Origin of the sequence: Streptomyces sp. NPDC085931 (assembly GCF_044540565.1) — a bacterium.
In the GTDB taxonomy this organism is placed as follows: domain Bacteria; phylum Actinomycetota; class Actinomycetes; order Streptomycetales; family Streptomycetaceae; genus Streptomyces.
In genome coordinates this window covers 171146-228816 of sequence record NZ_JBITSK010000003.1, presented here as the reverse complement: position 1 = coordinate 228816, position 57671 = coordinate 171146, and the positions used below count along the sequence as shown (strand labels likewise).

General features: G+C 72.3%; 28 protein-coding genes (2 of these 28 running past the window's edge). 11 read left to right on the top strand and 17 right to left on the bottom strand.

Going from position 1 to position 57671, the window contains the following annotated elements; all coding sequences use genetic code 11:
* From ACIGAN_RS07080 to asnB, 6 genes are all read right to left on the bottom strand, one after another.
* Positions 1-936 carry the 5' portion of an ATP-grasp domain-containing protein gene (locus tag ACIGAN_RS07080; protein ID WP_399855668.1) on the bottom strand. The gene continues 357 nt to the left of window position 1, outside the view, so only the first 936 of its 1293 coding nucleotides appear in the window; it begins with the start codon at positions 934-936; the stop codon falls past the left edge of the window.
* A complete protein-coding gene (locus tag ACIGAN_RS07075) occupies positions 933-1712 on the bottom strand; it encodes an aspartate/glutamate racemase family protein (protein ID WP_365096719.1) in 780 nt (259 codons plus the stop codon). Before ACIGAN_RS07075 ends, ACIGAN_RS07080 begins: the two co-directional genes overlap by 4 nt.
* Complete coding sequence (locus ACIGAN_RS07070) at positions 1709-2971, bottom strand: MFS transporter (protein ID WP_399855666.1); 1263 nt, start codon at positions 2969-2971, stop codon at positions 1709-1711. The genes ACIGAN_RS07075 and ACIGAN_RS07070 overlap by 4 nt, the downstream gene beginning before the upstream one ends.
* Complete coding sequence (locus tag ACIGAN_RS07065; RefSeq protein WP_399855664.1) at positions 2961-4046, bottom strand: MupA/Atu3671 family FMN-dependent luciferase-like monooxygenase; 1086 nt, start codon at positions 4044-4046, stop codon at positions 2961-2963. The genes ACIGAN_RS07070 and ACIGAN_RS07065 overlap by 11 nt, the downstream gene beginning before the upstream one ends.
* Positions 4047-4076: 30 nt before the next feature.
* The gene (locus ACIGAN_RS07060) at positions 4077-6092 is read right to left on the bottom strand and encodes a hypothetical protein (protein ID WP_399855661.1); all 2016 of its coding nucleotides are present in this window, start codon (positions 6090-6092) and stop codon (positions 4077-4079) included.
* Between the two features lie 65 nt (positions 6093-6157).
* Positions 6158-8029, bottom strand: a complete 1872-nt coding sequence (asnB, locus tag ACIGAN_RS07055; RefSeq protein ID WP_399855659.1) for an asparagine synthase (glutamine-hydrolyzing) — start codon at positions 8027-8029, stop codon at positions 6158-6160.
* Between the two features lie 246 nt (positions 8030-8275).
* On the opposite strand from asnB, the gene ACIGAN_RS07050 reads away from it, so the two are divergent.
* The 5 genes from ACIGAN_RS07050 to ACIGAN_RS07030 all read left to right on the top strand — a co-directional run bounded on the left by ACIGAN_RS07050 (position 8276) and on the right by ACIGAN_RS07030 (position 21453).
* Positions 8276-11362 carry an amino acid adenylation domain-containing protein gene (locus ACIGAN_RS07050; RefSeq protein ID WP_399855656.1) on the top strand — a complete coding sequence of 1029 codons (3087 nt, stop codon included), beginning with the start codon at positions 8276-8278 and terminating at the stop codon, positions 11360-11362.
* Between the two features lie 46 nt (positions 11363-11408).
* The gene (locus tag ACIGAN_RS07045; protein ID WP_399855654.1) at positions 11409-17213 is read left to right on the top strand and encodes an amino acid adenylation domain-containing protein; all 5805 of its coding nucleotides are present in this window, start codon (positions 11409-11411) and stop codon (positions 17211-17213) included.
* Positions 17210-18556, top strand: coding sequence for a KamA family radical SAM protein (locus ACIGAN_RS07040; RefSeq protein WP_399855652.1), 1347 nt, complete (start codon positions 17210-17212; stop codon positions 18554-18556). Before ACIGAN_RS07045 ends, ACIGAN_RS07040 begins: the two co-directional genes overlap by 4 nt.
* Positions 18557-18691: 135 nt before the next feature.
* A complete protein-coding gene (locus tag ACIGAN_RS07035; protein WP_365096742.1) occupies positions 18692-19645 on the top strand; it encodes a TauD/TfdA family dioxygenase in 954 nt (317 codons plus the stop codon).
* Positions 19642-21453, top strand: a complete 1812-nt coding sequence (locus tag ACIGAN_RS07030) for a carbamoyltransferase (RefSeq protein WP_399855649.1) — start codon at positions 19642-19644, stop codon at positions 21451-21453. Before ACIGAN_RS07035 ends, ACIGAN_RS07030 begins: the two co-directional genes overlap by 4 nt.
* Before the next feature lie 134 nt (positions 21454-21587).
* Here the strand turns inward: ACIGAN_RS07030 and ACIGAN_RS07025 are convergent, their stop codons facing one another.
* The gene (locus ACIGAN_RS07025; RefSeq protein ID WP_399855646.1) at positions 21588-22715 is read right to left on the bottom strand and encodes a fatty acid desaturase family protein; all 1128 of its coding nucleotides are present in this window, start codon (positions 22713-22715) and stop codon (positions 21588-21590) included.
* 7 nt (positions 22716-22722) lie between these two features.
* Positions 22723-23733, bottom strand: a complete 1011-nt coding sequence (locus ACIGAN_RS07020; protein WP_399856218.1) for a ferredoxin reductase — start codon at positions 23731-23733, stop codon at positions 22723-22725.
* 131 nt (positions 23734-23864) lie between these two features.
* On the opposite strand from ACIGAN_RS07020, the gene ACIGAN_RS07015 reads away from it, so the two are divergent.
* The 6 genes from ACIGAN_RS07015 (at position 23865) to ACIGAN_RS06990 (ending at position 29817) form a co-directional block, all read left to right on the top strand.
* Entirely contained in the window at positions 23865-25004 is a 1140-nt protein-coding gene (locus ACIGAN_RS07015; protein ID WP_365741306.1) for a PucR family transcriptional regulator, read from the top strand.
* Positions 25005-25110: 106 nt separating this feature from the next.
* The gene (locus tag ACIGAN_RS07010) at positions 25111-25248 is read left to right on the top strand and encodes a hypothetical protein (RefSeq protein ID WP_365096754.1); all 138 of its coding nucleotides are present in this window, start codon (positions 25111-25113) and stop codon (positions 25246-25248) included.
* Entirely contained in the window at positions 25245-25334 is a 90-nt protein-coding gene (kdpF, locus tag ACIGAN_RS07005) for a K(+)-transporting ATPase subunit F (protein WP_037722934.1), read from the top strand. Before ACIGAN_RS07010 ends, kdpF begins: the two co-directional genes overlap by 4 nt.
* An 8-nt stretch (positions 25335-25342) precedes the next feature.
* Positions 25343-27004 carry a potassium-transporting ATPase subunit KdpA gene (gene kdpA, locus ACIGAN_RS07000; RefSeq protein ID WP_399855642.1) on the top strand — a complete coding sequence of 554 codons (1662 nt, stop codon included), beginning with the start codon at positions 25343-25345 and terminating at the stop codon, positions 27002-27004.
* Complete coding sequence (gene kdpB, locus ACIGAN_RS06995; protein WP_365741309.1) at positions 27004-29124, top strand: potassium-transporting ATPase subunit KdpB; 2121 nt, start codon at positions 27004-27006, stop codon at positions 29122-29124. Before kdpA ends, kdpB begins: the two co-directional genes overlap by 1 nt.
* Before the next feature lie 24 nt (positions 29125-29148).
* Positions 29149-29817, top strand: a complete 669-nt coding sequence (locus ACIGAN_RS06990) for a potassium-transporting ATPase subunit C (RefSeq protein WP_399855639.1) — start codon at positions 29149-29151, stop codon at positions 29815-29817.
* A gap of 38 nt (positions 29818-29855) precedes the next feature.
* Here the strand turns inward: ACIGAN_RS06990 and ACIGAN_RS06985 are convergent, their stop codons facing one another.
* From ACIGAN_RS06985 to eccD, 9 genes are all read right to left on the bottom strand, one after another.
* Positions 29856-48476, bottom strand: a complete 18621-nt coding sequence (locus ACIGAN_RS06985) for a WXG100-like domain-containing protein (protein WP_399855636.1) — start codon at positions 48474-48476, stop codon at positions 29856-29858.
* 81 nt (positions 48477-48557) lie between these two features.
* Positions 48558-48935: a hypothetical protein gene (locus ACIGAN_RS06980; protein WP_365099061.1), complete on the bottom strand. Its 378-nt coding sequence runs from the start codon at positions 48933-48935 to the stop codon at positions 48558-48560.
* 3 nt (positions 48936-48938) lie between these two features.
* Complete coding sequence (locus ACIGAN_RS06975) at positions 48939-49394, bottom strand: YbaB/EbfC family nucleoid-associated protein (protein WP_399855633.1); 456 nt, start codon at positions 49392-49394, stop codon at positions 48939-48941.
* Between the two features lie 152 nt (positions 49395-49546).
* Complete coding sequence (locus ACIGAN_RS06970; RefSeq protein ID WP_399855631.1) at positions 49547-53260, bottom strand: AAWKG family protein; 3714 nt, start codon at positions 53258-53260, stop codon at positions 49547-49549.
* Positions 53261-53388: 128 nt separating this feature from the next.
* On the bottom strand, positions 53389-53859 hold the full coding sequence (locus tag ACIGAN_RS06965; RefSeq protein WP_365099064.1) for a type VII secretion system-associated protein: 471 nt from the start codon (positions 53857-53859) through the stop codon (positions 53389-53391).
* Between the two features lie 114 nt (positions 53860-53973).
* Positions 53974-54282 (bottom strand): WXG100 family type VII secretion target, encoded by a 309-nt coding sequence (locus ACIGAN_RS06960; RefSeq protein WP_365099065.1) that lies wholly within the window; start codon positions 54280-54282, stop codon positions 53974-53976.
* Positions 54283-54371: 89 nt separating this feature from the next.
* Positions 54372-54707, bottom strand: coding sequence for a hypothetical protein (locus ACIGAN_RS06955; protein WP_365099066.1), 336 nt, complete (start codon positions 54705-54707; stop codon positions 54372-54374).
* A 541-nt stretch (positions 54708-55248) separates the two neighbouring features.
* Entirely contained in the window at positions 55249-56823 is a 1575-nt protein-coding gene (gene eccB, locus ACIGAN_RS06950) for a type VII secretion protein EccB (protein ID WP_399855627.1), read from the bottom strand.
* Between the two features lie 42 nt (positions 56824-56865).
* Positions 56866-57671, bottom strand: partial view of a type VII secretion integral membrane protein EccD gene (gene eccD / locus ACIGAN_RS06945; RefSeq protein WP_399855625.1) — the 3' portion only. Its footprint extends 595 nt past the window's final position; only the last 806 of its 1401 coding nucleotides appear in the window; the start codon falls outside the window, past its right edge — the gene reads right to left on this strand; its stop codon occupies positions 56866-56868.

Below are 57671 nucleotides of genomic sequence, written 5' to 3'. Positions count from 1 at the left end.
GGGACGCTCGGTGAGCGGCTGGAGCAGACCCGCGGCCCAGGCCAGGCCGGCCTCCTCCAGGTCGATGCCGTGAACGGCGTGCGTCATGGTGTTGATCCGGTCGCCCCCGCGCCGGTTGTGGCTCTCCACCACCCGGGGCCCGGCCGGCGTGAGTTTCAGCTCGGTGTGCGACAGGCCGTTGCGCAGACCGACCGCGTCGAGGAAGTCGGACACCGTGCGGCACACCTCCTCCTCCACGGAAGGGTCCAGCTGGGCGGGGATGGCATGTCCGAACTCGACGAATCCCGTGCCGGTGATCTTGTCCGCGATGGCGATCGGCACATGGCGCCCGTCGAAGGAGAGAGCGTCCACGCTGATCTCCGGGCCTTCGAGGTACTCCTCCAGCAGGAACTGCTTCAGGTCGAGACCGCTGAGCGTGGCGTACGCGGACTCGGCCGCCTCGGCACTGTCGATCCTGTGGATGCCGATGCTCGCGGAGCCGCCCAACGGCTTGGCGATCAACGGGTAGCCATGGGCCGCCCCGAACTCCCTGATGTCCTCCAGGCACGACGCCACAGCCGCCCGCACGGCGCTGACGCCGCGCTCCGCGGTGTGCCGGCGCATGCGCCACTTGTCGGTCAGCAGCGCCACGGTCTCGGAGGAGACACCGTTCAGGCCGAGCGCGTCGTTGAGCAGGGCGGCGGTGATGACGCCCTCCTCCTGGACGGTCAGCACGGCCGCGAACGGCGAACGGTCGTGCAGCGCGCGCACCGAGTCCACCAGTTCCTGCGGGTCGGACGGGTGACGGAGCACCAGGCAGACCTCGTCGTGCACGGCGTCGGCGGGGAGCTTGCGGAACTCCTCGGGGGTGTACACGCAGACCACGTCCAGCTTCAGCCGCCTGGCCCGTTCGAGCATCGGTGGTTTGGGCGAGACGAGGCAGACACGCGTGTTCATGGTCGTTCCTTCGTGTGGTCGGGGCGCGACAGACGCCGGGCGAGGGCCACGGCGTCCCGGGCCAGTGCCGTGGTGGTGTCGAAGACGGGGAGGTTCTCGGCCTGGTGACCGAGCACCAGGGGGAGTTCGGTGCATGCTGCGACGATCATGCCCGCTCCGGCCCCGGCGACGCTTCTCACCGCCGGGGCCAGTGCCTGTGCGGCGACCTCCGGCTCGCCTGCCTTGATCAGCCGCACCGCCCGCATCACCGACCGCTGCTGCAGCAGCGGCGGGGGGACGACCGCGTCGATGCCCTGCTCGCGCAGACCCTCCTGGTACAGGCCGGTCACCAGTGTGCCGGTGGTGGCGAGCAGCCCCACCCGGGAGACCGCCGGCGCGGACGCGCGCAGCCGGCGCACACTGGCGTCGATCATGCTGAGGATGGGGACCGTCGAGGCCCGCCGCAGCTCCGGGAGGAAGGCGTGCGCGGTGCTGCAGGGCATGGCGATGATCGCGGCCCCCGCCGACTGGAGCAGGTGCACCCCTTCGAGCAGGCGGGGGAGCGGACTCGGTCCGGCCGACAGGATCGCGTCGGTGCGGTCCGGCACCGAGGCGTCGGACCACACCAGCGTCCGCAGATGTTCCTGGTCACTGGCGGCGGGCGTCTCCCGTACCAGCTTGGCGAAGAAGTCGGCCGTGGCGGCCGGTCCCATGCCGCCGAGCACACCGACGATGCCGGAGGCCACCGGAGCGGTGGCCGGCGTCGCGGTCCGGTACCCGGAGGTGACCGCGCTCACCGCGCCGACCGTCCGTCCACGGCGAGGGCGTCGTCCTTGAGCAGGGCCCAGGGCACGAGCCCGCCGAGCAGCACGACCACGCCGACGAGCAGCCACACGGGGGTGCCCCGGTCCACGAGCGGTCCCACGATCAGCAGCGGCCCGACGAGGTCCTGGCCCACCCGGCCCAGGTTGTAGAAGGACAGGTACCGGCCGAGCGACTCCTTCGGCGCGAGTTCGAAGGACAGCGGTGTGCTCGCGATGAACAGGCTCTCGCCGGCGGTGTGGGCGAGCATGGCGACCACGAGGACCGCGAGCGCCACCCAGGCGTCGCCCACCGCCCCGGCCCCGGCGTAGGCGAGACACGCGGCGCACACGGCGACACCGCCGAGCGCCGAGGCGCGCAGGGCGGCGGAGAAGTCGGCGAACATCCGGTTCACCGGTACCTGGGCCGCCATGGCCAGCGCGCCGTTGAGGGCGAGCAGCGCGGTCAGGCTCCAGTTGGGGGAGCTGGTGGCGTGGACGATCCACAGGGGCAGCACCAGGGACAGGATCGTGTTGTGCGTCTGGGCCACGCCGTTGACGACCGTGATGGCCAGGTACCGGCGGTCGCGCAGGGGGGAGGCCCCGCCGCCGCGGCGTTCCTTGTCCTGCCGGGGGGCCGCGGGCTCCGCCTTCGGGACGTCCAGCCGGGCCACGAGGAGCGCGGCGACGATGAAGGACGCGGCGTTGATCCCGATGCCCACCAGATACAGGGCGCTGGAGCCGGTGACGACGGGCAGGGTGGCGGCGAGCGAGCCGAGCACGATCGCCCCGTTGCGCGCCGAGAACACGGTGCCCAGGATCGTCGCCCGGTCCTTGGCCTCGAACAGCCGGCCCATCAGGGCCTGGTTGATGGCGGGGCTCGCCCGGTCGGCCGTGGTCACGACACAGGCGAGCACCACGAACAGCCAGTACTGCTCGGCGAGCAGGTACAGGCCGTACCCCACGGCCCGTACGCCGAACAGCACGATGAGGCCCTTCTGCGGCCCGACCCGGTCCGCGAGGGCGCCGATGCGGGGGCCGAGGAAGAACGCGCAGAGGCTGCCCAGGGAGATCGCCAGGCCGACGGCGGAGACGCTGAAGCCGCGGACGGTGGTGAAGAACAGGACCGAGGTCGCCGTGAAGATGCCGGTGCCGAAGGAGTCGGCGGTCACACTCGCCAGCAGCAGTCTGGTCTCACGCCGTTGCAGCATCAGCACATCGCGCAGACGTGCCCAGCGGGCGAGGTCAGTGCTCACTCTCGACGACCTCACGTCCGGTGCCGCGGTCGCCGGCGAGGGCGGCGATCAGCGGGATCACCGCGGGGATCCGCTCGCTGGGCACGCCGAAGTCGACCAGGCAGGCGATGTCGTCGACACCCGCCGCCGCCACCCGCTCGGCCATGCCCCGGCAGGTGTCCGGGGAACCGATCAGGGAGCCGTTCTCCAGGTAGCGCTCGTAGGTGGCGTCCAGCAACTCGTCGAGGAGGTCCTCGGGTATCTCGTCGTCGGGCAGGACGTGCCCGCCGCTGATGGTGCCGCCGCCCTGCGCCGCCCGCAGTTCCAGCTTCACCGCGGAGCGCAGATAGTCGCGGAACGGCGCGCGGCTGCGGGCCTCGGCGGCCTCCGGGTCGGTGTCCAGGTGGGTGTGCAGCATCAGGGAGACCGTCCCGGTGGCCGGGTCGAAGCCGGCGTCCGCGCGGGCCTTGCGGTAGAGAGCGACTTTCTCGGCGAGCTGCTCCAGGTTCTGGCCGATGAGGTGGGTCAGCACGTTGAGGCCGCGCGACCCGGCGTCCTGGAAGGTCCTCGGGTTGCCCGAGGAGGTGATCCAGACGGGCAGTTCCGGCTGGACGGGCCTGGGATGCAGGCGGGCCGCGAAGGGCTGCCCGGTGCCGTTGGGAAGCTCGACCTCCTCCCCCCGCCACAGGGCGCGCACCGTGTCGATCTGCTCCAGCATGACCTGGTGCCGCGACGCGTAGGCGTCGGGGGCCAGCACGAAGTCGTTGGCGTTCCAGCCGGAGCCGAAGGAGACCGCCGCACGGCCGGACGACCAGTTGTCGACGACGGACCAGTCCTCGGCGATGCGCACGGTGTGGTGCAGCGGCGAGATCAGGCTGCCGGCGCGCAGCTGGATGCGCTCGGTCGCGGTGGCCAGCGCGGCGCTGGTGAGCGCCGGGTTGGGGAAGACGCTGCCGAACTGGTCGAAGTGCCGTTCGGGAGTCCACACCGCGTCCAGGCCGTGTGCGTCGGCCAAGCGGCTGGTCTCCAGCACCGTCCGGCACGTCTCCTGCGGGGCCGCCTCGCCGGAGGCGAAGAACATGACGCTGAAGCGCAAGGGGACTCTCCTGTCTTTCGGCGGGGGCGGTCAGACCGCGGCGGGTACGGTCCGGGTCGCGGACCAGCCGTGGAGGTGGCCGTGGACCGGGTGACCGGGGACGTTCTCGCCGCACTCCAGGCGGGCCGGGGCCCCGGCGACGAGCGCGTCGGTGCCGTCGCCCCCGTCCGGCCAGCGGATCTCGACGGTGTTGCGTCCGCGGCGCAGGAGATCCGGGGCCACGGTGAACTCCTCGGTCGTCCACGCCGTGCCCACCTCGGCCGTGCCCACCGTGTGTCCGTTCACGGCGAGCGTCACGGACGCGGCCGGCACGTCGGCCGGCAGCCGCCAGGTCACTTCGAGGACGAGCGGGGCCGGTTCGTCGACGACCAGGGTGGAACGGGTGCGGGGGGAGCTCGCCCGCAGGTATGCCACCCGGGGGCCGACGCCGGCTTCCCGGCGCTCGTTGAACGTCGTGGCGAGGTTCGCGTCGGCCAGCAGGTCGGTGCTGCCGCTGTGTTCGGCGACGAGCAGGTCCTCGTAGCGCCGCCGGGCCTGGACGCCTCTGCTGTCGAGGACGTCGAGCATGACCTCGCGCAGGGCGTGGTCCGCCAGCTTGCCGTTGAGCCGGCCGTCGCCGACCACCATGTACCGCCGGAACGCCGGGTCTTGGGTGGAGCGTTCGTAGGAGGAGCACATCCAGTTCGGGGCGGTCCTCGTCTGGTAGTCCAGGTAGTCCTCGAAGCGGTCGGCGACCGAGGCGTCGGCCTCCAGTGCCCGGGTCAGGTGGTGGCGCAGCACGTCCTCGGGCTGGCCGTAGTGGGCGTTGTGCACGGCGGCGAGGAAATGGGCCAGGGCGAGCCGGTCGGCGGCGGCCCGTTCCGGTACGCCGCCGGTGTCCGGCCGCCCGGGCAGCTCCAGGGCGGTGCCGAGGGTCTCCGCCACGGCCAGGGCCGTGGTGCGCAGGCCGTCGTAGGTGAGGTGGCAGTAGTCGAGGAAGTACCGGCGGCCGGGTGCGCCGGTGTCGCCCTCCCGGAACAGGGCCGCCTGGTCGACCAGGTGGAAGCCGGCCTCGTCGGCCTTGCGGCGCATCACTTCCTGCACGGAGGCCAGGGTGCGCGGTGAGTGGATGGCGAAGGGGCTGACCACCGCGTCCTTGGCCGCCCGCAGCGCGGTGAGCATCTCCTCGGGGGAGGCGGCGCAGCGTGCCGCCAGGCGGTGCGAGACGGGGCTGGAGCCGCCGTCGAGCGCGGTCATCTCGGCCACCAGCGTGCGGGCGGCGGCGAGGTCGCCGTCCCGCAGGGCCCGCTCGGCCTCGTCCCGGGCGCCGCGCCAGCGCCGCATCCGTCCGGCGGGCAGGGCGGGGCAGTCGAGGATCGGCTCGTCCGTCCAGTCGGCCAGGTTGAACTCCGGGACGACCAGGACGACGGGGACGTCGCCCGCCCGTGCGCGCAGCAGGTCCAGGGCGCTCGCGGCGACCTCGGTGACGAGGCCCCGGAAGGCCGCCGCGGCCGCCGGGAAGCCGCCCTCTTCGAGCAGCAGGGCCAGTTCGTGGCGCTCCACGGGCGTCGGGTCGACGTTGTTCCAGTTGTTCCCGGCGTGCATCACGAGCGCGTCGGCGCCGAGGGCGAGGGCTTCGGCGGCCGTCTTGAGGAGTTCCGCCAGGGAGCAGTTGGTGCGGGCGAGGTCGAGGACGTCCACGTCGGTGCCGTCGAGGGCGGTGCCGACGAGGCCGGCCAGCGAGTACGCCGGGTCGAAGAAGTAGCCGCGGGTCGCGGACTCCCCGAGCACGGCGACACGGCGGTGCCCGGGGCGCAGGGGCAGTTCCGGCAGGTCGGCCCAGTAGCGCCATTCGTCCCGGCGCGCGGTGTCCCGCTGCAACTGCCCGTCCGTCAGGCGCCACACGCCCACCCCGGTTCCCGACGGGGCGGGCACGGTCAGCTCCGTCGAGCGCTCGACGGGTCGGCCCAGCACCTGCATCCGGGCCAGGGCGAGGGTTCCCTCCGGCCCGGACAGGAAGCGGCTCAGTCGCTCGGTGATGCTGTGTGTCGGATCGGTCGGCGGCATCCGTTGTCCCCCTGGCGATGTGGGTCCGGGCAGGGCTGCCTGCCCGGTGCCCGCCTGAGTTGCCGTCAGGCGGAGTGTGCGGGCAGGTCGTAGAGGTCGAGGAGCAGGTTGAAGGTGAGTACGGTCATCAACAGGTCGGTCTCGAAGGGAACGTTGATGCGGAACCCGGGCGTGGCGTACTCGCGTACGAGCCGCTCGACGCGGTCCGGGTCGAAGTAGCCGTCCGCCTCGATGCGTTCGCGGGACAGCAGGGCCTCGACGGCGGGGTCGTCCTGCCGGATGAGGTGCGGGCTGCCCGGCGCGGTGAAGCCGAACTTCTCGCGGTCCACGATCCGGCGCGGGATCCACTCCCGGGCGACCTGCTTGAGGAGGTACTTCTCCTCCAGGCCCTTGAGTTTCAGCTCGGGCGGCACGGTCGCGAGGAACTCGACGAGCTCCCGGTCGAGGAACGGATGGCGGGACTCCACCGAGTGGGCGAACACCATGCGGTCGCCGTGGTCGCCGAGCAGGTGGTCCGCCAGCCGGAGTTTGAGGTCGAGGTAGGAACGGCGGTGCAGATCGTGCAGGCCGGTCAGGCGCTCGCGGTCGACCAGCGGGTGGCCGAGGCAGTCGATGTCGTCCTGCCGCTCACGCACCCGCGCCGAGTAGAGCTGCGCCTTCGTGGCCCGGAATCCGGCGTCGTTGCGTTCGTAGAAGAAGTTCTCGTCCCCCCACAGGCTCTCGCGCATCCTGGCCTCCCGCAGATCGGTGAGGCCGCCCGCGGCCTGGGTGCGCCGGACCTGGTCGAAGCGGTAGCCGATGTAGCCGCCGAACAGCTCGTCCGCGCCCTGCCCGGTCAGCACCACCTTGACTCCGGCGCGGTGCACGGCCTCGGACAGCGCGTGGGCCGCGGAGTTGAACGACTCCTTCAGCGGGCACTCGGTGTGCCGTACGACCGCGCGCAGCCGGGAGGTTATCTCCTCGCCGTGCACGAAACGCTCGGTGTGGCGGGTGTCGAGGACATCGCTCATCAGCCGCTGGTAGTCGCTCTCGGAGAGTTCCCGCTCGGGGAACGCCGCCGCGAACGACTGGATCTCGGCGTCCGGCATCAGATGCCGCATGATCGCGCCGACCAGGGAGGAGTCCAGGCCGCCGCTCAGGTACAGGCCGACCTCCACGTCGGACTGCAGGCGCTTCTCGACGGACCGGACCAGCAGGTCCTCGACCTTGCGGACGTAGTACGCCTCGTCGTGGCGGTCCACGTCGGCGTCGGTGCGCGGGTACGCGAGGTCCCAGTACGTCCAGACCTTGGGCCGGTCGCCGGGGCGGAACTCGACGGCGGTGCCGGGCGGCACGCTGTGGACGCCCTCGAACATGGTCCGCGGGCTCACCAGTCCGGGCAGGGTGAACACCTGGTCCAGGCCGACGAGGTCGACGCGGCGCGGCACCGCGGGGTGCTCCAGCATGGCCTTGACCTCGGAGCCGAAGACCAGCTCGCCGCCCTGGTGGGCGTAGAACAGCGGCGTGACGCCGAAGTGGTCGCGGGCGCCGATGAAGAGCTGCTCGCGGTGGTCGTAGAGCACCACGGCGAACTGCCCGTCGAGCCGGCTGACGAAGTCGCGGCCGAACTCCTCGTAGAGGTGCGGGATCACCTCGGTGTCGCAGCGCGTGCGCAGGGTGTGGCCCCGGCTGACGAGGAGGTCACGCAGCTCGCGGTAGTTGTAGATCTCGCCGGTCGTCATGGCGACGATCTGCCGGCTCTCGTCGTACATCGGCTGGTCGCCGGCTTCGAGATCGTTGATCGCCAGCCGGGTGAACGCGAATGCCACTGTCTCGTCGACATGGAATCCGGTGGAATCCGGGCCCCGGTGCCGGATGGCCGCGCTCATGGCGTGAAGTGTTTCGCGCGCCGCCCGGGGATCGTGCCGTGGCCCGACGAAGCCCGCGAGTCCACACACCGTCAACACCCTTTCCGGAGTCGGTACGGCATTTCGTCAAAACGTCAACATCCGCCCTGGTGCGGCGCGTTGCCGCGGCCGGGACTGAGGCAGATTACATCACCAGTTGATCAACGCAAGGAAAGATTCCTTGACCAAATGCGGATCTTCCTAAATCCCGTTCGATGTGCCACAGTCCCCTCTCGTGTATCGCTGGGGCGATCTTGTTCCGCCCGCCGGCAGGGTATTCACGAGGGGGACAGCACCGTGTGTCGTACCGGTCCGGACTCATTGGGCGCGGCGCTCGTCGAGCAGTTCCGCCGGACGCCCGACGCACGGGCGGTCAGCGACGAGCGGCAGGTCCTCACCTATCGCGAACTCGACGCCCGCTCGGCCGCCCTGGCCGAGGCGCTCGTGGCGGCGGGGGTGGGCCCCGACCGGATCGTCGCCCTCCAGCTGGAGCGCTCCGTCGACCTGGCCGTGGCGATCGTCGGGGTCGTGCGGGCGGGCGGGGCGTGGCTGCCGCTGTCCACCACCGACCCGGACCGGCGGATCCTCGCCCTGCTGCGCGACGCCGCGCCCGCGGCCGTCGTGGCGGAGGAGTCGTCCCGGCTGTGGTCCCTCGCCGACGGCGGTGTGCCGCGGCTGACCCCCCGCGCCCACCCCGGGCCCGGCCAGGCGCCGCCGATCGACCGGGCCGCGCCGCACCATCTGGCCTACGTCATCTACACGTCGGGCTCCACGGGCCGCCCCAAGGGCGTGATGATCGAGCACGCGGCCATCGTCAACCGCCTGCGATGGATGCAGGATCGTTTCGCGATCGGGCCCGGGGACGTGGTCGCGCAGAAGACGCCGTACACCTTCGACGTCTCGGTGTGGGAGTTCATCTGGCCCCTGATGGCCGGAGCGGAGCTGGCCTTCGCCGCCCCCGACGGGCACCGCGACCCCGCTTACCTGGCACGTTTCCTGACGGAGCGTCAGGTGACCGTCACGCACTTCGTGCCGAGCATGCTCGCGGAGTTCCTGCGCCGGGTGCGGCCCGGGGACTGCCCGCGGCTGCGCTCGGTCATGGTGAGCGGCGAGGCGCTCGGTCCGTCCCTGGCCCGGCGGTTCTTCGAGCGGCTGCCCCACGCCGGACTCCACAACCTCTACGGCCCCACCGAGGCCGCCGTCGACGTCACCCACTGGCCGTGCGCCGCGGACGCCTCGCCCACCGAGCCGGTGCCCATCGGCCGTCCCATCACCGGCATCGAGCTGCTCGTCGTCGGCGAGGACGGCACCCCGGTGCCGGAGGGCGAGGTCGGTGAACTGTGCATCGCCGGCGTGGGGATCGCCCGTGGCTACCTCAACCTGCCCGAGGTCACGGCCGAGCGCTTCGTGCCCCACCCGGCCGACCCGGACCGCCGCATGTACCGCACCGGCGACCTCGCCAGCCGGCGTCCGGACGGGGCGTACCTCTACCACGGACGCAACGACCGCCAGGTGAAGATCGGCGGCGTCCGCATCGAACTCGGCGAGGTGGAAGCCGCCCTGCAGTCGCTGGCGTACGTGGAGGAGTGCGTCGTGGTGACGCGTGCCGACGCGGCCGGCGTCGCACGCCTGCACGCCTTCGCCGTCCTGGCCCCTGGTGTGCCGTGGTCCGGATGGCGCGACGACCTGCTGGCCCTCCTGCCGGCCGGCTCGGTCCCGGCCGGCCTCACCCCCGTGGACGCGATGCCGAAGACCGCGCACGGCAAGGCCGACGTGGCGGCACTGCACGCGCTCCTCGCGGAGCGGTCCGACGACGGCGGGCAGGCCGCCACCGGCGCCGACCCGCTGGAGCGCCTGTGGGCCGGCGTGCTCGGCACCACCGAACCGCACTTCCTGCACGCGGGCGGCACCTCGCTGCACGCCGTGCGGCTGCTCGCCGACATCGCCGAGGAGTGGGGCTCCACCGTCTCCCTGGCCGACTTCTTCGCGGAACCGACCCTGGACCGGCTGCGCGCCTTGCTGGCCGCCGCCGCGGAGGACGGCAAGGACACCGATCCGGTGCCGTCGCGGGTGCCGCGCGCGGGTGGGCTGCCGCTCAACCGCTACCAGGAACGCCTGTGGTTCCTCCAGGAGCTGGAGCCCGGGAGCACCGCGATGAGTGCTCCCACCGCGTTCCGGATCACCGGCGTGAGCGCCGAGCGGGTGGCGCAGGCGTTCGCCGCTCTGGTGCGGCGGCACGAGGTGCTGCGGACGACGTTCCGCTCCGTCGACGGTGAGCCGCGCGCCGTCGTCGGGACCGAGCCCCCGCCCCTGGAGTGGACCGACGAGACGGGCACGGCCGGGGATTTTGCGACCGTGCGCCGATGGGTGACACGGGCGGCGTACGAGCCGTTCGACCTCGCCGCCGGACCACCGCTGCGGGCCCACGGGGTCAGCCTCGGCCCGGCCGACCACCTGCTCGTGATGGTCACCCACCAGATCATCGCCGACGGCTGGACCTGGTCGCTGCTGACCGACGAGCTGAGCCGGCTGCTGTCCGAACCGGACCGCGCGCTCGCAGACGCCCGGCTGCAGATCGTCGACCACGCGGCCTGGCAGCGCGAGCAGGAGACCCGCCCGGAGCACCGGGCCGCCGTCCAGGAATCGCTGCGGCACTGGCGCACCGTGCTGGCCGACGCGCCGGACGGGCTCGACCTGCCGGTGGACGAACCGCGCGGCCCCAGCCTCAGCGTGCCCGCCGACAGCGTCGCGCTGCCCTGGTCGCCGGATTTCCCGGCCCGGCTGAAAAGCCTGTGCCGCGACCACGGCATCACCGAGTTCATGGCCCTGCTCGCCGGCTACACGGCCTGGCTGGCCCGGCTCTCCGGCCAGGAGACCGTCGTCGTCGGCACCCCCATGGCCAACCGGACCCCGCCCTGGGTCGCCGGCCTGGCCGGCTACTTCGTCACGACCGTCCCGCAGCGGCTGGAGATCGACGAGGACGCGACCATCGCCCAGGTGCTGGAGCGCGCCCGCACCTCCGTCCTGGCGGGCCAGCGGCATGCGGTGGTGCCCATCGAGCGCATCGTCGCCGAGGTCAGAGGGGCCCGGGGCGCCGACCGGCTGCCCCTGTTCCAGAACCTGTTCGTCTTCCAGAACATGCCGGACTGGCAACGGCGCGCCGGCGACGTCACCGTGCGCGTCCACCAGTTCCCGCCCCGGCACACGCACTACGACCTCAAGTTCGAGGTCTTCCCGCTCACCGAGGGCTACGAGGCACGTCTCGTGTACGCCCGGGGCCGTATCTCCGCCGAGCGCGCCGCGCTCATGGCCCGCCAGCTCGCCTCCTTCATCGAGGCCGCGATGGACAAGCCCGACGCGTACGTCGACGAGATAGCCCTCTGACCGGCCCCCAGGGCACTGACGACCACACGATTGGACTCACACTGAGATGACGTACGCCGACGACCACCCCACCGCGTCGACGACGCCGTCACGGCACCTGGTCGAGACCACCACCGTCCCCGCCCTGATCGAGGCCACGGCCTCCCGGCTCCCGCACGCCGTCGCACTGGTGCGCGGCACCCGGTCCCACACGTACCAGGAACTCGTGGAGCGGTTCTCCGCGACGGCTCGGGCGCTGCGGGCACGGCAGGTGGCCCCCGGGGACGTGGTGGCGGTCCGCGGTGGCCGGTCGCCGGAGACCGTCGTGGCCATGCTCGGTGTCCTGCGGGCCGGCGCGGTCCTGGTGATGATCGACGTCACCCAGCCGGAGGGCCGGACGCGTGACGTGCTGGACCGGGCGCGCCCCTCGCTGCTCGTCGACACGACCGGCCAGGCGGCGGAGCCGGACGCCGGCTCCACGCCGGTGGTCCGGTTCGCCGAGCTGGAGCGGTCGCCGGCCGGGGACGCGGAACTGCCCGTCGTGGCCGCCGCCGCGGACGCGTACCTGTGCTTCACCTCCGGCACCACCGGCGAGCCCCGCGGTGTCCTGGGCTGGCACGGGGCGCTCGCCCACTTCTGCGCCTGGGAACAGCGGGCCCTGGCCATCGGCCCGGGCGACCGCGTCGCCCAGACGGCCGCGCTCACCTTCGACGCGGTCTTCAAGGACCTGTTCCCGGCGCTCATCGGAGGCGCCACCGTGTGCCTCCCACCGACCGACCGGCCCTTCGTCGACGTGGCGCGGGTGCTCGCCTGGCTGCGCGAGGACGAGGTGACCGTCCTGCAGACGGTGCCGAGCGTGCTCTCCGCGCTGCTGGCCGAACAGCCCGCCGGTGCGGGCTTCCCGGCGCTGCGTCTGGTCTGCCTCTCCGGCGAGCCGCTCCCGGGCAGCCTCGTCAACCGCTGGCGGAAGACGACCGGCGACGCCGGCACGCGGTTCGTCAACCTCTACGGGACGACCGAGGCCACCATCCTCAAGGCCTGGTACCCCGTTCCGGACGGCGAGGTCCCCGCGGGCATCCTGCCCGTGGGCAAGCCCATCGACGGTGCCGAACTGCTCGTGGTCAACAACCGGGGAAGGCGGTGCGGCGTCGGCGAACCCGGCCACGTGCTGATCCGCACCCCGCACCTCACCCGGGGCACCTGGCGCCCGGCCGCGGGGGAGGCCCCGCTCTTCGAGGTGAACCCGCTCAACCCCGACGACCCCACCGACCTGGTGCAGCGCACCGGCGACCTGGGCCGTATCAGCCCTCAGGGCGACCTGGAGATCCACGGCCGGGTGGACGACCAGGTCAAGATCCTCGGCGTGCGCGTGCACCCGGCCGAGGTCGGCGCGGTGATCACCCGCATGCCGGAGGTCGAGGACGCGGCCGTCGTGGTCCGCGCCGGGGACGACGGACCCGTCCTGGTCGCCTACGTCGTCCCGGCCCACGGCGCGGACGTGGACGCCTCCGCCGTACGCCGGCACGTGGCCGCGGCGGGCTCCAACGCGATGGTCCCGGCCCGGGTGGTCCTCCTGGAGCGGCTGCCGCTCACCGGCCACGGCAAGCTGGACCGGGCCGCGCTCCCCGACCCCGACGACACCGCCGAGCAGCAGCCGCAGGAGGAGGCGGCGGACGAGGGCGAGTGGACCGCGACGGAACGGCGCGTCGCCGCGCTGTGGTCCGAGGTGTTCAAGAAGGAGATCACCTCCCGGCACGCCAACTTCTTCGACCTCGGCGGCCACTCGCTGATGCTGGCCCGGCTCCTCGCCCGCATCCGCCGGACGTTCGAGGCGGAGCTGAATCTGCCGACCCTGTACCGGTCGGCGACGATCGCCACCCTCGCGCAGGCCGTGGACGACGCGCTGCGGCAGGGCGCCGCGGCCGAGGAGGAACCGGCGCCCGTACCCGTCCCGCGCGAGGCCGACCAGCCGCTCTCCCCCGAGCAGGAGGGCCTGTGGTTCCTCCAGCAGCTGGACCCGCACAGCTCCGCCTACAACATGGCCGGCGTGTTCCGGCTGCCCACCGGCATCGACGAGCAGGACGTGCGCGCGGCCTTCCTCACGGTGTGCCGCCGCCACGAGGCGCTGCGACTGCGCTTCCGCGAGGTCGACGGGCGCCCCGTGCAGTCCGTGGGGGAGGCCGCCGTCGACTTCGCCGCCCTGCCGGCCGTGGCCGACCGGCCGTCGGGCCTGGCCGCCCTGTCGAAGGCGGCCGCCGACGCCTTCGACCTGGTCGCCGGCCCCCTGGTACGGGTCCGGACGGTCCGCGTCGCGGCCGACGAGCTCCTCGTCGGCCTGACCGTCCATCACCTGTGCTGCGACGGGGTGTCGTGGAGCCTCGTCGCCCAGCAGGCCGACGAACTGCTCGCCGGCACCGACCGGCACACGCACCTGGACGGCGGCACGTCCCGGCTCCAGTTCGGCGACTACGCGGCCTGGCGTGCGCGCCGGACGACCGGCGAGCGCGCCGAGGCCGACCTGGCCTACTGGCGCGACCTGCTCGCCGGCACCCCCGCCCCGGACGTGCCGTGGGGACGTCCCGTGCCCGGCGAACGGCCGCACCAGGCACGGGTACTGCGCCTCCCGGTCGCCCGCGAGGTGACCGACCGCCTCGCCGAGCTGTGCGCGAGGTCCGGGGCCACCGAGTACATGGCGATGATGACCGTCCTCGCCCATGTCCTGTCCCGGGCGGCGGCGCAGGACCGGGTCGTCATCGGCAGCGACAGCGTGGGCCGGGACCGCGAGGAGTTCGAGGACGTCGTCGGGTTCTTCGTCCGGACGCACGCCTACCGCTTCGACATGGCGGGCGACCCGACGTTCGAGGAGGCACTCGCCCGGGTCAGGTCGACGCTCGTCGAGGCGTCGGGGCACCGGGACGTGTCCTACGCGCAGGTCGTCGAGGCCGTCGCCGCCGCCCGGGACGGGGACCGCAGCCCGCTGTTCAACGTGATGCTGCGGATGCCGCCGCGCGAGGAACTGCCGCGCGAGGCAGCCCTGTTGCGTCCGGTCGACGTGGTCGCCGAGGCCGGCGACGGCTCCGGCACGGCACCCACCGCCAAGTTCGACCTCACCGTGGTGGTACGCCCCACGCGGTCCGGCACCGTCCTGGACTTCGAGTACGACGCCGACACGGTCCAGCCCGAGTTCGCGGCCGCGCTCGGCGAGCGGTTCACACGCCTGCTCCGCTTCGCCGCCGAGCAGCCGGCGCGCCCGCTGGCCGACTCCGGCCGGGCCGGCCACCCCTTCGCCGAGCCGCTTCCCGCGCGGGACCTCGTCCCCGTCGCCGAGCGGTTCCGGCGCCGGGCAGCGGACACCCCGGACGCCGTCGCCCTCTCCTGGGCGGAAGGTGAGGTGACCTACCGTCAGCTGGCCGCCGCGGTGGCGGGCGCCGCGCAGAGGATCCCGGCGGGGGAGCGCGTCGGCGTGCTGGGCGGCAAGTCGCCGGCCACCGTCGCCGCCCTCGTCGCCGCGCTCGGCGCCGGCGCCACCGCCGTGCTCCTGGACGACGGGCTGCCCGAACCGCGGCGCGCCGCCATGGTGGCCAAGGCCGGCGTCCGGCAGATCCTGCTCACCGAGCCCTCGACCGCGGCACAGGCGCCCGGCGACGCCACCGCGCAGCGCGTGACCTTCGAGGAACTCGCCAAGAGCGGGGACGGGCCGCTCCGCCCCGTCCCCGCCCGGCCCCTGGAACCGGCGTACGTCTTCTTCACGTCCGGCACCACCGGCGAGGCCAAGGCCGTCGTCGGATCGCACCGCGGCCTCGACCACTTCATCGACTGGGAGACGACGGAGTTCGGCGTGCACGCCGGGGACCGTGTGGCGCAGCTGACCACGCTCTCCTTCGACGCGGTCCTGCGCGACGTCCTCGTGCCGCTCACCCAGGGGGCCACCCTGTGCCTGCCGCCGGCGAGCGCCCTGGACGACACGGCGCGGATGGTGGACTGGCTGGAGCGCGAGCGCGTCACCGTCGTCCACACCACGCCCAGCGTCGCGGCGTCGTGGCTGCGGGACACCGACCGGGCCACGGCGCCCCTGGCCGGCCTGCGGCTGCTCTGCCTCGCGGGCGAACCCCTCACCGGCCGGCTCGTCCAGGAACTGCGGGAGCGGCTGCTGGGCCCGGACACCGAGGTCGTCAACTTCTACGGGCCCACCGAGACGACCATGATCAAGACGTTCCACCGGGTGACGGCCGAGCAGGACACCGGACCGGTGCCCGTGGGCCGCCCGCTGCCCGGCGCCCAGGCCGTCGTCCTCGGCGCGGACGGCTCCGTCCGCGGCCCCGGCGAACGCGGCGAGATCGTCATCCGGACGCCGTACCGGACCCTGGGCTACCTCGACGACGCCCGCGCGGCCTCGAACTTCCGTCCCAACCCGTTCTCCGACGACCCGGACGACCTCGTCTACCACACGGGAGACCTCGCAGTGGTCGGCGCCCTCGGGGAGATCCACGTCGAGGGGCGCCGTGACGACCTGCTCAAGGTGCGCGGTGTCCGGGTGCATCCCGCGGAGGTCGCGGCCGAGCTGACCACCCATCCGCAGGTGCGCCAGGTCCACGTGGAGGCGGACAAGGAGGCGGACGGCTCGCTCGTCGCCTACGTCGTGCGCGCCCCCGGCTCCGCGCTGACCACGGAGGAACTGCGCGGCCACGCGCGCGAGCGCCTGCCGCTGGCCGTCGTGCCCTCGCTGTTCCTCTTCGTCGACCGGTTCGCGCTGCTGCCCAACGGCAAGCTGGACCGGTCCTCCCTCAAGGGCGCCTCGGCCCCGGCCGCTCAGGAGCGCGTCGCGCCCCGGGACGACACCGAGACCCTGATCTGGTCCATGTGGTCCGAACTCCTCGGCCACGACGACTTCGGCGTCACCGACGACTTCTTCGCCGTCGGCGGGCACTCCCTGCTCGCCACCATCCTGCTGACCCGGATCCGCAAGAAGACCGGCCTGTCGCTGTCGCTGCGCAAGCTCCTGGAAGGACCGAGCGTCGACCGTCTGGCCGCGTCCGTACGCGAACTGCGCAAGGAGTCCGACGAGCAGGCGAGCGAACTGCTGCTGACGCTGCGTCAGGGAGCCGCGGGCGGACCCCGGTTGTTCCTCGTGCACCCGATCGGCGGCGACGTGCTGTGCTTCCGGGACGTGGCGTCGGCGCTGCCGCCCGAGTTCACGGTGATCGGGGTCCGCTCTCCCGGGCTGGACGGCGGCACCGTGTTCACCTCGATCCAGGAGATGGCGGCCGCCTACCTCCACGAGGTGCTCAAGGTGCAGCCCGAGGGCCCCTACCACTTCGCGGGCTGGTCCATGGGAGGCGCCGTCGCCTACGAGATGGCACGCCAGCTCTCCTTCGAGGGGGTGCGCACCGGCTCCCTGGTGCTGCTGGACAGCTACGCGCCCGGCTCGAAGGCCTTCGAGCACTTCGCGGGACCCGTCGCCGACCGGGTGGCGTCCTTCGCCCGCGACCTGGAGCGCATGACCGGCGAGCGGGTCGACGCCGCGCTGCTCGGCGGCGGCCGGCCGGCGGCCGGAGAGGAGCAGCAGTCGCTGCGCCGCAGGTTCACGGTGTTCGACGCCAACGCCACCGCGCTGGTGAACTACCGCATGCGGCGCGCCCGCCTCAGGGACACCCGGCTCACGCTGGTGCTCGCCGGTGACCAGACACGGCCGGAGGGAACGTCCCCCGCCCTCGGCTGGGAGGAGGCACTGGGCACGCCGGTGGAGACCCGGACCGTGCCCGGCGCCGACCACTTCACCCTGGTCCAGCCCTCGCACGCCGCGGTCACGGCCGGGGAGATCGCCCGCGCGGTCGCGCCGGGCACCGCCGGTCAGGAGGAGGAGCGCGGATGAACGACACGTCCCCGCCCCGCTTCCGGGCGTACTCGGCACGCGACCTGGACGCGCTGCTGGACCGCTGCGGGGCGGACCCCGAGACGAGGCTCCAGATCCGGGCCGTGGCCGCGGTCCTGCCGTTCCGGACCAACCAGTACGTGGTCGACGAGCTCATCGACTGGGACGACGTGCACGACGACCCGGTCTTCCGGCTGGTCTTCCCGCAGCCCGACATGCTGGCCGCCGACGAGCTGAAGAGCGTGACGGACCTGCTGCGCGAGGAGGCCGGACCCGCCCGTCTCGCGCCGGTCGTGCGGGAGATCCGCGCGGGGATGAACGCGCACCCGGCGGGCCAGACCGACCAGAACGTCCCCCGGTGGCGGGGGCAGCGGCTCTCGGGCGTACAGCACAAGTACGACGAGACGCTGCTGTACTTCCCGCGTCAGGGCCAGACCTGCCACGCCTACTGCACCTACTGCTTCCGCTGGGCGCAGTTCGTCGGGGTGCCCGAGCTGAAGATGGCCGCGGAGAAGGACGACGCCGACGCGCTCGCCGCCTACCTGCGGCACCACACCGAGATCACCGACATCCTGGTGACCGGCGGCGACCCGCTCATCATGCGCACCGGCCACCTGCGGCGCGCGGTCGAACCCTTCCTGGCCCCGGGAATGGAGCACATCAGGACCATCCGGATCGGCACCAAGGCCCTGACCTACTGGCCCTACCGGTTCACCGACGACGAGGACGCCGACGACCTTCTGCGGCTGTTCGAGGAGGTCCGCGGAAGCGGCCGGCACCTCGCGGTGATGGCTCATGTGACGCATCCCCGCGAGCTCCACCCGGAGCCCGTGCGGCGCGCGATCGAGCGGATCCGGTCGACGGGTGCCGTGATCCGCACCCAGGCGCCGCTGGTCAGGTCGATCAACGACGACGCCGCCGTCTGGCGGGAGATGTGGACCCGGGCCGTCGCCCTCGACGCCGTGCCCTACTACATGTTCGTGGAGCGTGACACCGGACCGCGCCAGTACTTCGAGGTCCCGCTCGTCCGCGCCTGGCAGATCTACCGGGAGGCCCTGTCGTCCGTGACCGGGCTGGCGCGCACGGTGCGCGGCCCGTCCATGTCCGCCACCCGCGGGAAGGTGGTCGTCGACGGAGTGACGGAGATCGCCGGACAGCCCGCGCTCGCACTGCGCTATCTGCAGGCCAGGGATCCGGACGTCGTCGGGCGGCCGTTCTTCGCACGGTTCGACGCGCGGGCGACCTGGGTGACGGACCTGCGGCCGCTGTCGCCGTCGGACGCCCCCTTCCTGGACCAGACGGCCACGGCCCGTCCGGCGGACCGGATCACGGACGGACCCTGAGGCCCACCGACGGACCTCGAGGGCCACCGACGGACCCTGAGGCCCACCGGGGAGACGGCCGCCCGCCCCGACGTCCCGCACCGGCCCGTCCGACCCCCTCTGCCCGCCCGCAACACCGCTATGTCAGGAGACCGTATGTCCGCGTCGGCAGCGCTGCCGCTGGTGGTGGAAGCAGGTTCCACCACCGACCTCGTAGACCTCATCGAGCACGACCGTGACGAACTCCGCTCGGCGCTCCACACCCACGGCGCGCTCCTCTTCCGGGGCTTCGACGTCGACGGCGTCGACGGACTGCAGTCGGCCGTCGACGCGCTGTCCGGGGAGACGCTCACCTACACCGAGGCCTCCTCACCGCGCACCTCGATCCAGGGCAATGTGTACACGTCCACCGACCACCCGGCCGAGGAGGAGATCTTCCTCCACAACGAGTGCTCCTACCAGGACACCTGGCCGATGACGCTGTACTTCTACTGCCTGCGCACGCCCGAGACGCTGGGATCGACGCCGCTGGCGGACACCCGGCGGCTGTACGCGGCGATCGACCCCGCGGTTCGGGAGGAGTTCGCGCGCCGGCGCTGGAGTCTGGTGCGCAACTACCACCCCAACTTCGGCGTCCCGTGGCCCAAGGTGTTCGGCACCGACAGCCGGGCCGAGGTGGAGGCCTACTGCAAGGAACACGGGCTGATCCCCGAGTGGACCGGCGAGGACGGGCTGCGCACCCGCGTGGTGCGGGACGCGCTGCACCGCCACCCGCACACCGGCGAGGAGGTGTGGTTCAACCACATCACCTTCTTCCACGTGACCACGCTCCCGGAGGACGTCCAGGAGGGCCTGCTCGCCCTGTTCGGCGAGGAGGGCCTTCCCACCAACACGTACTACGGCGACGGCGGGCGCATCCCCGACGACGTGATGGACCACCTGCGCGCCTGCTACGCGGACTGCCGGGTCCGCTTCGACTGGCAGCGCGACGACATCCTCGTGGTGGACAACATGCTGGCCAGCCACGGCCGGGAGCCCTTCACCGGCGACCGGAAGATCGCCGTCGCGATGGCGGAACCGCACACCGCCGGACAGGGAGAGCCGCGATGAGCGCCCGGAACACGCCGACCTCGGAGCCCACCGAGCCCTCCGGGCCCGTGATCCTCGGCATCTCGGCCCACTTCCACGACTCGGCGGCGGCGCTGCTGGTCGGCGGCCGACTCGTGGCCGCCTCCCACGAGGAGCGCCACACCCGGCGCAAGCAGGATCCCGACCTGCCCATCGACGCCGTGCGCGACTGCCTGGACCAAGCCGGTCTGCGCATCACCGACGTGGACTGCGTGGCCTACTACGAGGACCCGGCGAAGAAGCTCCACCGCCAGCTGTGGACCGGACTGCCGGCCTTCCCGGACAGCAGCGCGAGCGCCCTGTACCGGCTGGACGCCGACCGGCCGCTGCGGGAGATCCGGGACCTGCTGGGCTGGGACGGCCGGGTCGAGTTCGTCGACCACCACCTCTCCCACGCCGCGAGCGCCTACTACTTCTCCGGTTTCGACGACAGCGCCGTGCTGACGGTCGACGCGGTCGGCGAGTGGGCCACCACCAGCTGGGGGATCGGCCGGGGCGCCTCGCTCGAACTGGCCGAACAGGTCGAGTTCCCGCACTCCCTGGGCCTGCTGTACAGCGCGGTCACCGGCTACCTCGGCTTCGAGGTGAACGAGGGCGAGTACAAGGTGATGGGCCTCGCCCCCTACGGCGAGCCGCGGTTCCGGGACGAGATCGGCCGGCTCGTCCATGTCACCGAGGACGGGTCGTTCCGGCTCGACCTGGACTACTTCGACTTCACCAACCCCGACGGCATGCTCGGTGAGCGTTTCACGTCCCTGGTCGGCGTGGCGCCGCGGGTGCCGGAGTCGGCGATCGACAAGGTCCACCACGACCTCGCGCGCAGCATCCAGGTGGTGACCGAGGAGACCCTGCTGCGCATGGTCGACAAGGCCCACCGCATGTCGGGCAGCGAGAACCTGTGCATGGCCGGAGGCGTGGCCCTCAACGTCGTCGCCGTGCGCCGGATCGTGGAGGAGGGCCCCTTCGCCAGGGTGTTCGTGCAGCCGGCCGCCGGCGACGCGGGCGGCAGCCTCGGCTGCGCGGCCGTCGCCCACCAGCGCCTGACCGGCCGGCGGCCCCGGCAGGACCGGCTGACCTCCGTCCTCCTCGGTTCCGGCACCGACTCCGACGGCATCGCCCGGCTGCTCGGCGCGTACGGCGGGCAGAACTTCGCGGACTTCCGCGGGGACGAGGCGGGACTGCTCGATGCCGTCGCCGGGCGGCTGGCCGACGGCAAGGTGATCGGCTGGTACCACGGCCGGGAGGAGTTCGGGCCCCGCTCGCTCGGCGGGCGGTCCATCCTGGCCGACCCGCGGGGCGACGACACACGCGACCGGATCAACGCCTCGGTCAAGATGCGCGAGGCGTTCCGGCCGTTCGCGCCCGCCGTGCTGGCCGAGCACGCGCACGAGCACTTCCGGCTCGACCACGAGTCGCCGTTCATGCTGGAGACCTGCGAGGTCGTGTCGCCGCTGTCGCTGCCGGCCATCACCCACGTCGACAAGTCGGCCCGCGTGCAGACCGTCACCGAGGCGACGAACGGGCGCTTCTACCGCCTCATCCGCGCGTTCGCCGACCGGACGGGCTGCCCGCTGCTGCTGAACACGTCGTTCAACCTGCGGGGAGAACCGATCGTCCACACCCCCGTCGACGCCCTGCTCTGCTTCCTGCGGTCGGACATCGACTGCCTGGTGCTCGACGACTTCGTCCTGGACCGCGACGCGCTCCCGCAGTCCTGGGTGACCTGGTTCAAGGGCACCCGGCCCCCGCGCCGGAGCCGGGTGAGCGACAGCGTGTACACCCTGCTGTGACGAGGACGGCCACCCCGCTGCCCCCTTGACGGTCCGGGGCCGAGACCATCAGGTCACGGCCCCGGACTTCGTCCTCGTCACGGGCCGGGCCCAGTTGCCGCCGTACGGCCGGGAGATCCGGCCGGTGCCGAGCGTCAGGCCGCCACGAGTTCCTGCTCACGCTCAGGCAGTACCGGTGCCGTGACCTTGGGCTTCCTGTTGGGCAGCGAGAGCCGGAAGACCTTGTGCCAGGCGGAGAACACCTGCTTGTGCAGTGGCCCGGTGACGTACTCCAGCTCGTACTTCTCGAACAGCGCGCGCACCTTCACCGCGACCTCGGCGTACCGGTTGCTCGGCAGGTCCGGGAACAGGTGGTGCTCGATCTGGTGCGAGAGGTTGCCGGTCATGAAGTGCATGGCCTTGCTGCCGCTGATGTTCGCCGAGCCCATCATCTGGCGCAGGTACCACTGGCCGCGCGTCTCGCCCCTGATCGACCGGCGCTCGAAGACCTGTACGCCCTCGGGGAAGTGCCCGCACATGATCACCGAGTGGGACCAGATGTTGCGGACCAGGTTCGCGGTGAACGTGGCGCCGAGCGTGGGGAGGAACGACGGGCCCGACAGCAGCGGGTGGATCACGTAGTCCTTGAGCACCTGCTTGCGGATCTTGCGGCCCACGGCCCTGGCCCGCGCGCGGAACTCCGGGTTCTTGCGCCGGCGCTTGGTCAGGTTCTTGCCCAGCTCCAGGTCGTACGCCGCGATGCCGTACTCGAAGAAACAGGCGTTGAGGAAGTTCCACAGCGGCTGGCCGAGATGGATCGGGTGCCACTTCTGGTCCTCGTCGACGCGCATGATGCCGTAGCCGAGGTCGTTGTCCTTGCCGATCACGTTCGTGTACTTGTGGTGCAGCTCGTTGTGCGAGTGCTTCCACTGGTCGGACGGCGAGACGTGGTCCCATTCCCAGGTGGTGGAGTGGATCTTCGGGTCCCGCATCCAGTCCCACTGGCCGTGCAGGATGTTGTGGCCGATCTCCATGTTGTCCATGATCTTCGCCACGGACAGCCCGGCGGTGCCGAGCAGCCACGCGGGCGGGAAGAACGAGAACAGCAGCACGCCCCTGCTGACCAGTTCGAGCTTGCGCTGCGCCGAGATGACCTTCCGGATGTACGCGGCGTCCTTCTCTCCGCGGCCGGCGATCACTTCGTCGCGGATCGCGTCCAGCTCGCGTCCGAGCTCCTCGATCTGCTCCGCGGTCAGGTGGGCGGTGGGGTCGATGGCGGTCAAACTGTTCCTATCGTTCGATGTCGCAGGGGCCCGCCGCGGCGGACACGCAGGTCTGGATGAGGACGCCCGGCTCGGCCTCGGTGATCTCGCCGGTGCGCAGGTCCCGGACGGCGCCCGCCTTGAGCGGCGTGGTGCAGCCGAAGCAGATGCCCATGCGGCACCCGGACGGCATGAGCACGCCCGCCTCTTCGCCGACGTCGAGCAACGGCGTGGCGCCGTCCGCGTCGACGCTTTTGCCGGTGGCGCTGAACGTGACCTCGCCGCCGTCGCCGGTCACGACGACGCTGGGGCGGAAGCGCTCGGTGTGCAGGCGGTCCTGGAGGCCGTGCGCGCCCCAGTGCTCCTCGGCGGCGTCGAGCAGGCCCGTGGGCCCGCAGGCCCAGGTCTCGCGCTCGGCCCAGTCGGGCACGAGTTCACCGAGACGGGCGAGGTCGAGGACGCCGTCCGTGGCGGTGTGCACCTCGGTGAGTCGCAGCTTCCCGCCCGCGGCCAGGTCGTGCAGTTCGTTGCGGAAGATCACGTCGTGCGGCCGTGGCGCGCAGTGCACCATGACGACGTCGTCGAACGCGGTGTCGCGCAGCATGCCCATCACGGGCGTGATGCCGCTGCCGGCCGTCAGGTAGAGCACCTTGGCGGGCGTGGCCCGCGGCAGCACGAAGTCACCGGTCGCCTGGTCGAGCTGGATCAGCGTGCCCGGTCGCGCCCTGCGGACCAGGTGGTTGCTGACCTTGCCGTCCGGGATCGCCTTCACGGTGATCGTGATGCGGCCGTCCTGGCGGTGTGCCGGCGAGGTGAGGGAGTAGGCACGCCACAGGCGCACCCCGTCGACGTCGACCCCGATCCGCACGTACTGACCGGCCCTGTGGCCGCGCCAGCCCCGTCCCGGCCTGATCACGATGGTCGCGGCGTCAGCCGTCTCCGGGTGCACGGCCTCGATGCGTCCCCGCAGGTCGGCGCCCGCACGCAGCGGGCTGACCAGGTCCAAATAGTCCGACGGCAGCAGCGGCGTCGTGACCATCTCCAGCAGTTTCCACGCCCTGCTGCGCAGGGCAGTACTCGTCATGACTCCAGCTTGCTGTGCCTCAGGGCGTAAAGTCCTGACCGCAGAACATAAATCTGATCAGCCGATTTGTTCGCAGGGAACAAAACGTGAGCCATGCAATCCAGCGGGCCAGTGAACTGGCCCTGGACGAGACGACGGTCGCCGCACTCCGGGCCCAGCTGAAGACCACCGCCGACGAGGTCGTCCAGGCGATCATCGACGAGGTCCCTTCCTACGCCAACGCCCTGTCGGGCCACATGGGCGCCACCATCCGCCGAGCCGTCCGCACCGCCCTGGGACACTACCTGGACCTCGCGAGCGGGAAGGCCACCGGCGGCGACGCCGGTGACGCGGCCTACGAGCTGGGCCGCGGCGAGGTCCGCGACGGCCGTTCGATGGACGCCCTGCTCAGCGCCTACCGCGTCGGCGCCCGCGTGGCCTGGCGATGCCTGGCTGCGGGCGCCGTGCCCGCGGGACTGCCCGCCGCCGAGGTCGCCAAGTTCGCCGAGCTGACCTTCGCCTACATCGACGAGCTCTCCGCCGCGAGCGCCGCGGGCCACGCCGACGAACTGGCCGCCCAGGGCAGGGCCCAGGAACGCCACCTGGAACACCTGGCCCGCGACCTGCTCGCCGGCGCGAGCCCCGACGTGCTGCTGGCCTCCGCCCAGCGGGCCGGGTGGCCGCCCCCGGCTTCCCTGACCGCGGTGCTGCTGCCCGCCGCCCAGGCCCGGCCCGCCTACCGCGCGCTCGACCCGAGCACCCTCGTCCTCGACGATCTGCCGGACTCCACCGGTGTGCTCCTCGTCCCCGACGCCGACCGGTCACATCTCCTGCGGCAGCTGACCGACCGCGCCGCCGTGGTCGGCCCCGCCCGGCCATGGACCCGTGCGTCCGCCTCCTACGCGCGCGCCGTACGCGCGCGCTCCCTGTCCTGCGACATCCGCGACACCGAGGAGCACCTGCCCGAGCTGGTGCTGAGCGCCGACGCGGACGCGTTCGCGGACCTGCGGGCCCGGGCCCTCGCACCGCTGCGGACCTTGCCCGTCGCGACCGCACGGCGGCTGGAGGAGACACTGCGGGCGTGGCTGCTGCACCAGGGCAGGCGGGACGCGGTGGCGGCGGCGCTGTTCGTCCACCCCCAGACCGTCCGGTACCGGATGGCGCAGCTGCGGGAGCTGTTTCCGGATCTCGCCTCACCGCACCGGGTCCTCGAACTGACCCTCGCGGTCGGCCTCCGAACCGACTGACGGGCACCGCCCGGCTCCCGGCGCGATCCGCAGCCGTCAGGGTTGCGTCAAAGGCGTGGGCCGTGTCGTCAGGGAGGCGTCAACGACCGGTCGGATCCGGCCACGGGTGCGGTTTTCTCTACTCGTCCCTACCGACCGCACCTCACTCCAGGAGTTCGCGATGGCCGATGTGGCCTTCGTCGTCGTCACGATCGCGGGTTTCGTGCTCGTGGCTCTCGTCGCCAAGGGGGTGACGAAGCTGTGACCGCCGAGAACATCGTCGGCCTCGTCGTGGCCGTCTCCCTGCTGGGCTATCTCGTCCTCGCCCTGATCTTCCCGGAGAGGTTCTGAGACACGAGATGGGTCCCGTACTCGCCGGCGTGCTCCAGCTGGTCGCTCTGACGGCCGCGCTGGCACTCGCATACAAACCCCTCGGCAGCCACATGGCCAGGGTGTACTCCTCCGGCAAGCACCTGCGTGTCGAGAGGTGGATCTACCAGGGCATCGGCGCCGACCCCGACACGCAGATGCGCTGGCCCGCGTACCTGCGCGGCGTCCTCGCCTTCTCCGCGGTCGGTGTCCTGTTCCTCTACGCGCTCCAGCGGCTCCAGGGCCACCTGCCCGGCTCGCTCGGCTTCGCCTCGATCGACCCGGACCAGGCGTTCAACACGGCCGTGTCGTTCGTGACCAACACGAACTGGCAGTCGTACTACGGCGAGCAGGCCATGGGGCACGTCGTGCAGACCGCCGGCCTGGCCGTGCAGAACTTCGTCTCCGCGGCCGTCGGCATGGCCGTCGCCGTGGCGCTGGTGCGCGGCTTCGCACGCTCCCGCACGGGGGAGCTGGGCAACTTCTGGGCCGACCTGGTGCGCGGCGTCGTCCGCGTCCTGGTCCCGATCGCCGCCGTCGCCGCGGTCGTGCTGGTGGCGTGCGGCGTGATCCAGAACTTCTCCGGCATCCACGAGGTCGGACAGTTCACGGGCGGCGCGCAGCAGTGGAACGGCGGCGCGGTCGCCTCCCAGGAGGCCATCAAGGAACTCGGCACCAACGGCGGCGGCTACTTCAACGCCAACAGCGCCCACCCCTTCGAGAACCCCACCCCGTTCTCCAACCTGTTCGAGATCTTCCTGATCCTGCTGATCCCGTTCTCGATCACCCGGACGTTCGGGCTGATGGTCGGCTCGGTCAAGCAGGGCTACGCGATCCTCGCCACCATGGGCACCATCTGGGTCGGCTTCGTGGCGCTCATGATGTGGACCGAGTTCTCCCACCACGGTCCGGCCTTCGAACTGGCCAACGGGGCGATGGAGGGCAAGGAGGTCCGCTTCGGCATCGGCGGCTCGTCGATCTTCGCGGTGTCGACCACCCTCACCTCGACAGGTGCGGTGGACTCCTTCCACTCCTCCTTCACCGGCCTCGGCGGCGGCATCACCCTGCTCGGCATGATGCTGGGCGAGATCGCGCCCGGCGGCGTGGGCTCCGGCCTCTACGGCATGCTGATCATGGCGATCATCGCGGTGTTCATTGCCGGCCTGATGGTGGGCCGCACGCCCGAGTACCTGGGCAAGAAGATCGGCCCCCGCGAGATCAAGCTCGCGGCCTGCTCCCTCCTGGTCACCCCGGCGCTCGTGCTCGTCTTCACCGCCTTCGCGATGGCGCTGCCCACCCCGCCGAACTCGATGACCAACAGCGGGGCGCACGGTTTCACCGAGATCCTCTACGCCTACACGTCCGGCGCCAACAACAACGGATCGGCGTTCGCCGGCCTGAACGCGGACACGCAGTGGTTCAACACCACGATCGGCCTGGCGATGCTGCTCGGCCGCTTCCTGCCGATGGTGTTCGTGCTGGCGCTGGCCGGCTCGCTCGCCGAGCAGCAGCCGGTCCCGGCGACGGCGGGCACCCTGCGCACGGACAAGCCGCTGTACGCCGGGCTGCTGGTCGGCACGATCGTCGTCATCACCGGGCTGACGTACTTCCCCGCGCTCGCGCTGGGGCCGCTGGCCGAAGGGCTGGCGTGATGACCACCCACGTAAAGAAGCAGGACTCCATGTCCACTCCCACCCTCGCCCCGCACCAGGACGCCCCCACCGGGCACAAGGCCCCCGAGGGCCGAGTCGGCGCCGGTCTGTTCGACCCCGGGCAGCTCCTCAGGTCGCTGCCGGACGCCTTGCGCAAGCTCGACCCGCGGGTGATGGTCACGTCCCCCGTGATGTTCGTGGTGTGGATCGGCTCCGTGCTGACCACGGCCTTCTCCTTCACCGACCCCGGCGACTGGTTCGGCTGGACCATCAGTGCCTGGCTGTGGCTGACGGTGGTCTTCGCCAACCTGGCGGAGGCCGTCGCCGAGGGCCGGGGCAAGGCGCAGGCCGACACCCTGCGCAAGGCCAGGACCGACACGGTCGCCCGCCGCCTGGCCGGGGACCGCGAGGAGCGGGTGCCCGGCACCGAGCTGAGGATCGGCGACCTGGTCGTCTGCGAGGCCGGTGACATCATCCCCGGGGACGGAGACGTCATCGAGGGCGTCGCCTCCGTCGACGAATCGGCGATCACCGGTGAATCCGCGCCCGTGATCCGCGAGTCCGGCGGAGACCGCTCGGCGGTCACCGGCGGAACGAAGGTCCTCTCCGACCGGATCGTCGTCCGGATCACCACGAAACCCGGCGAGACCTTCATCGACCGGATGATCGGCCTGGTCGAGGGCGCGGCCCGGCAGAAGACGCCGAACGAGATCGCCCTGAACATCCTGCTGGCCTCGCTGACCATCGTCTTCCTGCTCGCCTGCGCCACCCTGCCGCCCCTGGCGGACTACGCGGGCACCCACCTGACGATGGTCGTCCTCGTCGCCCTGCTGGTCTGCCTCATCCCGACCACCATCGGCGCCCTGCTCTCGGCGATCGGCATCGCCGGCATGGACCGGCTCGTGCAGCGCAACGTGCTCGCCATGTCCGGGCGCGCGGTCGAGGCCGCCGGTGACGTCTCCACCCTGCTGCTGGACAAGACCGGCACCATCACCCTGGGCAACCGCCAGGCCGCCGCGTTCGTGCCGGTCCGCGGTACGACCGAGGCACAGGTCGCCGACGCGGCGCAGCTGTCGTCGCTGGCCGACGAGACGCCCGAGGGCCGCTCCGTCGTCGTACTGGCCAAGGAGAGGCACGGGCTGCGTGAGCGCCACCAGGGCGAGCTGGTCGGCGCCGAGTGGATCCCCTTCACCGCCCAGACCCGGATGTCGGGCGTGGACGTCGACGGCCGCAGGATCCGCAAGGGCGCGGCCGGTTCGGTCACCGCCTGGGTCCGGGACAACGGCGGCACCGTCGCCGACGACGCGGACCTGATCGCCGACCGCATCGCCGAGGCCGGCGGTACGCCGCTGCTCGTCGCGGTCGAGGACGCCCGCGGGGCCCGCGTCCTGGGCGTCATCCACCTCAAGGACGTCGTCAAGCACGGGATGCGGGAGCGGTTCGAGGAACTGCGCCGCATGGGCATCAGAACCGTCATGATCACGGGTGACAACCCGCTGACCGCGAAGGCCATCGCCGACGAGGCGGGTGTCGACGACTTCCTCGCCGAGGCCACCCCCGAGGACAAGATGGCCCTCATCAAGCGTGAGCAGGCCGCAGGCAAGCTCGTCGCCATGACCGGCGACGGCACCAACGACGCGCCCGCCCTCGCCCAGGCCGACGTCGGCGTGGCCATGAACACGGGCACGTCGGCCGCGAAGGAGGCCGGCAACATGGTCGACCTCGACTCCAACCCGACCAAGCTCATCGAGATCGTCGAGATCGGCAAGCAACTCCTCATCACCCGGGGCGCGTTGACCACGTTCTCCATCGCCAACGACGTCGCCAAGTACTTCGCGATCATCCCGGCGCTGTTCGCCGCCGTCCACCCCGGCCTGGACAAGCTCAACATCATGCGCCTGTCCTCGCCCGACTCCGCGATCCTGTCCGCGGTCGTCTTCAACGCGCTGGTCATCATCGCCCTGGTGCCGCTGTCCCTCAAGGGCGTGCGGTACCGGCCGCTCAGCGCGGACCGGCTGCTCCGGCGCAACCTGACGGTCTACGGCCTCGGCGGCCTGGTCGCCCCCTTCATCGGCATCAAGATCATCGACCTGCTCGTCTCCCTCATTCCCGGGCTGTGACTTCTCGAAAGCGTGCTGAAGGCCATGAACAACTCCGTATCGAACACCGCCCGGCTGCTCTGGGCGGGCCTGCGCGCCCTGCTCGTGCTGACCCTGGTGACGGGCGTCCTCTACCCGCTGGCCGTCACCGGCGTCGCGCAGGGGCTGTTCCACGACAAGGCGAACGGCTCCGAGGTGACGGCGGACGGCAGGGTCGTCGGCTCGTCGCTGATCGGCCAGGCGTACGACCTGCCGCTGAAGGCGGGCCAGCAGACCCCGGCCGCGGACCTGAAGTGGTTCCAGGGCCGTCCGCGGAACGGCCTCGGCACCAACAGCGTCAACACCCGATACCGGCTCCTCCTGTCCGGTGCTACCAACCGGGCGGGCGACAACCAGCAGCTCATCCAGTGGGTGAAGGACGCCAGGGCCGCCGTCGTCAGGGACAACTCCACCGCCACCTACCGGGTGAAGCCGTCCCGGATCCCCGCCGACGCGGTCACCTCCTCCGGCTCCGGACTGGACCCGGACATCTCCCCGCAGTACGCCGACATCCAGGTCCACCGGGTCGCCGAACGGAACGGCCTGCCCACCGCCCGGGTCCAGAAGCTCGTCGACGAGCACACCGAGGGCCGCACGCTCGGCTTCCTGGGCGAGCCGCGTGTGAACGTCCTCGCCCTCAACATCGCCCTGAAGGAACTCGTGGCCGAGCATTGACGGCGTGACGCAGTGTCAGGTGGCGTCCACCGCCGGTCTCAGCGGGAGTCGGTCTGCTGGATGCTGTCGCCGCGGTTGTTGAGGGCGATGAAGGTGCCGATGCGCCGGAAGTCGTTGATCACGCCGAAGAGGGTCTTGTTCGCCGGGAGCAGGGCCCTCAGGGCGGGCTTGTCGGCCAGCCGGGCATCCAGCAACTCCTTGTAGGCGTTGTAGACACGAGCGGTGTAGTTGGGCTCCTTCGCGGCGTTCATCCGGTAGTCGTTGGTGATCGCGATGGACGCCAGGTCCATGAGATAGCAGTCGAAGAGGTCCGTGACGTCCGAGGCCTTCGCGCCCTCTTCCCGCGACTGCGCCTGCCGGGCGAGGGCCTCGGCCATGTCCACCACGATGTCCCGGTAGATGCCGTGCCGTGTGCTGCTGGGGAAGGCGGCCATGATGTGGTCGGCCTGCCCGGCGCCCGTGGTGCTCATGGTGCGGGGCGTGGCCAGGTCCGCCAGGCCCGGCACGGGCAGCGGAATGTCCTGGAACATCGACTCCTCGTCGGGGATGTTCCCGTTGCGGGAGGCGAGGGGGTGCAGGCCGATCTCGTGGGCGAGCATGCCCATGAGGTAGCCGGTGTCGTACTTCTCGAAGTAGTAGCTGGCGAGGTTGATCTGCACGCCCTCGTCGCCCAGGTCACGCACGTCGGCGGGCGTCTCGGTCGTGCGGACGTGCAAGGTGACGCGGACGGGACGGGAGCCGACGTAGGCCCCGATGGTCGGGTGCTCCCGGAGCAGCTCGATCACCCGGACGGCCTTGTCGCGGTACTTCCCCTCGGTGTGCTTGAGGTTGGTGAACTCGTAGTTCCCCGACCGGAAGGGGGTGAGGACCGGCTGCGCGGACTCGGCGCTCCGCGGCATCCGGGCCGGCACGTCCGTGCCGGGCGTACCGCCCGCGGCGTCCTGTGCCGAGGGCAGCGAGACGGGGTCGACCCAGACGGCGGAGCGCGGGACCGGGGCGGTTCCCCCGCGGGTCTCCGCCCAGGTCCGGTCCGCGTCCGGCTCGCCGTGGCGGGGCCGGGGCTCCACCTCGCCGATCAGTGCCTGCAGCAGGTGCAGATGGCGGTCGCGCAGACCGGCCGGTGCGAGGGAGGGGTCCTCGGGGGCCTCGTCGAGGTCGCCCAGCAGGCTCCCCGGGACGTGGGGGCGGTGCGGGGCGTCGGCGTCGCGGTACTCGTCGCGCAGGCCGAGCTGGTGGGTGAGTTCGTGCACCAGCTGCACGGCGTCCGCGTCCGTCCACCAGGTCGTCTGGTCCATGGTCCGGTCGCGGCCGGCCAGGTCCACGGTCAGGTGCGGGGCCCGGCCGGTGGGGTTGGCGGCGGTGGGGTCGACCCGCTCGACGGTGACGTGGAGGCGGTCGCCGCCGGGCAGGACGTGACCGGGGGCGTTCAGGAACTCGTGCACACCCGCCTGGAGTTGAGCGAGAACCCGAGCGGCCGCGTCGTCCGGGCCGCGCAGGGCGACGCGGACGGTGAGGTCGGTGACCGGCTCTCCGTCGTAGGTGAACCGCCGTGCGTCGAAGCCCGAGTGGACGGCGAACCGCGGACGCCGGTCGCGTGCTCTGCGGGGCAGCGGAGCGCCGGGAGTGGCGTGCGACGGCGCCCGGTCCTCGCTCGCGGGGGCGAGGCGGGGGCGGGTCTCACCGGAGTCGCCGCCCTGCAGTGAGGGGGCGGTCTGGATGCTGTCGCCCTGGTTGTTGAAGGCGAAGCTGGCGCCGAGGCCGAGGAAGTTGTTGGTGACGTTGTACCAGCTCTTGTTCGCCGGCAGCAGGTCGCGTACCGGGCTGCCGGCCGGCAGCAGCGCGGCGAACTGCTCCTTGTAGGCGTTGTACACCCTGGCCGTGTACCGGGGTTCCCAGGCCGCGTCCTTGCGGCGGTCGTTGGTCACCGCGATGGTGGCCAGGTCCATCAGGTAGGTGTCGACGAGGTCGGTGACGTCCTTGGCCTTGGCCCCCTCCTCACCGTTGCGGGCATCCTCGGCGAGCCGTTCGGCCATGGTCAGGACGATGTCGCGGTAGATGCCGTGGCGGATGGTGTGCGGGAAGGCGGCCATGATGTGGTCCTCCTGTCCGGCACCCTCGGTGTTCATGAACCGGGGCTCTTTCAGGGTTTCCAGACCGGGGACCAGCAGGGGCATGCCCCGGTAGAGGTCCTCCTCCTCGGGGATCTTCGTGTTCCGGCTCGCCAGGGGGTGCAGGCCGATCTCGTGGGCGAGCATGCCCATGAGGTAGCCGGTGTCGTACTTCTCGAAGTAGTAGCTGGCGAGGTTGATGTCGACGCCGTCGGAGCCGCGGTCGATGACGTCGGCCGGGGTCTCCGTCGTCCGCACGTGCAGGGTGATGCGGACGGTCCGATCGCCCACGTAGGCGCGGATCGTGTCGTGCCCGCGCAGCAGCTCGATGATGCGGATCGCCTTGTCGCGGTACTTCTCGTTCGTGTGCTTGAGGTTGGTGAACTCGAAGTTCCCCGACTTGAACGGGGCGAGCACCGGCTCCGCGGCCGCGGGCCCGGTGTCCCGGGACTGAGGCATGCGGGGCGCGACGCCGGTGGCCGCCGGGCCGCCGTTGTCGTCGCCACTGTGCGGCAGCCGGGGGCGGGCCTGGCCGGTCGCGGAGGAGGTGGGCGACGCCGCAGGGGTGGCCGGGGCGGGCTGCTGGATGCTGTCGCCCCGGTTGTTGGTGGCGATGCTGGTGGCGAGTTGGGTGAAGTTGCGGGCGACGCCGAACAGTGTCTTGTTCGACGGCAGGAGGTCCTTCAGCGCGGTGTCGTCCCCGAGGGCGTCGCGCAGCTGGTCCTTGTAGGCGTTGTAGACGCGGGCGGTGTAGTTGGGCTCCTTGACGGCGTTGAGCCGGTAGTCGCTGGTGACCGCGATGGAGGCGAGGTCCATCAGGTAGGTGTCGAACAGGTCGGTCACGTCCTGGTTCTTCGCCCCGGGCACGCCGACGCGTGCACGCCGGGCGAGGACCTGCGCCATGTCGATGACGATGCCGCGGTAGAGGCGGTGGCGGATGGTGGCGGGGTAGGCGGCCATGATGTGGTCGCGCTGGCCCGCGGATGCGCTGTTCATGGTGCGCGGCGGGTTGAGGTCGGTCAGTCCCGGCACGGTCAGGGGCATGCCCTCATAGGCCTCTTCCTGCTCGGCGATGTTCGCGTCGCGGCTGGCGAGGGGGTGCAGGCCGATCTCGTGGGCGAGCATGCCCATGATGTAGCCGGTGTCGTACTTCTCGAAGTAGTAGCTGGCGAGGTTGATGTCGACGCCGTCGGTGCCGCGGTCGATGACGTCCGCCGGGGTCTCCGTGGTGCGCACGTGCAGGGTGATGCGGACGGTGCGGTCGCCGATGTAGTTCCTGATGGTGGTGTGTTCGTCGAGGAGTTCGGCGATGCGGACGGCCTTGTCGAGGTAGCGGTCCGTCTGGTTGAGGTTCGTGAACTCGAACCGGCCCAGCCTGAACGGCATCGCCGCCTGCGCGGGTGCCTCGGACGCGGTGTCCGTGCTCTGCGGCATGTGGGCCGGGACATCGGGACCTGCTGCGGCGTCGCCGGCCCGGGGCAGGGAGACGGGGTCGACCCACACGGACTCGCGGAGTTCGCGCACGGCCGCGTCCCGCGCCGCGGTCCAGCTCTGGTCCGTCTCCTCGTCGTCGGAGCGGGGCGCCTGGGGGACGTCGCCGATGAGGGCTGCGAGGAGGGCCAGGTGGCGCTCGCGCAGGCCGGCGGGTGCGAGGGAGGAGTCCTCGGGGGCTTCGTCGAGATCGCCGAGGAGGCTGCCCAGGACGTGGGGGCGGTGCGGGGAGTCGGCGTCGCGGTATTCGTCGCGGAGCCCGAGTTGATGGGTTAGTTCGTGCACGAGTTGCACGGGGGCCGCGTCGGTCCACCAGGTGACCTGGTCCATGGCCCTGTCGCGGCCGGTGAGGTCGACGGTCAGGTGCGGGGGTTCGCCGGTGGTGTTGCCGGGGTCGACCTGTTCGACGGTCACGTGCAGACGGTCGCCGTTGGGCAACCGGTAGGCGGGGGCGTTGAGGAACTCCTCCACGCCCTGGCTCAACTGCCGGAAGACATCGGTCGCCTGGCCCGTCCTGCCGCGCAGGGCGACGCGGACGGTGAGGTCGGTGACGGGGTCACCGCCGTGGGTGAAGCGGCGCGCGTCGAAGCCCGAGCGGACGACGAACCGGGGACGGTGATCGCGCGCTCCCCGTGACGGCGACACCACCGGCGCCGGTGTCGGTGCCGGTGCGACCGTCGTCGTGCCGCTGTCGCTCCCGGGGAGCCGGGGCTGCGCCGCATCGCCGGTGGCCGGTGCGGGACGGACGGGCTGCTGGATGCTGTCGCCGTGGTTGTTGGTGCCGACACTGGCGGCGAGTTGGGCGAAGTCGCCGAGGACGCCGAACCGTCCCTTGTCGCCGGGCAGCAATGCGCGTACGGGGCTGTCGGGCGGCAATTGGGCGGCGAACTGCTCCTTGTAGGCGTTGTAGGCCCTGGCCGTGTAGCTGGGGTCGAGGATCGCTTTGGCGCGGTGGTCGTTCGTCACCGCGATGGAGGCGAGGTCCATCAGGTAGGTGTCGATCAGGTCCGTGACGTCCTGGTTCTTGGCTCCCGGGGCGCCGGCGTGTGCACGCCGGGCGAGGACGTGGGCCATCTCGGCCACGATGTCGCGGTAGATGCCGTGCCGGATGGTGTGGGGGAAGGCGGCCATGACGTGGTCTTCCTGGCCGGCGTCCTCGGTGTTCATGAAGCGGGGGTTCTTGAGGGTCTCCAGGCCCGGGACCAGCAGGGGCATACCGCGGTAGAGGTCCTCCTCCTCGGCGATCCTGGTGTTGCCGGAGGCCAGCGGATGCAGGCCGATCTCGTGGGCGAGCATGCCCATGATGTAGCCGGTGTCGTATTTCTCGAAGTAGTAGCTGGCGAGGTTGATGTCGACGCCGTCGTCGCCGTGGTCGATGACGTCGGCCGGGGTCTCCGTCGTCCGCATGTGCAGGGTGATGCGGACGGTGCGGTCGCCGATGTAGTTCTTGATGGTGGTGTGTTCGTCGAGGAGTTCGGCGATGCGGACGGCTTTGTCGAGGTAGCGGTCGGTCTGGTTGAGGTTCGTGAACTCAAACCGGCCCAGCTTGAACGGACGCGGCTCCGGCTCCGCGGCGGCGGGAGCCGGGGCGCTGCTCTGCGGCATCCGCGGGCGGACCTCGGTAGTCGTCGTGCCGTCGGTCCGGGACTGGGGCAGCCGGGGGCGCGCTTCGCCGGACGTGCCGGCGGCCGGTGCCGGGGGAGCGGCCGGGGTGGGCTGCTGGATGCTGTCGCCGCGGTTGTTTCCGCTGACGCTGCGCGCGAGTTGGGCGAAGTCGCCGAGGACGCCGAACCGTCCCTTGTCGCCGGGCAGCAGGGCGCGTACGGGGCTGTCGGGCGGCAGTTGGGCGGCGAACTGCTCCTTGTAGGCGTTGTAGGCCTTCGCTGTGTAGCTGGGGTCGAGGATGGCCTTGGCGCGGTGGTCGTTCGTCACCGCGATGGAGGCGAGGTCCATCAGGTAGGTGTCGATCAGGTCCGTGACGTCCTGGTTCTTGGCGCCGGGCGCGCCGACGCGTGCGCGGCGGGCGAGGACGTCGGCCATGTCGATGACGATGTCGCGGTAGAGGCGGTGGCGGATGGTGGCGGGGTAGGCGGCCATGATGTGGTCGCGCTGGCCCGCGGATGCGGTGTTCATGGTGCGCGGCGGGTTGAGGTCGGTCAGTCCCGGCACGGTCAGGGGCATGCCCTCATAGGCCTCTTCCTGCTCGGCGATGTTCGCGTCGCGGCTGGCGAGGGGGTGCAGGCCGATCTCGTGGGCGAGCATGCCCATGAGGTAGCCGGTGTCGTATTTCTCGAAGTAGTAGCTGGCGAGGTTGATGTCGACGCCGTCGGTGCCGCGGTCGATGACGTCGGCCGGGGTTTCCGTGGTGCGCACGTGCAGGGTGATGCGGACGGTGCGGTCGCCGATGTAGTTCCTGATGGTGGTGTGTTCGTCGAGGAGTTCGGCGATGCGGACGGCCTTGTCGAGGTAGCGGTCGGTCTGGTTGAGATTCGTGAACTCGAACCGGCCCAGCTTGAACGGCGTCGCCGCCGGCTCCGCGGCCGGGGACGGTGTGACCGTGTCGGCGCCGGACAGCGTGCTCAGGTCGTTCGCCTCTTCCTCTCCCTGGACGGTCGGCTCGGGCGCCGGGGTGCGTGGCAGGAGGGGGACGATGTCGCCGCCCCGGCGTCGCAGGCGCAGGTGAGGGCTGTCCGAGGACGGACCGGCGTAGGTGTGGGCGGTGCCGTTCTCCTCGATCAGGGTGACGGTGGTGCCGGTCGCGGCGGCGGCCCACCGCGCCACCGCGCGGTCGGCGTCGGGACCCCACGGCGCTTGGGACAGATGGCGGCGCAGGTGCCCTTCGAGGGCCTCGGGGCTCGGGGCGGGGGTGCCCGGCCTGGTCCGCAGCGGCGGGGGTGTGAAGAGCGAGTCGCGTTCGGCCGGGTCGCCGGGCAGGCCGTTGAGGCGCATCAGCTGGGAGGGCGGGGCGCCGGCCCGGGTGCGCAGCCGGGCCGCTTCGCGGTGGTGCAGGCCGGGCTGCTCGGCGGCTTGGCGCAGAGCGGTGGAGAGCGCGCCGAAAAAGCCGTTGCCGCGGCCGCTGTGCGGACCCTGGGTGTAGGTGGCGCCGTCCGGTGCGGTGAGGACGCCGTCGCGGTCGAGGCGGTAGCGCGGGCCGGACGTCGTGGCCGGCGGCATCCAGGGCGGGGTGGCGTGGCTGTGGTGCGGGGTGGGGCGCGGGGCCGGGGTGTGAGTACCGGAGGTCGTGAGGGCGGGGGCCGGCAGCGCGGTGGTGACCGGGGGCGGGGTGCCCGGGGGCAGGGCGGCGTGGAAGAAGTCGCCGGTGGCGAAGAGGACCGGGTCGGTGGCCGGCCGTACGGTCGCCGGGTCGGTGCCGTGCGGGAGGAAGAGCTGGCTGCGGCCTTCGCCGGTGACGACGGTGAGCGGGGTGCCCAGGACGCGGGCGGCGAGCGCGGGCAGCAGGTCGGCGCCGCCGTGGTCGCCGGCGCGGCGGCCGGGCGGGGCCGGCTCGCCGTCCGCGGAGGTGGCGCCGGTGTCCTGGCCCGGTTCGCTCGCGAAGGGGCGGGACAGGGCGAGCGCGGTCAGGGCGACGCGCTGGCCGGGGGCCGGCCAGAAGGTCTGCGGGAGACGTCCGAAGGCGTCGAACTCGGCCTGCTGGGCGGGAGTGAAGCGGATTCCGGCGGCGTCGATCTCGTCCTGGGTGAAGGTGTCGGAGGCGTCCAGGGCGAGCGAGTCGAGCAGGTCCTGATTGCTGTCCTCGCCCAGTGCCCAGGCGAGGCGGTCGCGTGCGGCGCCGACGGCTTCGGCGGTGATCGCGGGATCGCCGGGCGCGGCGGTGAACCGGTCGGCGAGGTCGGTCCCGAGCAGGTGGGCCAGCCGGTCCCGGTCCGCCGCGACGGCGAGCAGGGCGTGGAAGAACGAGGCGCCGTCGTGCGGCACGTCGTGCACCTCGCGCACGGTGGCCCCGTCCGGTGAGGTGAGGGTGCGCGGCGTGGAGTCGGTGGCGGCGCTGACGGTGTAGGGAGCGGGCGCTTCGGAGCGCCAGGCCGGCTCGGTGTAAGCGGGCCGTTCCGGTGCCGGGGCGGCCGACGGACCACGGTGGTGGGCGGTCAGGCGGCTCGCGGCGAGGTGGAGGCGGTGGTGCTCGCCGGCGGCGGCGTCGGTGCGCCGCTCCCACAGGCGGACCTCGTCGCGGGCGGCCTGCCAGGCGGTGACGGCCGGTGAGGTGGGAACCGACGCCGGGTCGGCGGTGGGGTCGTCCAGCGCGGTCCGTTCCAGCGCGGTCCGTTCCAGCGCGGTCCGTTCCTGCGGGGTCAGGTCGAGCCAGGTGTCGCGGGCGCGTGCGCGGGCGTCGTAGTAGCGCTGTTCGGCCGTGGCGAGGTCGGCGGCGGCTTTCGCCTGGGCGTCCCAGGCTGCGCTCACCTCGTCCGGGTAGGTGGTGTCGTCGAGGAGGCCGTAGTCGCGGGCGATGTCCTCGCGCAGCCAGACCAGGGCGGTCGTGCGGGCCTCCGCGGCGCGGGGGCCGCGCCGGGCCTTGCCGAGGGCGTGCAGCGGGCGGCTGTCGCCCAGCTGGTGGTGCACCTCGGAGACCGCCAGCCAGCTCACCGGGACGGCGAAGAGCATGCTGCGGTCGGTGACGACCTTGACGTGGGTGCCGAGGGTGGTGTCCGCCGAGCCCTTGAGAGCGGTGCTGTCGTTCGCGCCGCCGACGGGCACCGTGGCGCCGGGGTTGGTCACGCCCGCGTTGCTGTTGCCCGCCAGCGGCGAAGTGCCCACCGCGCCCTCGACGTTGTCGGTGATGCCGGCCTCCAGCGCGTCGGAGGTCTTGCGGCGCTGCATTGCCTCCATGCGTGGCTTGTTCTCCACGGCCAGCAGGCGGGCGCCGGTGCGGTGCATCTTCGCGTAGAGGCGGGAGTCGGCGGTGTGGGACTGGCCGAAAAGGCGGGCGGAGGACTGGGTGGGCAGGGGTGAGCCGTCGGGGCCGAGTGCCTCGCGGAAGCCCGCGGTCAGACCGCCCTGGGAGGTGGCCTTCCGCTGGGCCTGGGCGGGAGCGGTGCCCAGACCGGTGAGCGGGGTGAGACGGGCCATGCGCACCTGTGCGGCGAGTTGGTCGCCGGTGTGGCGGCGGCCGAGGTCACTGTCGCCGAGACCGTCGGCGCGTGCGGTGGCGAGGGTGAGGCCGTCGTGCACGTTGGCCGCGCCGAGGATGTCGACGGCGAGGATGCCGGAGCCGATGGCGTCGTCGAAGGGGAGGACGTCGGAGTCGGGGGTGTCGGCGTCGGTGGTGGCGGGGCCCGTGGCGGTCCGGACGGTGGTGGCCGGGCCCGTGGTGGTCCGGACGGTGGTGGACCGGTCCCTGGTGGTTCCGGCGGGGATGGTGCGCCAGGCGGCGACGGCGTCGGGCCGGGCCTGGTCGGCGGTGAGCAGCGTCACCGCGCGCTCGGGTTCGGGCACGTCCTGTTCGGTGAGAGTGGCGTCGGAGCCCTCCCCGTTCGGGGTGAGCAGGCTGGCCGGGAGGATCTCGTTGAGGGTGCCGACCGAGGCGCCCACCCGGGGGGTGAGGGGGGTGCCGCTCACGTCGGCCATGGTGACGGTCAGCACGTAGCTGGTGACGATCTCGGCGTGCGCCTGCGTCGTGGCGATGTTCGGCATCGCGGTGCTGCCGTGGGTCTCGGCGCGGGCGCTGGAACGCTGTCTGGCCGCGGTGCCCTGCGCCGAAGGACTGGCGGTGAGGACGTTGACGCCGTCGCCCGCGGCGCGCTGGCTGCCGCTGAGTGTCACGTCGGCGCCCCGGTCCTGGGTGACGGAGGTGGCGGTGTCGCGGGCGATGGTGCGGTAGTCCTCCAGCTCGAAGCCGGTGCGCAGCCGCTCGACGGTGGTGGTGACCGGCGTCAGCTTGAAGTGGAGCTGCGCCGGGCTGCCGCCGACCGGCAGGTGGTGCGGGCTTCGCCAGGTACGGTGACGCACCGGCAGGGTCATCCCGTCGGTGGTCAGTTCGTGCAGGTGGGAGCGGAGGAAGTCGGGGGAGAGCCGCTGCAGGACCTGTTCGCGGTCGTGCGAGGGCACGCCGGTCTTCTCGAGCTGGGGCAGCAGGTGCTGGGCGGCGAGGCTCGCGTCGAGCCGGCCGCTGGGGTGGGTGGGGAAGCGGCGGCCGCGCAGGAAGCCGGGCAGCCGGTAGCCGCCGCCGAGGTTGCGCGGGGTGGCGGTGCCCAGGCCGTCCGGGGCGAGCCCGGTCTCGATGGCGTCCTGCATGGGAAGGTGGAACATCACCGCGTCGCGGACGCGGTGCAGCGCCGCCGCGGCACCGCGGGGGGCCAGGCGGCGGCCGAGGTGCTCCGACAGGCGTCCGGCGGCGGAGCTGATCCTGCCGCCCGCGCGGGTGCCCACCAGGCCCGTCGCGGCCGTCCAGCGGTCGCGCACCGCGACGGTCTCGACGGCGTCGGCGACCACCAGGTACATGCGTCCGGCGAAGGAGAGGGTGGTGTTGCGGCCCCGGGTGAGGGCCTGTGCCGTGCTGCGGCCGCGGCCCCAGGCGTACTGCAGCGCGGTCGTGTAGGTGCCGACCACCGGCTGCTGTCCGGGAGCCTGCTGGAGCGGCATGTCGGAGCCCTGCACGCCCACGGTGGCGTGCGAGACGGTGCTGGCACTGCCGACGACGCGGTGCTCGTTGCCGATGGTGGCTTCCAGGCTGGACGACTTGGGGTCGCTCTTGACGCGCAGGTTGTGCAGTTCGCCGCGGATCGCGGCCTTGACGTAGTGGGTCTGCAGCGGTCCCGCGCCGGTCAGGCCAGCGATGCGGGAGCCGAACGGGCCGAGGTACTGGCCGAGTTGGCTGGTCACGGAGAGGTTGGCCATGGCCCGGCGCAGTGCCGTGCGGGCCGGGGCTCCGGGCGCGCCGACGTGCCAGGACGAGCCGGTGGCGCGGTCGGCGGTGTCCTGCATGAGCTGCTGGCGCTGCGGGCCGCCCTCGGTGCTGAGGACGACGTGAGGTGCGCTCAGCAGTCTGAGGGTCAGGCGCCGGTCGGCGGAGTCCACGCGGGGCAGCGGGCGCGTGCCGTCGAGGAGCTGGTCCGCCTCGGTGGCGGAGAGCTGCCGTGGCGCTGCGGTCGCGGGAGCGGTCCCGCCGGGCGGCGGGTCGGCCGGGGCGTGGCGTTCGGAGCCGTGGGCGGCGGGCACGGCGAGTTCCACCCGGCCCACCGTCTCACTGCCCTGTGTGAACAGGGGCCGTTCCTCGACCTTGCTGACGAAGACGCCCGCACCGAGCAGGCCGACGGTGGCCAGGCGCGCCCAGCCCCGGGGCCGGCGGTGTCCCTCGAAGCCGGCGTCCAGCTCCACCCGGTAGCTGTAGAGGTCGGCGCCGTTCTGGAACGCGAGGTGGTCGTGGGTGACGGAGACGGTGTTGCGGGTGGCCTTCTGGTCGGTCCTGGCGTAGCGGGCGCCGAGGGTCACGTTGCCGGTCTGGCGGGGCAGTCCCGCCTCGGGCACCTTGTCGTGGTCGCGCGGGGAGACGCCGAGTTCGACGCCGCCCGAAAACGTGACGGAGGCCTGCTCCCCTTGGCCGGAGATCTCGGTGCCGATGACCGCGTTGCGCAGCGAACGCTCGCTCATGGTGGTCTCGAACCGCCGGTCGCTGAGCCGGGCCCGCAGGACGAGGGTGTGGTGGCCGCGGCGGACCTTGCCGTCCTCGGTGAGGGTGACCGGGACGCCGGTGGTGGTGAGGTCGTCCAGACTCTGCGCCAGGCTGGGCCGGTTGAGGGCCTCGCGGATCTGGCGGTCGTTGTGCAGCGCGGTACGCATCCGGCCGTCGCCGTACCAGAACTTGGCCAGCCGCGGGTGACGCAGCATCAGCGGCGGGACGAACAGGGTCGGGTAGGAGCGGTGCAGGGTGTCGAGGACCGCGTCCGTGAAGGCACGCAGGGGGTCCGGCGGCACGGGCTGCCCGGTGGTGTCCGCGGGTACGGGCTGTCCGGTGGTGTCCGGGGGTACGGGCTGTCCGGTCGTGTCCGGGAGTGCGGGCTGTCCGGCCGTGTCCTGCGGGGGTCGGCCCTGTTCCGGTGGTGAGTCGATGCCGGGGGCGAGAGTCGACGGGCGGTCCGGTCGGAAGCCCTCGGCGCGGACCTGACCGCTGAGGTGGACGGGGTTCTCCCGGGTGAGGTACCACGGCACGGGCGGCTCGGCGTCCGGGTGGGGCCCCGTCCGGCCGGGCGTGCGGTCGTCCCAGCCCGCCAGGCGGCGCGCGTCCTGCGTGGCCATCCAGTCCAGGCTGACGACCCGGACCGGGCGCGCCGCCGACGCCGGCTCACCGGGCATGCGCACCATCAGCGTGCGCTCGACCCGGTACAGCGCCACCGGGTGGTTGCGGATCCGGCCCGTGGTCTTGCGGGCCGCGTCGGCGCCGAGGTAGTGGCCGCGCCCGCTGGTCAGATCGGCGCGCACGAGCGGCCCGCCCTGCAGGCGTACGTCCGTCTCCGGGCCCACCAGGGTGTGGTTGGGGCCCGCGGTGACCTGGATCCCGAAGCGGGTGTCGCGGACGTGCCCGCGTTCGTTCTGGTAGGTGGTCTGCGTGAGTTCGCGCAGTTCCGCCTTGACCGACTCGGTGACCAGGGTGGCCCGGTGCGGCACCGACCGTTCGACGATCAGGTGGCCCAGCGGATGCTGACCGCTGCCCCGGGTCAGCTCGGGTCCCGTCACCGGGCCCGTCATCCGCCCGAACAGGGCGAGCAGCCGGGTGGGGCGGACGTAGGAGACCACGGTGCGGTGCGCCGAACTGCCGGGCCGGGCACCCGAGATGGCCAGCGCGATGTCCTCGGGCGGGTCGAGCAGGTGCAGGCCGGTGGTGTCGGTGACCCGAGGCTCCGCCCCGTCCGGGAAGGTGAGGGTGCGAGGAGCGCGGCGAGGGCCCTTGAAGGGCACGGTGAGGTCGTCCGGCAGCCGCCAGCTCAGTCCGTCGCGCACGCCGAAGGCCGCCGTGTGCGCCTGCGTGCGCCACCACGCCGGCTGCGGCGTCCGGGACTTCGGCTCGCCGGTCGTGCCGGCGGGTGCGGCGCCCTGGGGAGCTTCGGTGACGCGGTCCACCCGTACGCGGTAGTACACGTCGTCCAGGTGGAGGTGGGAACCCTCGTGGGCGCGCCACTCGGTCTGTTTGTACGCCTGGGTGCCCTGGGTGTAGTCGGTTCTGCGGGTCCAGCCCAGGGAGACGCCGATCTTCAGCAGCCAGTTGAGCGGGGGGCCCATGCTGAGCGCGCCGGCGACGCGGCGGCCGAAGCCGACGCTGCGTCCGCCGCCGGTGCCTGCCTGGCCGCGCCGCATGGTGTCCACGCGGACCGTGCCGCCGTCGACGTCGGAGAAGCGTTCCCAGCGGTGGTACGGAACGGCCTCGACGGTCATCTCCAGGCCGACGCCGGACTTCTCCCGTCCGACGAGGCGGGCACCGCGTGGGGCGGTGAAGGCGCTGGGCTGGTCGTGCAGCAGGCGCAGCAGCTCCGCCTCGTCGAAGCGGGAGCGCAGGTGCTTGGGCAGCGTGTCCATGATCTGCCGGGCCACCAGCTCGGGCGAGCGGAGTGTGGTGACGCCGGGACCGGTGAACAGACCGGCGGGGCCGGTGCGTTGCGGCCCGCCCGCCGGAGTGCCGGGGTCAGGGCCGGGATCGGCGGCGGGGTGGAGCAGGACCGTGGGCAGCCGGCTGCCGTCGGAGAAGGCGACGGTGCGGGGCGCGGGACCCGGCGGCGGGGCGTCCTGACCGGTGAGCAGACGGGCGGGGCGGTGTCGTTCGAGCTGGGTCTCCAGCGGGACCGGATCACCCCGGTCCCCGGTCTCTCCCGGACCGTCGTCGGCCGTCTGCGCGGCGGGCCGGGTGCCCTCGTACGGCGCGGGGTCGGGGGTCTGCTGGGGCGGGTCCTGGGGGAGCGGTGGTGAAGTGGCCGGGTCCGCCGCGGGCGGAGGCGGGGCAGGGGCCGGGACCAGGGCGTCGAAGTGGTCGGTGCCGTTGTAGGCCAGGTGCAGGGTGCCGCCGCTGCCGCCGGGATGCAGCGAGGTGACGGTCGAGCCGCCGGTGCGCGGGTCGGGCTGCACCAGTCGCAGATCCAGGTCCAGGGTGTGGGCCAGGGCTTCGGGGAGCAGGTCGGCGAAGGGGGAGGCCCACAGACCGGGGTGCTCGGCGGCCGCGGCGACCAGGGCGCCCGGGCCGAGGCGGCGGGCCTCGGCGGGTGTGGGGGCGAGGTCGGCGAGCCGGGGGTAGCCACCGGCGCGCAGGACCTGCCGCCACGTCTCGGGGTCGCCCTGGGTGACGACGGCCCGGGCGATGTCGTTCCACTCGGCGGTGACGCTGGCGCGTTCGCCGGCGTCGGTCACACCCGCCAGGGCCCGCACCCGCAGGTCGTCCACGACGGAGAACACCGGGTCCGGGAACGCCAGGGCGGCGGCGGTGCCCAGCTCGCTGCCGGCGATCCGGTCGCGCAGCAGGCGGCGCAGGCCGGCGATGTCCCGTGCGGCCCACGCGGGCGGCACCGGCCGGCTGCGGGCGCTGTCGAGCAGTGCCCTGAAGAGGCAGTTGCCGCCGCCGGGGGTGTCCAGCCGGGCGAAGACCTGGCCGTCGGCGTGCACCCTGGGGGCCGCTTCCATGCCCGCCTTGTCGAGAGTCAGGTCCTCGGCGGGGCTCTCCGGCCGACCCGGCGCCCGGGCCAGGTCGGGCCTGCGGCGGGCGAGTTCGGCGGTGTCCTCGGGGCTGAGGGACAGTTCCGAGAGCGGCAGCGGAGCGTCGGACAGCGACCAGGTGATCTGCGCGGAGGGCGCGTAGGCCAGCCCCTGCACGTCCTGCGGTGAGACGAGGGTGCTGGGCGGGAGCACGGGCGGCGGCGGGGGCAGCAGGACGTCGAGGGTGGCCTCGTCGCCCGCGGTGGAGCGCAGGCCGGCCGCGGCGCGCAGGAACCGGGTGTACTGCTCGGGAGTGGGCCCGGTACCGGGATCGGCGGAGGTGGCGTCGTGGGTGGTGCCGCTCCAGTCGGTGACCATCCGGCGGAGCAGGTCGGGGGTCATACGGCCGTCGCCGTAGCGGGGCGCGGTGTCGGGGCCGCGCCAGCGCAGGCTGTCCACCAGGGCGAGACCGGCGAGCAACTCGCGGTTCTCCGGTTGCTGTTCGGCGTCGGGGCCCAGGGCGTCGCGCAGAGTGCGGATCTGCTGGAGGGTGCGGGCGAGGGTGAAGGCATCGGCCGGCTCGGGCCCGGCGTGCAATCCGGCGTCACGGGCCAGTTCTTCCAGACGGGCGCCGCTGGGCTCGGGGGTGAACAGCCGCCAGCGGCCCGGCCCGTCGGGCCCCTCGGTGAGGACGGCGCGGACTTGGCCGTCGCGGTCGCGCGCGGTGCCGGCCTCGGTCGTCGGGGCGTACACCGGCCGGCCCGTGCGGTTGGCGACGTGCTGGGCCACGGGCAGGCCCGCGATCTGCGGCTGCCGTCCCGTCTCGCAGGAGAACAGCACGATCGGCCGGGTCGGATCGCCGTCCCGGGACCAGGACTTGAGGACTTCGCCGAGCTGGACGCCGCTCACCTTCACGGTGGGGTGCGCGGCATCGTCGGTGCCGAGCGTGACGGAACGGGGGGTGCCGTGCCCGGCGAAGTAGTCGGCGCCGTCCTCCGTGCCGGAGCCGGGCAGCGGGGTGGGCGGGCCGGTGAAGACGGTCCGGGACGCGGGAGGTGTGGTCTCGGGGGCGGGCGCGGGAAGAGCGGAAGTGGTGCGCACACGGCGGAAGGTGTCCTGGTCGAGGAGTGCGCGGCGCCCCTCGCCGTGCGCCGTCCCGTCCTCGGCGGGGCTCTGCGAGACGGTCAACGTCCTCACGGCGCGGCCGGGTCGCGGCTGTGTCGCGGGGTCGGGCATCCAGCGGCGCAGCTGTGCGACGGGCACGGTGTGGCCGGTGAGGGTGGTGACGACCGGCCCTGCCGAGGGCCGTGCCGTCGTGCTGTCGCTGCCGGGCGTGCTGTCCGCCGGCCGCACGATGACACGGGCGGGCGCCCGGGTGGCAGGAGCGGGGGAGTGCGAGGACTCCTTGTGCGCTGGCGGAGAGGGCGGTGGCGGGGTGCTGCCGTCGCCGGACTCGAGGTGGAGGTCGGTGGCGGGTTCGGCCCATGGGCGCGAGAAGGTGGCGAGCTTGGCCGCGGCGGGCACGTCGACGGCCGTGTCCACCGTCGTCCGGGGGTCGTGGGCCGGGGGCTTGGCCTCGGGCGGCACCTTCGCGGACAGCGGATCCACGGCCGGGGTCGTGGACTGGCTGCGCGGAGGCTTCTCACTCGGCGGGGGCGTGGGTTCGGCGCCGTCCGACCTGGTGGTGGGGAGGTCCGGTCCGCTCTCGGTCGCGGGCCGGGACGCGGGACCGGTGGGAGCGGCTGCCCCGAGGGCGTCGGCGAGGGGCAGCAGCACGTCGGAGCCCGGGAAGGCGGGGATGCGGTCCGTATCCGCATCCGCATCCGTGTCCGCGTCAGTGTCCGAACCCGTGATCGTGTCCGTGTCCGCATCCGCTTCGGGGGTGGTCGGCGGGCCGGTGAGCCGGCGTACCTGGACGGGCCGGTCCGGCCCTTCGCGGGTGAGCTCGACGGCCGCGCGCACCGGACGCGCCGCTCCGTCCGCAGCGGTCGGCGGCCCGAGCACGACGGCCCGGTCGGTACCGGCGCCGTCCAGCAGGGCTGCGGCTTCGGGCGAGCCCTGCACCGGCGGCGGCTGCTCGGAGACGACCACGGTGAACGGCGCCCGACCGGGCTCGCCGGGGACGGGGCCGGAGTTCGCGTCGGCGGTGTCGGAGGAACTGGTCGTCGTCACCTTCGGCGGTGCGGACGCCAGGTCGGCGACGGCATCGGGGGAGGGCCGCGCCGAGCCGCTCGTGGCGGTCCCGGCCGGTCCCGTCGACGTGTCGGGCCGGGTGATGCGGGGGGAGTCGTCGCCGGTGGGGGGAGCGGCTCGGCCCTGGTCCGGACTGTCGCTCCCTTCCGGTGACTGCTCCGGCAGCGAGACGGTCTGCTCGCCGTCGGTCGCGGAAGGGATGCCGTCCGGTGTGCGGGCGCCTGGGGACGACGCCGATGAGGGGGCCGGGGTGCCTCCGGTGGGGGTGGCGCCCGGCTTGGTGCCGGTACCCGTGCCGGTGCCGGTGCCGGTGCCGGTGCCGGTACCCGTGCCCGTGCCGGTGCCTGACTGCGTGCCGGTGGTGGGCGAGTTGACGGTGGCGGGACCCGTCGCCGTCTGCGGCGGAGGCATCTGCGCCTGCCCCTGCCCTTGGCCCTGCCCCTGCCCTTGGCCCTGGCCCGGGTCCTGGCCCTGGCCCTGGTAGCGGTTCTGGTCGACTTGGGCGACCGGCGTGTCCGTGGACGGCGGCGCGTCGACCGTGACCGTCACGCCGAGCGAGTCGAGGGCACGCCGTACGCCGTCGGCGTCGACCCGGACAGCCGGGCTGTCTCCAGCGGTAACCACCCGCACCTCGGGTCGCTGCGCCAAGTGGTGCTGCAGGGCGTCGCGCACGCCGATCTCGGTGCCGCCGGGGGCCTGGGTGCCGCGCAGCGCGGCGATGTCGTGCAGCGCCTGCTCGCGTATCTCGGGTGTGCCGAGGTGGACCTGCTGCCACAGCGCGTTCTCGGCGGCGGTCACCGGCAGCGGGCCGGGGGAGTACGCCGGCGGGTCCACGCTCGTGTACGGCGGCGGGGGCGTGTCCAGGGCGGCCTCGGCGGACGGCGAGAGGTTGCCGTCCAGGGCGTCCGAGCCGGTGGCCGGCGTGGGGGCGGGCGTGGAGGTGCCGCCGCCGGGGGCGTCCTGGGAGGAGCCGCCGGTGCGGTCGCTCCCGCCGTCGCCGGCGCGGGAGCGCGTGGCATCGGCGGTGTCCTGGCCGCCCCCCGAGACGGTGGGGGGCCGGAGGCGCAACGTGTCGATGGCGTGGCGCAGTTCCGCGGCGCTGTTGATGGCGGTGTCCGTGAGGGTCGCCTCGACCTGGCTGCTGAGGCCCGCGCCGACGAAGGTCGACCAGCTGGTGGACCAGTCACCGTCGAAGGCACCCTTGACGAGGATCTCCGCGAGCGCTTCACCGGAGCCGGCGGCGAGGAAGTCGGCGGTGCCCTTCAGCCCGTAGTGGCCGGCCAGCGCGCCCGGGCGGTCGGCGTTGTGACGCAGCAGTTGGTTGTTGCGCCACAGGGTGGGGTTGTTCCGGAAGGAGAGGGGGCCGTCCCGGAAGGTGGTCGGGGTGTCGCGGTGCGGGGTCGGGCCGTTCGGGGACGGATCCGGGCCGGGGCGGCCCTTAGGCGTGTGGTCGAGGTGAGGGCCCGGGCCGCCCTTCAGGTCCAGGTTCGGGGGGTTCTTGAAGGTGCCGTCAGGGCCGTTCTTCAGGAAGTTGTGGTCGTAGCTTCTGACGATGCTCTTCGCGAGGTCGTCGAAGATGCTGGTGAAGAGGCCCGCGGCGGCGCCGAAGGCGGCGGACTTGAGGATGTCGTTCCAGTCGAAGCCGTCCGGTCGGCGGCCGTCGGGGGCGAAGTTCATCATCGCCAGCCGCACCGCGAAGGTGGTGAACGCCTCGGCGAAGGCCTCCGTCAGGGACGGCGCCAGGTGCAGCCGCTGCAGCAGATGGCTGAGCGTGGTGAGGATCATGAAGCGGCTGCGCAGCTTCGCCATCATGATCTGACTGGCCGAGGCGCCTCCGGTGAAGAACGACATTGCCAGGTAGATGGCGATCTCGATGAGCAGCCGGATGACCTCGGCGATGACCTGCCACTTGGACTCCATGATGTCCATGGAGGTCTTGCGCCGCCCCTCGGCGATCTTGTCGAGCTGCTCGGCGAACTCGCGCAGGTAGTTCTTGCCGCCGTCGTCGATCAGCATGCCCATCGCCTTGGCGTACGACTTGGCCAGGTCGTCCGGCATGGACTCGGCGATGTCGTGGATCGACTTCTCGATCAGGGAGGAGAGCCGGTCGAGCTTGCGGCCCAGCCCGGAGTAGGGCGTGCGGCTGTCGTAGGCCAGGTCCTCGTCGGCGTCGATGAGCTTCTCCCCGGTGAGGATGAAGATCATCGCGTTGACCTCGGGCGATGCCTGCAGACTCATCGGGGGCCGTCCTGAACGGTGTGCGGGCAGCCCGGGGCGGCCGCTCCCGGTGCGGTCCGGGAGCGGCCGGTGCGGCTCGGGTCAGCGGCGGCCATGCCCGGTGGGGCCCCCGTCGCCGTTCAGCCCGTCGGTCTCGATCCGGCTGTTGCGCTGCTCGATGCCCTCGATGTTGCGGTCCCGGGTGTCCTTCATCATCCGCACCTGGCTCAGGGTCGCGTCGGTGATGCCCACCAGGGCGTCCCGGATGGACATCATGGTGTCCTTGGTCGTCTGCCGTTCCTTCTGCTCCTGCGGCTTGGCCTTCTCGGCGAACTCCCCCTCGGTGCCGGGCCAGCGGACGGTCGGCGCCAGCTCGTCGAGGAACTCCTCGGTCATGCTCCGGGCGAGGGAGCCTATCTCCTCCAACTGCCCGGCCAGCGCCTCGATGCGGTGCGGGTCGACGTAGTAACGCTGCCCCATCGCTCAGTCCTCCCCGTCCTCGTCGAGCGCGTCCCGCCAGGCGGGGCCCTGCTCGGCGGTGCGTGCCGTGTCCTCGTCGTCGTCGCGCAGCACCTCCGGGCCGAAGATCCGCTCCCAGTCGACCTCGAAGCCCTTCAGCTCGGGGACGTTGCTGCTGGCCTCGGTGAAGGGGGCCAGCGCCTTCATCACGTGCCGGTTCATCTTCAGCCGCGCCGCACCGGCCGCCTCCAGAACGCTGGCGGCCAGCTCCTGCGGCGACATGTCGCGGTACTTGTGCTCCAGGAACTCGATCCCGGTCAGCTCGCCCTGCGGGCCCACGGTCGCCCGGACCGCCCGGTCGGAGGAGAGCACCGCGAACGACGCCTGCCGCAGCTCCCGTTCGGTGCGTGCCACCGCCTCCTGGGCGGCCTGGAGCTCGGCCATCGCCTTCTCCAGGCGCTTCTCCAGCGGTTCCGTCACACTCGCCCCTCCCTTCTGCGTCCATTCGTCCGTGCGGACGTTCCTCGGCCACTCGGTCCGGCCACCCGGACCGTCAACCGTCCTGGTGATCTTGCCTTGTTGCGCTCCCGCCGCGAAAGCCGGGTCGCTCGACGGCGTTCTGACCGCGCCGGTCACCGGCCGATGACGGCCGGCGCCCCGCCCTCGTCGGTGCCCCACACGTCCGCGTCCTCCTCCAGGTAGTCGGCGGACGTGGTGGACCTGCGGCCCGGTTCCGCCTCCTGCTCGGGGGACTCACCGCCGGTGGTCGCCACCCGGGAGGCCGGCGCGAGGAAGGTGTCGTCGTCCTCCTGGCGGTTCCACGGGCTGCGCCGGCGGCGGTTGCGCCGCTCGCTCTCCTCGGCCGCGTCGACGAGGACGGCACGCACCCGCTCGCCGTTGCCCCGCTCACCGCCCGCGCCCATGCCGCCCATACCGCCCATGGGCATGCCGGGACTGCCGGGCATGCCAGGGCTGCCCGGGGCACCGGCCAGGGCGGCCGGACCGAGCGGGGTGGCCTGGCTCTCCGCGAGCGGGGCGGCACCGGAACCGTCCACCGGGAAGGAGTCGCCCGCAAAGAGGCCGCCGGGAGCCGCGGTGGCGGTGCCGGCGGAGAAGCCGCTGCCTCCGCCCAGTCCCAGCTCGGACAGCGGCACGTTCCGGGAGCTGGTGAGGTCGCTCCCGCCCCCTGTCGTGTTCAGGCCGTCCAGGCGGTCGAGGTCGTCGAGGACGTCCGAACGGCCGCCGTCGCCCCGCGCGTTGAGGTCGTGCAGGTCCACGGTCTCGGTGCGGCCCTGCGGATCGGTGACCGTGGCGACACCGGTGTCCGGGTCGATGACCTGGGTGCTGCCGTCCGGGAAGGTCGTGGTGAGCATCCCGTTGTCCAGGAGCGTGGTGGAGCCGTCCGGGTTCGTGACCTTCGCCCCGTGGGTGAGGTCGGTGGTCGTGGTGGTGCCGTCCGGGTGGGTGGTGGTGAGCATCCCGTTGTCCGGGTCGAAGAGGCTCTCGCTGCCGTCCCGGAACGTGGTGGCGAAGTCACCGTCGGCGTCGAGCGAGGTGTGCCCCCCGGTCGGCGTCTCCAGGCCGGAGCGGTCGACGTCGAAGCCGTTCAGCTCGCCGAACTCCCCGAGCGACTCGGTCGTGACCTCGTCGAGGCCTCCGAGGTCGCCCAGATCCCCGAGATCCCCGAGATCATCGAGCTGATTCTGGGCGTTCAGGTTCCCCAGGTCGCCGAGGTTCTCGGTGGTGGTCGTCCCGTCCGGGCGGGTGGTGGTCGCCTGGCCGGTGTCGGGGTCGACGGTCTGGGTGGTGCCGTCGGGGAAGGTGGTGGTCAGCTTTCCGTCGTCGCCCAGGGTGGTGGTCGAGCCGTCGGGGTTGGTGACGGTGGCGCCGTTGCCGAGGTCGGTGGTGGTGACGGAGCCGTCGGGCGCGGTGGTGGTGAGCACACCGGTGTCCGGGTCGAAGGAGGAGCGTCCGCCGTCGGGGAACTCGGTGGTCAGGTCGCCGCCGCTGGTGAGCTGCGCGTTGCCGCCGGTCGGGGTGTCGAGCACCCCGTCGCCGCCGTTGATGCCTGCGAGGCTGCCCAGATCCGTGGTCGTGGTGGTCCCGTCCGGGCGGGTGGTGGTCGCCTGGCCGGTGTCGGGGTCGACGGTCTGGGTGGTGCCGTCGGGGAAGGTGGTGGTCAGCTTTCCGTCGTCGCCCAGGGTGGTGGTCGAGCCGTCGGGGTTGGTGACGGTGGCGCCGTTGCCGAGGTCGGTGGTGGTGACGGAGCCGTCGGGCGCGGTGGTGGTGAGCACACCGGTGTCCGGGTCGAAGGAGGTGCTGCTGCCGTCCGGGAAACCGGTGGTGAGCTTGCCGCCGTCGAGCTGGGTGCTGCCTCCGGTCGGCGTACGCAGGGAGGCGCCGGGGTTGTTGTTCAGCGCGCCGAGGTTGCCGAGGCTCTGGGTGATCGCGTCGTCGGCCGCGGTGTTGTTCGTTCCGGCCGGGCCGTTGTTGAGCGCGCCGAGGTTGCCCAGGTTCGTGACCGGGGGGACACCGCCCGGCGTGCCCTGGCCGTCGCCGCCCGTGCCGTTGACGTCGCCGAGGCTCTCGGTGACCGGGATGTTCTGGTTCAGCAGCTCGTCGAGGCTGCCGAGGTTCTGCTGCGGTCCGTTGGGGTCGTTCAGTCCGCCGAGGCTCTCCTCCATGGCCTTGCGCTGCTCCTCGGCCTCGCGCTTGGCCTCCTCCTGCTCACGCTTCTGCTCCTCGCGCAACTCGTCGGCGTACTTCTTGTCCTCGTCGCGCTGCTGGTTCTGCTCGTTGCGCAGGTCCTCCTGGTACTTCCTGGCCTCGTCCTGCTCGCGCTGCTGCTCGGCGCGCAGTTCGTCCTGGTACCTCTTGGCCTCGTCCTGCTCGCGCTGCTGCTCGGCACGCAGTTCGTCCTGGTACTTCTTGTCCTCCTCCCGCTGCCGGTTCTGCTCGGCCCGCAGCTCCTCCTGGTACTTCCTGTCCTCCTCGCGCTGGCGCTCCTGCTCCGCGCGCAGCTCGTCCTGGTACTTGCGGTTCTCCTCGTTCTGCCGGTTGATCTCCCGCTTCTCGTCCTCCAGCTTCTTCCGCTCGTAGTCGTCCGCGGCCGTGGTGGTCGACTTCGGTTCGGGCAGGTTCTCCGAGAAGTCCTTGCCCAGATCCAGGAAGTGGTTGTTGAGCGAGGACTGCACCTGGGCGGCGGGCTTGCCCAGATACTCGTCGACGCCCTGGGTCCAGATCTTGACCGCCTTGTCGCCCACCTTCGCCCAGTTGGCGATGTCGGTGAGGTCGCCGTACTCCGGGTGCTCCTGGAGGAAGCCGGCCTGGGGCGTGTGGTAGGTGGAGCTGCTGTAGCGCGAGTACGACACCTTGATGTCGGTCTTGGCGACGTTGTTCGCGTCCACCCACTGGGCGAGGTCGTCCAGCACGTAGCGCAGCACCTGGTGCGGGTCGTAGTACGGGGACTTGGCCCAGTCGAGCCACGCCTTCAGCAGGGTGTCGGCGGCGTCCTCCAGGTACGTGCGGCCCAGGGACAGGGCGCGGGAGTAGACCGTGTTGCCCGTACCGGTCTCGCTGCCGGAGCCAGGGTTGGAGTTGAACGTCTCGACGTAGTTGTCGTAGTTCTCGCGGATCTTCTTCAGCAGGCTGCGGAAGACCTCGGCCGCCTCCCCCTTCCAACTGGCGTCGTCCCGGCCGAAGCGGTCCTCCCAGTCCTTCAGCACCACCGCGTGGTCCCTGAAGAACTTGGCCGCGTAGTCGAAGGACTCACCGGCGGTGTCGAAGGAGTTCAGGTCGACCACGTCGCCGCCGCCGACGCCGAGGTTGCTGAAGCGGGCGTCCTGGGTGCTGCCGCCGAGCAGGGCGAGGAGCGCCGCCCGCGGCCCGTTCATGTACCGGGCGAGCGGGATCGTGCTCATCTTGTCCTTGTTGTAGTCCGTGAACTCGTTGCCCTCACGGACCTGGGCGTCGTGCACGTTGTCGGCGTTGGGGTTGGCGAAGATGATCTCCTCGCCGGCCTTCACGCGGCCTTCGAAGACGATCCGGGCCTGCTTGATCTGGGTCTTCTTGCCCCGGTCGAAGAACCAGATGTCGTAGTCCTCACCGGTGTTCACCAGGAAGCCGGAGTCCTTGACGAGCAGGCTCAGGCTGCGGTCCTTGATGTCCATCCGGAAGAGCTTGCCGCCGTGGTCCGAGCGCAGGGTGTCGAAGATCGTGGCGCGGTCGGGCACCGGATAGCCGGTGATGTGGGTGACCAGGGTGGCCCAGGTGTCGGACGACGAATCGCCGGCGTTGTCGAACTTGTCGAGGTTCGCAACGGAGTTGGGATCGTACCGATCGGCCACCGGGGCGCCCTTTCTGGTCGGTGCCTGTCATCCGTGCCGGTGCACGGCGTCCTCGTGCCGTGTGCGGCCGGGAGTGCCACGGGGCGTGCCTGCCTTTCCGGGAGCGGGCCGGCACACGCGTTGTGATGTCAGGTCTCGTCGTCGGTACCGCCGGAACCGCCGGCGGTGAGGGTGTCGACCTCTTCGAAGGTCATGAGCAGCGTCTGCGCGTCGATGGCGGTGAGGTTCTTGTCCTTGGTCTTGTTGGCCTCGTCGATGGTGTCGCTCAGGGCCTCCTTGAGCTCCTTGAAGAGCTCCATCTGGTCGCCGAGGAGCTTGTCGATCGACTCGGCCGCGGCCCGCACGTCCTCGATCAGCTTCGGGCCGGAGACCAGCGGCTCGGTGACCATCTTGCCGATGCGCAGGAGCTGCTGGTTCTGGTCCAGGTTGCCCGGGGTGGTGTGCCCGTCGATGAGCTGGCCGAGCGGGCGGATGTGGGCCCCGTCGCCGTCCTCGCGGTGCTTCTTCGCGGCGGTGTACACCGGCTGCACCTCGTTGTCCCGGAAGTTCTCCATCTGCTTGAGATCAAAGTGCTTGACGTCGGCCTTCTCACCGGCCATGGGACGTCCTCCTGCGACTGCGACTTGGTGCCGGACGGGGGGCGGGCGACACCGGTACGGCCGGCCGCCGTGCGGCGCGCGGCAGGCCGTAGCGATGAGGGGGCCGGACCCGGGCTAACGGGCCCGGACGTTGCCCCAGTTGTCGGCGCTGCGGCGCTCGTCACGGGAGTGGTTGTCGTGGATGCTCTGGATCAGATCGCCGCTGTCGCCGAGCAGCATGGCCATGTTCTTGGTGGCCTGGTCCCACTCTGCCTGCACCTGGAGGTACATCTCCTGGTCGGAACCCTCCCAGGAGCTGACGAGCGGCTTGAGCTCGTCCTCCAGGGTGTTGAGGGTGTTGATGATCTGCTGGGTCTGGTCCCGCAGATCCTCGATGGCCCGCTGGACCACGGGATACTGCACGTCGATGATGCCGTCTGCCATGACGTCTCCTCTCGGGTGGCCGGGCGCCCTGGCCCGGAAAGCTCACGGGGTCCGGCCTCGTCCTGGAGGGCCGACGCCGGAGGGGGAAGTCAGAGCAGTGCTTCGAAGACGCCCTGGGTGGTCTTGCTGTTGAGGACCTCGGTCAGGTCCTGGTTCTCCTTGGCCAGACGGTCCGCGGAGGTCACGTTCTCCTGGAGCGCGTCGATCATCTTGCTGATCTGGACGACGACCTTCTGCGCCTCGCTGTTCCAGCTGCGGAAGAGCTTCAGCAGGGCCTGGCCCTCGTCGCCGCCGACACCCGAACGAGCGGCCAGTTCGGCCACGTTGGCCTGGATCTTCTCGACCTGGGTCCGGGCCGACTCCAGGGACGAGACGCCCCCCAAGCCCTTGGCGTAATCCGCTTTCCTCGCGGCACTGTCCGCCACGTCGCGCTCCCTTCGTTCGAGCAGGTCCTGATCACCACGTTGCTCGCCGAGGCTAAAGAGAACCTCGTGTTCCGCGCAACGCGTGCAGGATTCTTTTTGTGCTTCGGTCGCTTCCTCAAGGACCATACATACAAGTCGAGTTGCGGGGAGGTTTCGCCGGGGTGAAGGTATCGGCTTCCCGGGCCGACGGGTTCACGGCCGATTTTCCCATGTGACGCGTGATGCGGGCATGAAGCGGGCACGCGGGGCGGCAAACGGTCATCGCGACGGTGTGTTTTCCGACATGTCCGCGCAGCCCGCGGTGATTTTCCGGGAGTGCCCTTCGGTATTCTCTGAGCTTGATCTGAGCTTTCTTCCCGACTCCGGGCATTCCTCGTGACGCCGTGCGGCGGGCGCGGCGGCCGGTCGCCGGTGTTTCCCGCGCCCGGAGCGCGCGCCCGGGCCCGCCGATCACACGCCATGGAGGCTCAATTCGGCCGGAATTCTCCCTCGGCGCCGCCCCATTCCTTTTCCTTCGGTGCGTACGGGTCCCTTGTCCGGATCACTGCGAGGTGCCGACTGTGTCGGCCTTGTCCGCCCCGCCCTCCGCCGTGCGCCGGCCCGTCCCCTCACCGGCCGTACACGCCGGGGCCGTGACCCTGGTCCTGGCCGCCCCTGAGGCGGCGGCCGGATCCAGGTCCGCACCGGTCGGGAAGGAGGCCAGCAGCGGTGCCGGCACCGAGTCGATGTCCCCGGTCCCGTAACCGAGCGCCGACAGCGCGTCCTTGGAGGCGATCCGGTACTTCACACCGTTGTCGGCCACCAGGTAGGTGGTGCCGGCGTGCGCGGCCCCGCTCGCGTGCAGCGCCCGGACCAGGGCACCGCGCCCCGGCCGTACGACCGCCGCGTCCGGCGGCGCGCAGGCGGGTTCCAGCGGCTCGTCGGTGCCCTCCGGCACGGCCACGGGGGTGAGCCGGGACAAGGGCACCAGCACCGAGCTGATGCGGACGCCGCCGTCGGCGCCGTCCACCTTCGCGCACAGCGCGCTGCCCCGCGGTGTGGACAGCGCCGCGGGCGGGGCGTCCGGCAGCTCCGCGGACCCGGCCGGGGGCGCGTCCTTCGCCCGGTGCTCGCGCAGGGTGTCCGCGCCGACCGTGCGCACCTCGGGCGACTTCCCCTGGTAGGCGTCCTCCTGAGTGGCCGGATCACCCAGCACCAGGGCGGCGCCGAGCCGGGTCAGCGGCACCAGGCCGCCCTTCTGCAGCAGGTGGTACGTGCTGTCCCCGCCGGGCACGCTCACCTTGAACAGCTGGCCGATCCGGCTGGCCTCGCCGCCGAGTTCGGGGCCGGGCGCACCGCGCCCGGGCACCTCGGGCGGGCTCAGGGCGGGACCGGGAGCCAGCGCGTCGAGGAAGGCCGCGGAGACCGGCATCGGCCGCTCGGAGCCGTAGCCGAGGGCGTTGCGGGCGTCGGAGGCGCGGTCCAGCGGCAGCCTGCTGCCCCGCCACACCAGGTACTCCACGCCGTCGGGGCCGCGCACCAGCACCGCCCGGTCGCCGTCCACCGCGCGGGAGTCCACCGGCGCCCCGGCGACCACCGTGGTGGCGCCGGGCTCGTTCACCCCCGTGTCCGTCGCCGCCGAAGAGGTGCTGGGCAGCGCCCCCTGCGGCCCGGTGACGCACATGTGCCAGGCCCCGTCGTCCAGTTGACCGGCGCCGGGCACGGTGTCCGGGGCGCCGGGGATGCCGACCGGGGCGCCCACCGGGGTGTCCCGCAGCGAGGCGGTGCCCACGTCGCTGGTCTCCAGGTCGGAGCCGCCGATCAGCCGGGCGGAGGCGTAGTTGCGCACCGGGTGCAGCACCCCGTCGGTGCCCGTCCACAGGTAGCGGGCACCGGTGTCCCGGTTGATCACCAGGTGCTCGCCGTCGCGCCAGCCGTCGTTGCCGCCGGGGCGCAGCAGGCCGTAGACGGTCGCCCCGGCGCCGATCAGGACGGTGAACAGCACGCCGAACACCACACCGCGGGTGGTCCGTCCGAGCGGGCTCTCCGGGGCGTCCGGGTCGGCCGTCAGCAGGCCCGAGCTGAGCCTGCCCATCATGAAAGCGTGGGCCTGTACCTGGTCGCGCTTGGACTGCACAGCCTCTCCTCAACTCGTTCTCGGTGAACCGGTGTCCGGACCTCAGCCGAACAGCCCGCGCAGCCAGCCGAACAGACCCGCCACCCACAGGCCGAGCGGCAGCAGCGCCACCGCGAGACCCGTGTGCGCCAGCTCCGCGGCCCGGCCCCAGTACGGCAGCACCCGCCGGCCGGGCACCACCCAGGCGGCCACCACGAGCGCGGCCGCGGCACCGAGCAGGACGGCCGTCACCACCGTGCGCCCGGTGTCGCCGCTGTCGACGGCCCAGGCCCGCGCCAGCAGCAGCAGACCCCACACCCCCGGCACCGCGAGGACCAGCCGCTGGGCGATGTGCACCAGGCCGCGGCTGTGCAGGAGCAGCAGCAGGCTCAGCGCGAGACCGGTGAGCACCTCGGGCAGGTTCGGGTGCTCGGCGAGGACCACCAGGGCGGCCGCCGAGACGGCGCCGGTGGCGGCGAACAGGGCGGTGACCCACCGCCCGGCCAGTTCGGTGCGCTCGGCGACCTCGCTGCCCGCGTAGGGCTCGATGCCCTCCTGGAGCTGGCCGGCGGACGACGGCAGCGCGGGCATCCGCATACCGGCCAGCTTGAAGGCGAAGGGCGCCACCGCGCCGGCGCCGAGCGCGACCGCCGTCGCCACCAGCGCCGCCGAGGCCGGCGCGTCCAGGCCGCTGTAGCCGATCAGGGCCCCCGCGACCGCGGCCGCCACCGAGACGACGGCGGTGGCCGTCAGGGCAGGCGCGGCCACCGCGGTGGCGGCCAGCGCGAGGACGGCCCCGCCCGCGCCGGCGGCACCGGCCGCGAGCAGCCGCGCCCCGACCACCTGCGCCGCGTCCGGGCCGGTCGGAT

Bases quoted from the DNA above. Each gene is read 5' to 3' on its own strand.
- ACIGAN_RS07060 (WP_399855661.1), bottom strand. From the start codon at position 6,092: ATGCCGCCGACCGATCCGACACACAGCATCACCGAGCGACTGAGCCGC.
- ACIGAN_RS07045 (WP_399855654.1), top strand. From the start codon at position 11,409: ATGACGTACGCCGACGACCACCCCACCGCGTCGACGACGCCGTCACGG.
- ACIGAN_RS07040 (WP_399855652.1), top strand. From the start codon at position 17,210: ATGAACGACACGTCCCCGCCCCGCTTCCGGGCGTACTCGGCACGCGAC.
- ACIGAN_RS07035 (WP_365096742.1), top strand. From the start codon at position 18,692: ATGTCCGCGTCGGCAGCGCTGCCGCTGGTGGTGGAAGCAGGTTCCACC.
- ACIGAN_RS07030 (WP_399855649.1), top strand. From the start codon at position 19,642: ATGAGCGCCCGGAACACGCCGACCTCGGAGCCCACCGAGCCCTCCGGG.
- ACIGAN_RS07020 (WP_399856218.1), bottom strand. From the start codon at position 23,733: ATGGTCACGACGCCGCTGCTGCCGTCGGACTATTTGGACCTGGTCAGC.
- kdpA (WP_399855642.1), top strand. From the start codon at position 25,343: ATGGGTCCCGTACTCGCCGGCGTGCTCCAGCTGGTCGCTCTGACGGCC.
- kdpB (WP_365741309.1), top strand. From the start codon at position 27,004: ATGACCACCCACGTAAAGAAGCAGGACTCCATGTCCACTCCCACCCTC.
- ACIGAN_RS06990 (WP_399855639.1), top strand. From the start codon at position 29,149: ATGAACAACTCCGTATCGAACACCGCCCGGCTGCTCTGGGCGGGCCTG.
- ACIGAN_RS06985 (WP_399855636.1), bottom strand. From the start codon at position 48,476: ATGAGTCTGCAGGCATCGCCCGAGGTCAACGCGATGATCTTCATCCTC.
- ACIGAN_RS06980 (WP_365099061.1), bottom strand. From the start codon at position 48,935: ATGGGGCAGCGTTACTACGTCGACCCGCACCGCATCGAGGCGCTGGCC.
- ACIGAN_RS06965 (WP_365099064.1), bottom strand. From the start codon at position 53,859: ATGGCCGGTGAGAAGGCCGACGTCAAGCACTTTGATCTCAAGCAGATG.
- ACIGAN_RS06960 (WP_365099065.1), bottom strand. From the start codon at position 54,282: ATGGCAGACGGCATCATCGACGTGCAGTATCCCGTGGTCCAGCGGGCC.